Raw genomic sequence first — 52,937 nt, 5'->3', positions numbered from 1 at the left:
CCGCGATAGGGGAGTTGAAAGCGCAGCAGTATAAATTCAGAGCAGACAATCGCTGCCCGAAGCGCAAATCTAGTTCGTCTGCAATGTAAGCGCCATGCAAGACAATGCCCCATTCATGTAACTGAAACCTGTCGCAACCACCAAATATGAGATAGCGCAAAAGTGGCGCTCGGATGGTTCGCTTTAAACTTGGGCCGCTCGGTAGGGTGCCATCACCTAGAATAGTTACTTTGCCGATTCTGCAGTTATCTATTAGCAACCTCTCGGTCTCACTGAGCGCGTCATCGCCTCGCAGCTTCTCGATATCGGCATAGGTTCGGATCAGCATGGTAACCCCAGCGGTTCAAGGTGATCGGGACACTAGCTGCGGGTTTCGCCGCCTGCAACCGTAGGGCGGCGGGGCGACTATGGCTCCCCCTCACCCGGCCTCCGCTTTGCTCGGCCACCCTCTCCCCAAGGGGAGAGGAGCCGTCGCCAGCGCTGCGGCAATTCCCAAACATGAAAAAAGCCGCCGGGTTGCCCCGACGGCTTTTGAAATCTGATCAGTCAGATGGATCAGACGAACTGGCTGAGGCCCGGAACGGAGGCGACAACCTCGTCCACCACGTCGGCGCCGGCGTATTCGCGGGCGACTGCGATGGTTTCCTTGGCGAGGGTGGAGATCTCGCCCATGCCGAGGCCCTGGGACATCAGCTGCTGGCCGAGACCCATGATGCCGCCGCCACCGATGGCGCTCATCAGGCCGCCGAGCAGGCCGCCGCCGCCGGAACCTTCGCCATTATGGGCAGCCACGAGGGCGGCCGCACCGGGGATCGATTCGATCATCTTGGCGACCGGGCCGTCGGCTGCTTCGCGCTGCAGGAAACCGAGCATCATGCCGAGTGCCTTTTCGGCTACATCAGGGGCGATGCCGACCTTGTCGGCGATACGGGTAACGAGTTCGCTCATCTGTTCAAATTCCTCCTGGTCGTGATTTTTTGACGTTAACGTCAACGTAATGGAAGTCGTCGCGGAACTCAAGTGGAGCGCCTCGCCCTCCCCCGAATTTCGCGCCCAAATCCGGCGATCAAAATTGAGACTTGAGCGACATCCGCTCAGGCCTTCCGGAGAACCGGGGAATCCGGCCGAACGTCACGCAACGGCATGTGCGACCGTTGTCGATGTTCCATACTATCCGTATAAGAGCAAGCTGAAGTGTTGATGACACCGCTTCGTTGGGGAACGCTCACGGAGCCTCTGGGAGACGCATGCGCATGCTGCAAGAAGGTTCGCTCTATCTCGGCACCAGCCGCAATCCGGACGACAGCCTGAACAAGGGCGAGTATCTGGCGCTGAAATACGGCAACCGCCACGGCCTTGTGACCGGGGCCACCGGCACCGGCAAGACGGTGACGCTGCAGGTTCTCGCCGAAAGCTTTTCGGAGGCCGGCGTGCCGGTGTTCGCCGCCGACATCAAGGGCGACTTGTCCGGCATTGCGGCCATGGGCGAGCCGAAGGACTGGATTACCCAGCGGGTGAGCCAGATCGGCTTTACCGATTATGCGCCCTCCGAATTTCCCGTGATCTTCTGGGATCTTTACGGCGAGAAAGGCCACCGGGTGCGCACCACGGTCGCCGAGATGGGGCCGCTTCTCTTGTCGCGGCTGATGAACGCCTCGGAAGCGCAGGAAGGCGCGCTCAACATCGCCTTCAAGATTGCCGATGAGGGCGGTTTGCCGCTGATGGATCTCAAGGATCTGCAGGCGCTGCTCACCTATATGGCCGAGCATGCGACAGAGCTTTCGAGCCAGTTCGGCCTCATCTCCAAGGCCTCGATTGCCACGCTGCAGCGCGGGCTTCTGGTGCTGGAACAGCAGGGCGCGGAGAATTTCTTCGGCGAGCCGGCCCTGAAAGTCACCGACATCATGCGCACCACGCATGACGGGCGCGGCGCGATCTCGATCCTGGCCGCCGACAAGCTGATGATGAACCCACGCCTCTACGCGACCTTCCTGCTGTGGCTTTTGTCCGAACTCTTCGAGGAACTGCCGGAGGTCGGCGATCTCGACAAGCCGAAGCTGGTCTTCTTCTTCGACGAGGCGCATCTGCTGTTCAACGACGCACCGAAAGTGCTGACCGAGCGGGTGGAACAGGTGGTGCGCCTGATCCGCTCCAAGGGCGTCGGCGTCTATTTCGTCACGCAGAACCCGCTCGACGTGCCGGAAACCGTGCTCGCCCAGCTGGGCAACCGGGTGCAGCACGCGCTGCGCGCCTATACGCCGCGCGAGCAGAAGGCGGTGAAGACGGCGGCCGATACTTTCCGGCCCAACCCGGCCTTCGACTGCGCCGATGCCATTACGCAGCTCGGGATCGGCGAAGCGCTGATTTCGACGCTCGAGGCCAAGGGCATTCCCTCCATGGTCGAACGCACCCTGATCCGGCCACCATCGGCCAAGGTCGGGCCGATCACCGATGCCGAGCGGCAGACGGTGATGAACCTCTCGCCGGTCGCCGGGCAATACGACATCGATCTCGATTCGGAATCGGCCTACGAGATCCTGTCGGCGCGTGCCAAGAAGGCGGCCGAAGCGGAAGCGGCCCGGCAGGCGGAAGCGGAAAAGCCGGCCGAGGACGACAGCGCCGCCGGCCGCTGGACGCTGCCGGGCTTTGGCGACGAGCCGAAGGAGGCCTCGACCGGCGGCACGACGAAGCGCAGCAGCGGCTATCAGCGCGAGACGGTGATCGAAGCGGCGATGAAGAGTGCCGCCCGTTCTGTTGCGACCTCCGTCGGTCGTGCGCTGGTGCGGGGCATTCTGGGCAGCCTCAGACGCTAGAGGCGACTGGCTCAGCGAATCGCGCATGCGGTGGCGGCAGAACCGTCGGCATCGCACATCAAAACCGCGACTTTCACCAGAGAGAGCAACCGGCGGACACATTGCCTCGCCAGATCACCGGCAGGGCAGGCTCTATCAGCAAAAACTTATGGGTAAAACCTCATCCAATCACGCAGATTTTGTTCATCTCTGGACAAGGGCTCTCGTGTTAGGTTGCCGCTGCGTGATAGAAGTTTTGCACGCATGTTGCGTCGCGTTGCGTCAGAAGGTGAAGCTTGAACAGTGACCTCGACAGTCTCGTACTGGTCAACAATGCGCGGCGCGCGTTGGACCGCGGCCGTTTCGAGCTGATCTATCAGCCGATCTACTCGGTCAACCAGCGGGAGGTCGCAACCGTCGAGACCTTGCTGCGCTGGCGCATGCGGCCCGGCCATCTGACAGCTGCGCAGGATTTTTCCGCTATCTTCGGCGATCGCCGCATGGCGCTGTCGATCCGCGATTTCGTGCTGGCCACGACGCTGCGGCAAGTGGCGCGCTGGCATGCAGACGGCCATGTGGTGCCGCGCATCAGCGTCAACACCACCGCTTACGATCTTTGTTCGACAGATTTTGCCTTCAACCTCGCCGCCATGGTGGCCGATTTTGGTCTGAAGCCGCAGATGCTGGAGATCGAGGTTGCCGAAAACGCCCTGCACGGGCCGGAACGGGGCCAGGTGGCCTTGGCGCTGGAAGGGCTGCACTATGCCGGCTTTTCGCTGGCACTGGACAATTTCGGCGCCGACCACGCCGCCTTGAAGGCACTCTGCCATCACCCCTTCAGCCGGTTGAAGATCGACCGGCAGCTGATCCGCAACGCACTGCGGAGCAAGATCGACCGGGCCATCGTGCGCAGCGTGATTTCGCTCGGCCACGATCTCGGCCTCACCGTGACCGCCTCGGGCGTGGAAAGCGAAGCGCATATGGAAGCCGCCGTTCGGCTCGGCTTCGACAGCGTCCAGGGCTTCTTCGTCTGTCGGCCGAAAGAGGCAGATCTGGTGCCCCGGGTCTGCCATGTGCTGAATCTGCAGGGACAGGCCGGCTAAACGCCTCCCCGTCCCCTCCCCATTTGGCGACGCGGGGCCGGCCATGTTATGGCGCATGCATGACAGTCCTTATCTATATGGCCGCAGCTCTTGCCGAGATTTCCGGATGCTTTGCCTTCTGGGCATGGCTAAAGCTGGATCGCTCCGTCGTCTGGGCCCTGCCCGGTCTTGCCGCGCTCGGGCTGTTCGCCTGGCTTTTGACATTGGTGCCGGCGGATGCGGCGGGTCGCGCCTTTGCGGCCTATGGCGGCGTCTACATTGCCGCATCACTGATCTGGCTGTGGCTCGTCGAAGGGCAAAGGCCCGACCGCTTCGACCTTGCCGGCGCTCTCGTCTGCCTTGCGGGTGCGGCGATCATTCTTCTGCCGCAGCGCGGCTGAGCGACCGGCGATAGCCCGCCCCTCAAAAGGCAGGATGCCGGCTTGCGGAATTTCCGTATACACATAAACTATGATCATCGTCTGGGATGAGCCGAAGCGGCTGGCCAATATCGATAAACACGGGCTTGATTTTGCCGCGCTGTCGCTGGAATTCTTTGAGCGCGCCCTCATTCGCCCCGCCAAAGGCCATCGATTGCAGGCGATCGGACAGCTTGCTGACGGCACTATTGTCGTCATTTTCGTGAGGCTCGGCCTTGAGGGTCTTTCGGTGATATCCATGCGACCGGCCAATCCTGCCGAAAGGAGGGAATTGCGATGAAGAAGACCAAGCCAGTATCCGATGGTTTCCGTGAAGGGCGAGGCTATACGCGTGCCGATTGGGACGAGGTGTCCGACAACCCTGAACTCACCGAAGAGGAGATCGCGGACTTGCGCCCCTTCCGTGAGGTGTTTCCCGATCTTGCCACCGCCATCGACCGCAAGCTGGCCGGGCGGCCGAAATCTGAGACCCCGAAACAGGCGATCAGCATAAGGCTCGATGCCGAGGTCATTGCCCGGTTCAAGGCGAGTGGCGAAGGCTGGCAATCGCGGATGAACGAGGCGCTGCGCAAGGCGGTGGGCTTGTGAGGGCCGTTGCGCGTCCGGCATCCACCCCCTCTTTCGACAAGGGGGATCTATGCAGGACGAGCTTGTGATTGCCCGCGAGCCGCCGCGCCAGACGGGCGTCATCCGGCTGCTTGAGCGGTCAAATGCTTATGCGGCCTCGCTCTATCCAAGCGAAAGCAACCACATGGTTTCGCTCGACGAGTTGGAAGAGGCTGATGCCTCCTTCTTCGTCGCGCGCTCTGGCGAGGCAATCCTTGGCTGTGCTGCCCTTGTCGGGCATGCCGACGGCAGCGGCGAGATTAAGCGGATGTTCGTGGATGAGGCCGCTCGTGGGATTAAGCTGGGCGGACAATTGCTCCAGACACTCGAAGACGAAGCGGTGCGGCGAGGCCTCTTGATCCTCCGGCTGGAAACCGGGATCCGCCAGCCGGAGGCCATCGGCCTCTATCGCAAGGCGGGCTATGCCGAGATCCCGGCTTTCGGCAACTACAAACCCGACCCGCTCAGCCTCTTCATGGAAAAGCAGTTGCGGGGCTGATCCACCCGCAAGACATCACCAACTGCTCCACCCCTCCACCAGCATCAGGGCTGCCACCGCCATCAGCAGCCAACCGGCGGCGCGGCCGATCCAGATTGTGATCTGAGGCTTGGAGACCAGGGCATCCCTGCCCTTGGCGGCGGCAAAGGCCAGTCCGCCATAGATCAGGGCTTGCAGCAGCAAAGTGAGTGCGCCCATCAACAGCGCCTGGCGCCAGAAGGGGCCGTATTCGGGGCGCATGAATTGCGGGTAGACGGCGAGGATGAAAGCCCAAGCTTTCGGGTTGAGGAGGCAGGTGATGAGGCCTTGGGTGAAGATGCGGGTCGTGCGGTGCAGCTTGGAGGCCTCGATGCCGTCGATGACGATGGCGCTTTTGGCCAGCGTATAGCCGATCCAGAGCATGTAGCCAGCACCGATGACCAGCATGGGGGCGGCAAGCTGCGGAACGAGGGTCGACAAGGCCGTGACGGCGACGGTGCCGAAGAGCGTGTGGAAGGCGCCGCCGAGCATGATGCCGGAGGTGGCGGCCATGCCGGCGCGGCGGCCGCCGGTCAGCCCATTGGCGACCACGAAGATCATGTCCATGCCGGGCACAACGATGATGCCAGCGAGCAGAAGCGTAAAAAGCCAGAGGTTTTCGGCATAGCTCATGTCAGTATGTTCTCCTCAGATGCTGAAATCTGCAGCGGGCAATCAGCTGTTTTCAATGAGTTGCGGATGCTTTACACAAGGGCTCCTGACAGAGTTGTGTCAGGAGCGATGGGGATCATCCATGCGCAAGGCGTCCCGGCTGTTCGAGATCATCCAAATTTTGCGGCTGGCTGCCCACCCGATAACGGCGCTTGAGATCTCGAAAAAGTTGGAAGTGAGCGAGCGGTCGATCTACCGCGATATCGCCGCCCTTCAGGGCATGCGCGTGCCGATCGAGGGCGAGCGCGGCATCGGCTATATTCTGCGCCCCGGCTTTCACCTGCCGCCGCTGATGTTTACGCCGGAGGAGACGGAGGCCATCGTGCTGGGCATGGCGCTGACCAAGCGCACGGCAGACCGCGAGCTGCGCGAGGCATCTGCCCGCGTGCTCGACAAGATCGCAGCCGCCCTGCCCGCCCCGCTCAAGGAGGCGATCGTCTCGCGCGCGCTCTATGCCTGGGGCCGCGTGGCGGAACCGCCAGAGGCCATCGACTTTTCGATGATCCGCCGCGCCATCCGCGACGAGGAGAAGCTCGAGATCGACTATGTGAGCGAGAAGGGCGAGGCGACGACGCGGCAGATCCGGCCGATTGCGGTGATCTATTATGCCGAGACCGCCGTGATCGTCGGCTGGTGCGAATTGCGCGACGGCATCCGCAATTTCCGGGCCGACCGCGTGAGCGCCTGCCGGGCAACGGGCAAACATTTTCGTCGGGAGGGCGACCGGTTACGCAAGCTCTGGGTGGCGGGGTGGGATAGGTCCGGGCAGAGCGCGGGAAGTGCCTGAACGAAGCTTCAGCAGTCTGGCCCGAGATTCCCGTTATCGGGTGGCGGCGCGGTCTGCCTGGCTCAAGCCGTCATAACCCCAATCGGTCGAGGGAAGCTCATGCACCACGACATAGGTTGCGGCATGGAGCTCCGGCCATTCGGCGCGCAGGAGCGTCATGGCGTTTTGCAGAAACACCCTCTTTTCCTCAAGGGAGTTTGTCCCTGCTGTGACGAAAACCTCGAGATGAGCGGCCGCATCCGGCTGCTCGCCGCCGATTGACCAGCGGCTTGATGGCGTGGCCTCGATCAGAACCGAAGTGAGGTCGTGGCGCTTGGTTAGGTCTCGGGCGATGAGCTCGGTCAGGGCCTGGGCGAGATGGTCTTCGCGGTCGGGGCGGTGCGGGCGGTAGGTCAGGCGGGCAAAGGGCATTGTTTTTCTCCATCGGGACGTGACGGAGGCAGGATAATCGCGTTAAACTGAAGCGATATCGCGCTTATACGAGGTCTGACTTGAGGAAAGCTCATGATTGTCGATTTGCCGTCCCCCCTGCTGCGCAGCTTCGTGGCCGTTGCCGATTGCGGATCGCTGGCGGCGGCGGCTGCACGGGTGAACCGCAGCGAATCGGCGCTCAGCCTGCAGATGCAGCGGCTGGAAGACATTATTGGGCAGCCGCTGTTCGACAGGGATGGCAGGGCGCTTAAGCTCAACGGCACGGGGAGTTGGCTGCTTGCACATAGCCGGGCGATCCTGGCGCGGATCGATGCGGCGAGGGCGGAACTGGCGGCGGTCTCACGCCCACCGCTGCGGCTTGGCGTTGTGCAGGATTTTGTCGCGCTAGTCTTGAGGCCGGTGCTGGAAGATCTCCGAAAAGCAGACAGCGCTGCCCAGTTTTCCATCGTCATCGGCAGCACCAGCGAATTGCTGCAGGCGATGAGCGAGGACCGGATCGATACGGCGGTCTGCGTCAGTGAATTGGGAAGCGTCGGCAGCGGGGGCACGATCTTGCCGATGGCCTGGTTCGGGGAAAGACACCTGCTTGACGATGAGGTGGTGCCGCTGGTCAGCATCACGCCGCCCTGCCCGTTTCTTGCCGCGGCCACCCGTGCGCTTGATGCGGCGGGACGGCCATGGCGGCTGTCGCTGGTGACGCCGAGCCTTGATGGGGTAAAGGCTTCCGTTGCAGCCGGTCTTGGCATTGCCTGCCGGACAGAGGTCGGCATGGGGCTGCGCCCCCTCATCGACGGCGGATTGCCGGATCTTGGCGAGATCCGCTATGCGGTGATGGAAAAACGGCCCGGAAAATCCGGGCCGTCTGACGCGGCCCTCAGCATGGCCGCACATCTTTCGTCGCTTGGTCAAAGCTGAAGGCTCAGGCAACCACCGCCATGCGCCGGGCCTCGCGGAAGGATACGAGGCGGCCGCGAGCCTCATCCCAGAGAACCAGCTTCACGCAGGCGAAGCTTTCCTTTAGCGTGATGCGGCTGATGGTCTTCAGCTCCGGGTGATCGCGCAGGACTTCCGGCAGACGGTAGAAGGGGATCTTGCTCGACAGGTGATGCACATGGTGGACGCCGATATGGCCGGTCAGCCAGCGCAGGCCCCAGGGCAGATCGTAGTGGGAGGCGCCGTGGAGCGCTGCATGCTGGAACTGCCATTCCGGCGGCGCCGACCAATGCGTATCCTCAAACTGGTGCTGGACATAGAAGAGCCAGATACCGGCGGCACCGGCGAGGAGCACGATGGGCAGATGGACGGCGAGGAAGCCGCCAAGGCCGACGGCCCAGATCATCACGGCGGCAAAAACCAGCATGCCGAGATTGGTCGCCATGGTCGAGACCCAGGGGAGAGCGCCGTCCTTCATCATGCCGATCGGCAGGCGCTGCTTCAGCAGGAACACCCAGGCAGGGCCAATAACAAAGAGCACGACCGGATTGCGATAGAGGCGATAGCCGATGCGGCCGAGACGCGAAAGGGCCTGATATTCGGCGACCGTCAGCGTGGTGATGTCACCGACGCCGCGCTCTTCGAGATTGCCGGCAGTGGCGTGATGTTCGGCATGCGCCCGGCGCCAGTAATCATACGGGGTGAAGGTGAGAACGCCGAGCACGCGGCCCGTCCAGTCATCCACCGAGCGGCGAGCGAAGAAGGCGCCATGGCCGCAATCATGCTGGATGATGAACAGGCGCAGCAGGAAGGCTGCCGCCGGAATTGTCAGCGCCAGACCCGGCCAGAAGGCGAAGTGCCAGCTTGCCCAGGCGCCGGCCCAAAGCAGGATGAAGGGCACGATCGTGACCGCAAGTTCGAAGCTCGAGCGCTTGAGATCAGGCTTGCGATAGGCGTTGACGATCTTCAGCCAGGCCTTGGCATCCGGCGTTTCGTCTTCAAGCGGTGCATCGGGGCGGTAGTCGAGGGCGGCGCTCATCGGGCAGCTCCACTGGTTTGGGAGGGGATGAGCGGCACCACACATGCGCCGGCGGAATTGGATGCGAGGGCGGCGCAAGACGCAGGGCTTCCAAGGGAGAGGCCCTCAGCAATAGTCATGGTCGGCTGGCTTTCGTGGTGGGAGAAATCGTCCCGGGCCCATGGGGCATCAGGTGCCCTCCCCTAGCAGATCACAAGGCGCTTGTCGCCATGGAACTCCGCAAAGGCACAGGCTGCGACGTTTTCGCCTGCGGTGGCTTACCCCGGCAGGCGCTTGTTCTGACTTGCAAAACGCCCCGGCCTGAACAGGCGCGGGGCGTCTCGATTGTCACTTCGAGCGGAAATTCAGCCGACGAGCGGCCTCTCGCGCCTTACTTGGCGGGCTTGATCGTTGCCAGGATCTTGCCGACTTCCGGCATGTTGGCAGCTTCGGATTCCTTCGAGGCCCAGTAGGTGACGATGGCGACGTGTTCCGGCGACAGCGTGATGAAGCCGACGCCGATCGAGACCGGGCCGTCCTTGTCCGTGCCGCTCCAGTCGAGCGTTTCGAAGGGCATGCCGTTCAGCGTGTCCTTGGTTTCCTTCTGGCTAGCTGGATCCGGCACCACGCCATTTTCTTCGAGGAAAGCGAAGACCTGGGTCATGATGGCATCCATATCGCCTTCGCCGCCGACATCGAAGGAGATGTAGGTGCCGCCATCGGCAGAGGTGCCCTCGACGCCGTAGTCGGTTTCGGACGGCTGCCAGCTGTCAGGGATATCGACCGTTGCGATCGGCGCATCCGGCGGGAAAGAGAAGTTGGCAGCGAAAGATGTAGAGGTGGCAGCGAGCAGGAGAGCGACGCCAGCGAGAAGCGATTTCATCGGAGGTAACCCATAACGTGCGTGAGTGTATCAGACCCGGCGACCCCTTGCCGCCCGGCACCGCGCCTTCTTATCAATTCAGACAGGGTCGTGCTGGACTGTTTTTGGTTCAACGCCCAAGGAAAGGCCCTTAGCCGTCGGATTCTACAATCCAGGACTGTAGACAGAATCATAGGGCATGAGCAAAAAACGGTCGCATACCTCATCCATTCGGATGATTATCGTTCCGCAGGCCCTTATTTTCCGGGGGTAGAGGCCATTGTTTTCGCAAAATCGAAAGCTGCAGCCTTGCCAATCCCTAGCCTCTTCATTATGTTGCGCCCATCGAAGATTGCGAGCGACTTTGCCTAAGCGCCTCTGGCGTACGACAGATTTCCTTCAACGACGATACACGGCCGGTCGAATGTCTCGCCGGCAAGCCCAACGATTGAAAGGAAATCGTTATGAACACAGGCACCGTAAAGTGGTTCAACAGCACCAAGGGTTTTGGCTTCATTCAGCCGGATGAAGGCTCTGCCGACGTTTTCGTTCACATCTCGGCCGTTCAGCGCGCCGGCATGCGTGACCTCGTCGAAGGCCAGAAGATCGCCTACGACATCGTCCAGGACAAGCGTTCGGGCAAGAGCTCGGCCGACAACCTGCGCGCCGCTTGATATCTGTCTCTCGCCCGACGACGGCACATGTGCTTTCGCGACGGGCTGAGTGATTTGGGAAGGTCGGGCCTTGCCCGGCCTTTTTCATTTGTCCCGACTCGTTCGGGAGTTTCGCCGGGTGCGGCGCGGTTTCTTCGCATCCACCCTCTCCGCAACAGCACATCATGGGTCCGGCCCGTTCAAGGCTGACACCCGAAAGGAGACGACTTGCAAGTACTCGTCCGCGACAACAATGTCGACCAGGCCCTCCGGGTCCTCAAGAAGAAGATGCAGCGCGAAGGCCTGTTTCGCGAAATGAAGGCCCGCAGCGCCTTTGAAAAGCCTTCCGAAAAGCGCGTACGCGAAAAGGCTGAAGCCGTTCGCCGTCATCGCAAGCTGGCGCGCAAGAAGATGCAGCGCGAAGGCCTGCTGCCGGCACCGAAGCGCGCCGTGCGCCCCGCGCGCTGAACCGCCCGCTCAGAGAGTTTTCGTCCGCGTTTCGGCGCGGACGTCTCCTGCGGGGAAACCCGCATTGACAAGCCCCGTCCGGGAAAGCGCATATCATGACCGACACAGACGACATGACTGCCGAACCCGCATCCGAGACGCCGGCACCGGTGAAGACACCCAAGGTTTCGCCGCAGGAACGCGCTGCCGCGACCGATGCCATTGCCCGCGAAACCATCGAATCCGAAGCTAAGGCCCGCATTCGCAAGACCGAAGCCCTGAAGGCGCTCCGGCTGGAACGCGAATTGCTGGAAGCGCAGGACGCCCCTGCCCCGAAGAAGAAGCGCGCGACCAAGGCGAAGACCGCCTGAGGCGATAGAATGCGCCTGTCCCTGGCCCTATCGGGCGCTCGGCCCCCATTCCCCCCCATCATGACCGATAACGCAGCGTGATTGATCGTTGAGACGAAGAGCGAACCGCCGGCTTGCGCTTGATGCAACATCAACGCAGTGCAGGACGGATGCCGACTCTCAACTCCGCGGGCAGCGCCTTTCTGCGTGACTGAACGCCGCGTCCCGGCTTAGCGGGATTGAGCCGTCAGATTGAAGTAGGCACCCTGCGGGTCCTGGCAGGCGGCGATCCAGGCGCCGCCGGGGACCGGGTGGGGCTCCATCAGGACCTGGCCGCCCAGCGCCTTCACCTTGTCGGCGGCGGCATCGATTGCCGGGACGACGAAGTAATAGGCCCAATGGGTCATGGGTATGGGCATGTCCGGCTGTCTGGTCATCATGCCGCCAATGGCTTGATTGCCGCATTTGAAGGTCTGGTAGATGCCCATGGCGTCCATATCGACCGCCATGTCCTTTTCCCAGCCAAAGCGCGCTGCGTAGAAATCCCAGACGGCCGCCCAGTCACCGGCCATCAGCTCGTTCCAGCCAACCGTGCCGGGGCTGCCGGGATCGGGCCATGTGGCCGATTGCCTGTCTTCCTTGTCCGGGGCCATGATGCAGACAATCGCGCCCTGGGGATCGGCCACCACGGCGAAACGGGCGACGCCTGGGATATCGGCGGGGGGACGGCAGATCACGCCACCTTCCGCCTCAAAATCCCACGCCATCGCATCGACATCATCAACCTCGATATAGCCTGTCCAGTGGGGCCGGACACCCCATCCTTTCATCTCGTCGGTCAGCCCCATGATGCCGGCCACGCCAAAGGGAAACCCCGGCACAGCCATGGTGGTGTAAGTGTAATGGCCCATGTTGATCGGGCTCGGCTCCCAGCCGAGCAGCGTGGCGTAAAATGCCTTGGCCGCAGATGTGTCCGGCGTGATGAGTTCATGCCAGATGAAAGCGCCGCGCATGCAAAACTCTCCGTTTAAAATCAACCAACAGGCATTGATATCAAGCGTCAGTGCCGGCCACCGACCGGAAGGGTGGCAAATACCCTCCCGGTCCATGCATGGTTCGGAAAGGCGTCAGCGGGCCGGAGCTGTCAGATTGAAGTAAGCGCCCTGCGGGTCCTGGCAGGCGGCAATCCAGGAGCCGCCGGGGACCTGATGCGGGTCCATCAGAACCTGACCGCCGAGTTTTTTCACCTGCTCCGCCGCGGCATCAATGGCGGGCACGATGAAATAGAAGCCCCAATAGGGCATGGGGATTTGGGGAGGTTTGGTCATCATGCCACCAAGGCCGCGATCGCCGAGCTTGAAGGTCTGGTAGATGCCCATGGCATCCATATCGACGGCCATATCCTTTTCCCAGCCGAAACGGGCGGCGTAAAAATCCCAGGCTTCCTGCCAATTGCCCGACATCAGCTCGTTCCAGCCGACTGTGCCCGGGCTGCCCGGGGTGGGCCAGGTGCCGGTTCCGCCATCCGGCATTTTCGGCGCCATGATGGAGAGCACCGCGCCATGCGGATCCGCGACCACGGCAAAGCGGCCAATGCCGGGAATGTCTTCCGGCGCGCGATGGATGGCGCCACCATTCTCGGCAAACTCGGCGGCGGTCTTGTCGACATCATCGACCTGGACATAGCCCGTCCAGCCTGGAGGAATGCCCTGGTCCGCCATCTCCCTGGAGAGTTCCATCATGCCGGTCACACCAGAGGGAAAGCCGGGCACGGCAAAGGTTGTGTAGGTGAAGCCCGGACCGTCCATATCCGTCGGCTCCCAGCCCAGAAGCGCGCCGTAAAAGCTTTTGGCGGCAGCGGGGTCAGGCGTCATCAATTCATGCCAGAGAAATGTGCCATGCATGGAAAAGTCTCTCCCTTTTGAAATCAGCTGATGCGTTTTGAAACGCTGGTCATGAAGGTGTGAAAGCTGCCGTCGGATTTTTTCACGCTGCCGGAGAAGCGCCGCGTGTCATCATCGATGAAGTGGATGACATCCCGATAAAGCTCGGTGCGGGAGGGGTCTTCCATGCTCGGACCTTCGGCTTCCAGCACCAGTGTCTGGCCGTCCTCCTCCAGCCAGCCCTTGTAGACCCAGAGTTTATCCATCATCGAGCCGATCCAGCTGCCGACATACTGGCCGAGACGCGGATCGTAGCCGAGGGTGATGATCATCGTCTCGCGCGTATCGCCCATCATGCCCTCACTTTCAGCAACAACCCAAAGGCCGCCGATGGAGCGCACCTTCTCGGTCCAGCGCTTGAGAGGGTCCTCGGGATCATAGGCTTCATCGCCGGCAGTGCTCAGAAAGAGCCAGTCGCCGACCAGCCGGTCGAGAAAGCGGTGATGCTCCGTGGGCTTTGGCGTTTCCATCGACTGTCCTCCCTCAATGGCAGCAGTTTGCCTGCTTCACCGGCTTCACGGCATACTCATCCTTGCGCTTCACGAAGCTCAGCGTGCTGGTTTCGTTGCGGCCAAGCGGTGCGTGATCGAAAATCATCAGCGCGCCGAGCGCCTCCTCGCCGCCGCGGGCATATTGCGAATAGGTGTGAAAGATGTCGCCATTCTCGTCAAGGTAGAAGGCGGACAGGCCCGGCAGCTCGTCATGCGCCTGTTCGCGCGGGGTTTTCCGAAAGTTATAGATGACCGATCCGGAGGCCAGCTGCTCTGGTGTGAAGGAGACGTGGAAGTCGAAGTTGAAATCGCTGCCGAAGGACGAGACCCAGGGGAAATGCCAGTTCATCCGGCGCTTGTAGGCCTCGATCTTCTCAAGGGGCGCACGCGAGACGGTGACGAGGGTGACATCGTGATTGTTGAGGTGCGGCAGCATGCCGTCGATGTGATCGGCGAAGAAGGAGCAGCCGGGGCAGCCCGCATCCCAGTCCGGCCCGAACATGAAATGGTTGATCATCAGCTGGCTGCGGCCATCGAAGAGATCGGCCAGTGTCTTTTCGCCGGACGCGGCGTGGAAGCGATAATCCTTGTCGACCTTGACCCAGGGCAGCGCCAGACGGGCGGCGTTGACCCGGTCCCGCTGGCGGGTGAGCTGCTTCTCCTCCAGCAGCAAAGCCTTGCGCGCCTCCAGCCATTCCTCACGCGAGACCGCGCGGGACGCCGGAGCGGATAGAGGTTGCGACTTAGCGGAATATTCCATTTTCCTGATCCTCCTCTTGACATATACGTTGATATCAACATATTAGATCCATGTCAATTCAGCCTGTGATTCCCTATTCCACCACCATCCACATCAAGGACACCTGCCTGTGCCTGCATGCCCAGCGCGCGGCCCGGGCGCTTGCCCGGCGCTTCGACATGGCGCTGAAACCGGCTGGGCTGACCAATCAGCAGTTTTCCCTGATGATGGCGCTGAACCGGCCGGAGCCGCCGCCAATGGGGCCTGTTGCCAGGCTTCTGGCCATGGACCGCACGACATTGACAGCGGCCCTGAAGCCGCTTGCCGCGCGCGGCTGGGTGACCATCGAACAGGATCCGAAGGACAAGCGGGGCAAGCTGCTGCGGTTGACCGAAAGCGGGCAAGACGCGCTGTCGCATGCGGTGCCGATCTGGCGACAGGTTCACGGCGACATCGAGGCCGGCATGGCCAGCGATCCGCTTGCGCTGCGACGCGGCTTGCTCGAGGTGAGCGTGTGACGAAGGGGCCTATGCCCGTTCGGAAGAGCCGCTTACGCCGGCCCATCGCGTAAATCTCTGCTCCTGCACATCCCTGCCCCACTGGTCGCCGGCATACTGCTCAGCCAGGACAAAACCATGCGCTTCGTAAAGATGGCGGGCGGCGTGCAGGCCTTCGAAGGTCCAGAGATCGGTTCGTTCAAAGGGTCTGGCATCGACGAAGGCGAGCGCTTGCGCCATCAATCGACGCCCGAAACCCAAGCCGCGCAGGCTGGCGTCGAGAATGAACCAGCGCAGATGCGCCACACCCGGCGCCAGATCCTGGCCATCAATGGCGAGGGAGCCCAGGATGCGACCACCCCGCATCACGGTCCAGACTTCATTCTCCGCATGGTCGAGGCGGCTGCAAAAGTCGGCAAGCCCGCTGGCAACCACGGCCTCGAAAGATCGGCCGAAGCCGGCTGTGTCGGCATAGTAAGCAATGTGCATCCCGGTGATGCCGGCGATCAGACCCGGATGGTAACCCGTGACAATCTCGATCGGGGCCGCCCTTTGATCTGCCTCGGGCATCAGGGCGTTTGCGTAAAGCGCGAGGCCATCGAGCACCGTGCGGTGTTGCTGCGGCTGTAGACGATCAAGCGCTGCAGCCACCTGGCGGCGGGCGAAATCATGGATCGCCGCTACGCGGGCGCTGCCCTGCTGCGTGAGGCCAAGCCGCTTGATGCGCGCATCATCCGCATCCGACCAGGCATGCACATCGCCCGAGAGCTCGAGCTTGTGCAGGAGGCGGCTGACGCTCGACTTGTCGAGGCGCAAGGTCTCGCTGAGCGTGGCAGCCGTGATCCCGGGCTCAGCCTCGATGTCGATCAGGGCATGCACCGATGATGGCGGCAGCTCCGTGCCGGCAAAGGAGCCGCCCATGAAGCCGAGGGCACGGACGAGTTTTCGCGACTGGGCGCGGATGTCGTCAATCGGGATCGGATGATTTGACATGGCGCACCATTTTCGTTGCATCACGCAACCATATCGCCGTTCTGCTGAGCTGCCAAGCCCAGCTATGACGGAGGCGCCGCGGAAACAATTTTGTCTTGCTATGGAGAGACCCGCTCAGGTTACGGCCCCCTCCTTCCTTGCCTCTCCTCCCACCCCCCGTGGAGCCTTACCGCCAGGTAGCTCTCTCTACAGGGCATAACGACGCGCGGTTGAATCGGCTGAAGTCACGTGATAAAACCGAGAATGAGGTACGTACCTCATAGATATCGACAGAGGGAGGATGTGTCGGATGTCGAACAGGTATCAGGTGGATCCGGATCATGTGATCGGCGATGAGGCGCAGCTTCGGGCGCTGTTTGAGCCGACCCATGCGCTCGCCTTGCGCAAGTGCCAGTCGCAGCTTGGGGTGCATGCGCAGGCCTTTATCCGCCGCGCGCCCTTCCTCTGCATCGGGACGCAGAATCCCGAGGGCAAGGCCGATGTCAGCCCTCGCGGCGACCCGGCCGGCTTTGTGCAAATCCTAGATCCGCAGACTATCGCCATTCCCGACCGGCCGGGCAACAACAGACTCGATACGCTCTCCAATATCATCGCCAATCCGGCCGTCGGCCTGCTCTTCATCATTCCCGGTTTTGACGACACGCTGCGGCTAAACGGTCGGGCGCAGTTGAGCACGGATCCGGTACTTTTGCAGCGTATGGCGGTGGATGGTAAGGTCCCGAAGCTTGCGATCGTGGTTGCGGTCGACGAGGTGTTCCTGCACTGCGCCAAGGCGTTTCGCCGCTCGCATCTCTGGGATCCAGACTACCTTCAGGTGCGCCGGGAGATGCCGTCGCTGATGAAGTTCATTCTCGATGAAACCAGCGGCGCGCCGAACGACGCAAACGAAATGCGCAAGCTCGATGATGACCTAGAGCAGGCCTATCAACGGACGATGTATTAAGGCCGAAATGGGCCCCTCAGAGGCTCCCGGTCTGCGGACAGGCCCACGGCTTCGACCAGCGCATGGCTACATGCCGCGCGCAATGCGCTGGAAGCCGCAAGCCTGCCACGATCAATCTTCACGGTCTCCGAGGGCCAGGCAGTCATTGCCGAATGCTGGCTTTCCGGCAAGTGGATGCGCGGGCCGTAAGCTGGCGCAAGGCCGGCCCGCTTCACGCGCGTCGCCGCCTTTTAGCCGCCGAAGCCGAGCGGGAGCGCCGCCAGCGGTGCAAGCATCATGAATGCAGCCATTGCAAGCGCAATCCTGTCGCGCCCCTCAAACAGCGGTCCGCGAAAGGCGGCGGCTGGATAGAGGGGGGTCGGTACACTGGTCTCCTGCTGCGTGATCACGGGGGTGTTGGCAAGGGGTGTCTCAAGCGTTTGCATCTGGGGCTCCTGTTTCAGTGGACAGAAACAAAACCGTGTAACGGCCGTCGCGTTCCCCCGAAACTGGCAGATGGTGGAGACCAAGCGCGACTGCCGCCCTGAATTGCGCCGCACGCGCAGAGACAACTTTATCGAATTGATCAGCAGAATATTCAACTATGAGCCGCATCCTTGCGTTATGAGCAAGTTTGCACTCACCGTTGCCGCCTTATCCGGCATCACGTTCATGGCGACCGGGGGATACAAGCTGATCCCCGGCAAGACGCTCAATTCTGCCTGCATGATCAAAGGCAATATCTCGATCCATTCGAAAGAGCGGATCTACCACGTCCCCGGCCAGGAGAACTACGCAGACACGCAGATCTCGCCCCAGTATGGCGAGCGTTGGTTCTGCTCAGAGGCCGAAGCGCGCGCGGCCGGATGGCGCAAGGCGGGGCGCTGATGGCGGGGCGCCTTCTCCAACCCTTGCGCGACCGCATCCGGTTTTCATGCGGCGTCTCCTGACCGGATTGGCCAGAGCGCTCAATTCGAATGATCGTAGAGCGCCTGCCAGACGATTTTCCAAAGGGTCAGCAGCAGGCTGTTACGGCCGAAGTGCTGAATGTTCACGTTGACGACATGGGGCACTGCCTCGGTCGCCCAGTCGAGGATGAAAGCGCCCATCGGGGCGGCCCCCACAACCGCGAGATCCGTGACGAAGACACCCGGTCCGATCTGCAAAACCCAGTTGCCTGAGGCTGTGCCTATGAAGGTGTTGATGATGAGCTTCAGATTGATCAGCCCGGGATGACCACCGACGTTGGAGTTGAGGAGCCGCACCAGCAGTTCGAGATTGTTGAAGACGGCTTCCGGCAGCGGATAGTTGAGGTTTACCGCGAGGTTGTAGCGACCGGCGGTCGGTGCGCCGAGAGGCAGGCCGAGCATCGAGAGCATGACCGTGCAATGGGCGCAATGCGGCAGATTGGTTGCGTAATTGCCGCCGCCAATCGGCAGGGCATTGAGCGCGACAGCCTGGCCATTGGCATTGACCGTCCAGATTGGCGGCGGGGAAATGCTGGCGTCGAGGGCGACCATTTCCGAATGCATGTTCACGGCGGTCGCATACTGGGTCGCCGGGTTCGGCGCCCATGTCACTGTCGTCACTGCCTGCTGGGCACCGCCCGCATTGTAAGGGCCGAAGGGCTGAGCCGCATCAATCGCCGTCTGAATGGCATCGATGGACGCACCGGCTGCGAGAATATGCGGATTGAGATCATGGCCGTTGACCACGGCCTTCCAACGTAAGCGCGTCATTCTACGTCTCCCTTGAGGAATTAACACTCATTCCGAGCAAGGCCATGGTGAAGTCAATCCTTAGTTGTGTCAACACGCAAAATGCAACCCTGCGATCACCGGCTCCTCCGGAGGGAGTGCGCAGAACGCAAAAAGGCCGGCGCAAGGCCGGCCTTCAGGCGGTGGATCGGATGGCTGGGATTATCGAACCGAAACCGGTACCTCGGTGGAGGTGCGCAGCGCATGGCTGTAGGGGCAGACGATATGGGCGGCAGCGACCAGCTTTTCAGCCAGTTCACGCTCCATGCCGGGGATTTCGACGGAGATCTTCACATCGATGCCGAAGCCGGTGCCATCTTCACGCGGGCCGATGCCGACATCAGTGAAGACCTTGGCGTCTTCCGGAATCTTCACCTTTTCCTTGCCGGCCACGAACTTCAGGGCGCCGAGGAAGCAAGCGGAATAACCGACCGCAAAGAGCTGTTCCGGATTGGTGCCCGTTGCGCCATCGCCGCCGAGTTCCTTCGGGGTGGTCAGCGTCACGTCGAGCACGCCGTTGTCAGTGGCGCCGTGACCGGAGCGGCCACCGGTGGCATGAGCATGGGCGGTATAGAGGATAGCCATTGCGATTTCTCCTTGTTCGGTTCGTGATGGTCACTATATAGCGCAAAATTGAATTGTGCGCAATTGTTTTTTGCGCATTGCAAATTGGCTCTGTTTTGACCACAGTCGAAACAATTCGGCCCTTTGAGAGGTTCCCTAGAGATGATGGATGATCTCGACCTGGAAAAAGAGCTCACGCTCGACCGACAACTCTGTTTCGCGCTCTACGGAGCCGCGCATGCCTTCACGCGTGCCTACAAGCCGCTGCTGGCGCCACTTGGCCTCACCTATCCACAATATGTGGCGATGATGGCGCTGTGGGAGCAGGACAATATTCCGGTGAAGGTGCTGGGCGAAAAAGTCGGGCTTGATTCCGGCACGCTCTCGCCCCTGCTGAAGCGGCTGGAGCAGATCGGCTATGTGACGCGTTCGCGCGACGCTGCAGACGAACGGCAGGTGTTTATCGCGCTGACCGAAGCGGGACGATCTCTGAAGGCGGAGGCGCTGAAGGTCTTTGCTGCAATCGGCGAGTCGACCGGCTGCGATCTGGCCGAGTTGCAAGTGCTGCGCGACAGCCTGAAGCGGCTGAAGCAGCAGCTGGAATTCCTGCCCGAGCCGTGATGCACTTGGAGTGTCGGATGGCTGGGCTCTGTGCAGAGACGAACGATCAATCGCCGGAGCTGGCCATTTCATACCTCGCTTTGACGAGCGGGCCATAATCGGCCAGCACACGCGCAATCTCGCTGTCATCGACCAGTCTGAGCTCGTATTGCTCGTCAACGAGCCGATCAAACTCGGCATGCCACTCGGCGATCTTTCCTGCGTCCGGAGCGTCTTTCTTCTGCTCCTCGTGGATGCGGTGCGTGCAATGCGCCATCAGGAGACCGATGATATCCTGTGCGATCTCAAACCGGATCAGCCGCTCCTGGTAGGTCAGTTCTGTGCCCATATGCATTCCTTTCACGGGTTCATCCTCAGGGGTGGCGCAGCGTTGTCTTGCAGCGCCAGCCTGCCGCTTTCGTCTGTGCAGAGGTAAGCGCCAATTCAAGCGGGAAGTTGGCGATGCCTTGCATCTTTGCCATGGCCTCGCTCCCGCCATGATTGCAACGGACCAGACAGGGGCATATCTGGAGGACATCATGCTTTTAGCGAAACGCTCCCTTGCCGCCCTCTCGGCTGTCTTGCTCATCGCGCTTGGCGCGCCGGCTGCAGCATCCGCGGCGGATATTGCCCAGACGGCCGAACAGATCGAGGCGCGGCTGAACCTGCGGATCGGCCTGGCGGTGATCGACACCGGTGGCGGGCCCGGTACGTTTCGCAAGGCCGACGAGCGCTTTGCCATGGCCAGCACTTTCAAAGCTTTGGCCTGTGCTGCAGCTCTTGATGGAGGCGATGCGGTGCTCGACCGGCAATCTGCGGTCGCCCAGGAAGACCTGCAGGCTTATTCGCCTGTGACGGACAAGCTGGTGGGCGCGCGGCGCACGACCCGGGACTTTTGCGCCATGATGCTCCGGACCAGCGACAACACTGCGGCCAACAAGGTGCTGGAGGCGATTGGCGGCCCGACGGCGCTCACCGCCTTCCTGCGGGCGAATGGCGACGAGGTGACACGGCTCGACCGTTTCGAACCCGATCTCAACCAGGCGACACCCGGAGACCCGCGCGATACGACGACGCCACGCGCCATGGCCGAGACGATGGAGAAGCTTGTGCTTGGCGATGCGCTGGCCGTACCGGCCGCACGGCAGCTGGAAGCATGGATGGCCGCCAATAGCGTGGCGGGCGGCATGTTGCGCGCCAGCCTGCCGAAGGATTGGGCCATTGCCGACCGGGGCGGCGCGGGCGGCCACGGCACGCGCGGGATCGTGGCTGTGATCCGGCCACCCGCCCGCGCACCGCTGGTGGTGGCGATCTATCTTGACGGGACACAGCATCCGCTGAAGGTTCGGGATGCGGCCATGGCGGAACTGGGGGCTGCGATCGTGGCGGCTTATTCCCGATGAGGCGCGGTGATCGTTCGACTTTGCGGATATCTCGAACGCGGAGGGCCCGCCTTGGCGTGCTGCTGACAGCCGCAACCGCCCTGCCCTTGTCCCTACCGGCGATGGAGACCAAGGCGCAGGAGGCCGGCACCACGATCGGGGAGCGCTCCGAATGGCAGGTTGAAAAATGCGCGGTGTTTGCCGCAGCGCTTGACCGGATCCTCAAACGCATGGGTGAAGAGGGTGTGACACCGGCCTTCATCGCCAACAACCGCGCTTACATCGATAGCGGCTGTCTGTCGGATGTGGACGCCTGCCCGGAAACGGCCAAGGACATCGAGATCGCCAATGGGCTGACCATTGCGACGATGAATGCCGGGGCTGCCTCGAGTTTCAGCCCGTTCCGCTGCCGGCCGAAGGGCTGAGCGTCCGTCAGGGTTTTCCCTGACCAAGGCCAAGGCCGATGGCAACCGTCAGCAGGAGCGTTGCAATGAGGGCAATGATCAGGGCCGCCACGACGAGGAGTGATGCGCGCACGGGGCCGATGGCAAGATCGCGCATGAACCAGCGGATCTGGGCCTGGCCATACCAGAGCGTGGCCAGCACCATGGCCGCGATGCCCATGCCATCCCAGCGGTCCGTTTTCAGCATCAGCATGTCTAAGCCAAGCGTTGCGACCATGACGAAGGGCGCTGCGACATAACACTGGCTGAAGAAGGGCGGACGCAGGCTGTTGCGGGTCAGCCGCTGGCCTTTCTTGCCAAGGAGCGTGACCGCCATGACCAGCGGGAAGACGCTGAAGATGACGCCCCGGGCGATCAGGAGGTTGGCGGTGGAGGACAGTTCTCCGCCGAGTGCCTCGGGCTTCACCGCAAGGGGCATCAAGCCCGCAACAGACTGGGCGATCATTAGCGTAATCAGGAGGAAGAGCGGCGGGCTCAGCGTGTCTTCATACTGATCTTCCGGGTTGTCGCCGAGTTCGATATCGGCATAGCGCATCATCTGCAGCGGCCGCGAGAGCGTGCGCCAGAAGGTGACGGGATAGAAGACGAGCCAGGACACCAGCTCGTAAAGCAACTCCTCCAGCGACTTCAGGAGTTTCATGAAGTCCATGCCGCAACCTCTTCCGCATCCAGCTTTCAGGAACCGGCATAGCCGAAATCTGCCGGATGCGGGAGGGGCGTTTGCAGCGGATCTCGTCTTATCAGCCGAGCGCCCGGGCAAGCGCCATATAGGCCGGGATACCGACGAGGAGATTGAAGGGGAAAGTGACGGCCAGCGCCATGGTCAGCGGCAGGCCGAGATTGACCTGCGGCAGCGCGAGGCGGACAGCGGCGGGGGCGGCGATATAGCTGGCGCTGCCGGCGAGGATGCCGAGCGCTGCGGCAGAGCCCGGCTGGAGCCCGAGTGCCGTGCCGACGAGCACGCCGACCGTGCCATTGAGAAGCGCCATGCCGATGGCCGAAGCGACGAGTGCCGGTGTGAGGCTCCGCGACTTCAACAGCTGGCGGGTGGCGAGCAGGCCCATGTCGAGCAGGAAGAGGCAGAGCATGCCACGGAAACCGCCTTCGAACAGCGGCGCAACCTGGCTGAAGCCCTGCTTTCCGACCAGGAAGCCAATGAGCAGGCTGCCGGACAGAAGGACGATGGAGCCATTGGTGAAGGCTTCGGTGAGCGGCGCCTTGGCACCGGCATGGGCCACCCCCTGCCCCTGCGACTGGCCCTGAGCCTGGATTTTTACCTCTGCTGCGTGGTGCGTGGCGCCGGCGAGCGACCCGGATCTGGCAAGCCAGAGGCCGACCAGGATCGCCGGGGCCTCCATCAGCGCCATGACCGCCACCATATAGCCATCCGCCGGCAGGCCCGCCACCTTCAGGACCTCGATGCCGGTGACGAAGGTGACGACCGAGACCGAGCCGTAATGGGCGGCAATCGCCCCGGCATTCAGCCGGTCCAGTCGACCGACGGCGCGCGCGATCCAGAAGGCCGGCAGCGGCAAGAGCAGGCTGAGCGCCAGGCCCGCAAGCCCGGCCGAGAGGAGGTCGGTGTTGTAACCCGACTCAGAGAGCTGGACACCGCCCTTCAGGCCGATGGCCGCCATCAGATAGAGCGCCACCGCCTTGCTGATGGCTTCGGGGATGACGAGATCGCTGCGGATCAGGGCCGCCAGCGCGCCAAGCACGAAGAAGAGGATCATGGGAGAGAAGAGTGTGTCCATCGGATGTCCCCGCCGGATGGGTTGCGCCTTTTGCTGCAGTGCGGTCTAGCGTCCGATGGTCGTTCTGAAAAATTCATTGTCTGGAACAAAACGTTCTGTAAAATGGAAGAATGGCTGCACTCAACTACAATCATCTGCGCTATTTCTGGGAGGTCGCCCGCGAGGGCAACCTGACGCGGGCGGCGACCCGGTTGGCGGTGTCGCAATCGGCACTGTCCACCCAGATCAAGACGTTGGAAGAGAGGCTCGGCCATCCGCTGTTCGAGCGGCTTGGCCGGCAGCTGGTCCTGACCGAGGCGGGGCGGCTGACGCTTGATCATGCCAATGCGATCTTTGCCGTGGGTGAGGATCTGGTGGCGACGCTGAAGGCTGGGACGGGCCAGCGGCGTCTCTTGAAGGTCGGGGCGCTGGCAACGCTATCGCGCAACTTCCAGATCGAGTTTCTCCGGCCGTGTCTTGGGCGGCCGGATCTTGAAATCGTTCTCTCTTCCGGCAGCCTTGAGGAGCTTGAGGGCCGGTTGCGGCGGCTCGATCTCGACGTGGTGCTGTGCAATCAGCCGCCGCGCGGGGCAGAGGCGATTGGCATTGTGGCGCATCGGCTGGCGGAGCAAACGATCAGCCTGATGGCCGCACCGCAACTGGGCTGTCAGGCATCTTCGCCGCGGGAAGCGCTGATTGCCCATCCGGTGATCCTGCCGACCGGCGAGACCAGCATCCGCGCCGAATTCGACGCGCTTTGCCGACGGATCGGGGTGACGCCGAGCATTGTTGCGGAAGTGGATGACATGGCCATGCTGAGGCTGATGGCGCGTGAGGCGATTGGCCTTGCGCCACTGCCGGCGATCGTGGTGCGCGACGAATTGCAGGCGGGCACGCTTTCGGAAATCGTGCCGCTGGACGGGATCAGCGAGACCTTCTTTGCGCTCACCGTCGAGCGGCAATTCCCCAACCGCGTCGTCGACGAGCTGATTGCAGCGGCAGGCCAGCGACGGGTCTGAGCGGCGGCTTTTGACGGCAATTCTGGCGTCATCCCGCATGATGCGGGAACGCGAAAGGAGGAACCGATGGGGCGCGAGCGGGTTGTGCCTTGGCCCCACACGCAGAAGCAGCCCATCTCTCGGTGGCACCTGCGCTGCACTTAAGAGGAGACCTCCATGCAACTTCCCCAGAACACGATCGTCGCTGTTGCCGATGGCGAAAAGCTGAGCCTGTTCCAGAACGAGGGCAATGTGCTCAGCATCAAGCTGAAGGCGCTGCCGGCGGAAGAGATCGACAGCTCGAAGATCGCCTCGGGCGCGCGCCATGTGAGCAGCGCGGCCAATCCCGACGATGCCCAGCAGGAAGAAGACGGCTTTAGCAGCGGCGTGACCGACATGCTGAACCGGCAGGTGCTGGAGGGCAAGATCAAGGATCTCGTCATCGTGGCGGCCCCGCGCACCCTCGGTGAAATGCGCAAGGGCTATCACAAGGCGCTGTCGGCCGTGCTGATCGGCGAGCTGGACAAGGACCTGACCGGCCATAGCCTGCAGGACATCGAAAAAGCGCTCGAAGCGGCCTGATGCGCAGCGCAGATGGATGAAATGACGAAGGCCCCGTCAGCGATGACGGGGCCTTCTCTCTGTATCGGGTCAAACGGCCAAGCGGCCCGGCAAAGTCGCCTTTACTGTTTGACGATAATCCGCGCCTTGGTCGGCACGCGTTCGTAGAGGTCGATGATGTCCTGGTTCATCAGGCGCACGCAGCCGGAGGAAACGGCCTTGCCGATCGAATTCCATTCCGGGTTGCCATGCAGGCGATAGAGCGTGTCTTCACCATTGCGGAAGATGTAGAGCGCGCGCGCGCCGAGCGGGTTATCGATGCCGCCGGGCTTGCCGCCATTGCGCGACGAGTAGATTTCGAGCTCCGGCTGGCGGGCGATCATTTCGTCCGGCGGGGTCCACTTCGGCCACTTCTGACGCCACTGGATGACGCCGGCGCCGCCCCAGGCAAAGCCGTCACGGCCAATGCCGACGCCATAGCGCATGGCGGTGCCGCCGGGTTCGACGAGGTAGAGGAAGCGGTTCGGCGTGTCGACGACAACGGTGCCGGGCGCTTCGCCTGTGGGATCAACGACCTGCTGGCGATAGAAGCGCGGCGGAATCTTCCAGTAGGGCACGGCCGGGATGACGATGCCGCCATCATAGACCTCGCCATACATGGCATCGAGTTCGGGGGTGCGGCCACCTTCAGACGGGGCCATTGGGGTTACCGGACCTTCAAGGCGCACGCCGGGAGGCAGCGGACGCTGGGACGTGGTGCAGCTCGCCAGAAGGCTGGCGGCACCGAGCCCCGTCAATGACAGAAGGGAGCGGCGGGTCAAGACATTCGAAGAGGACATGGAATTTCAGGTTTCCTGTAAGCATAGCAGCGGAACCTAAGACGCGTGGGAGGCGCGCTCTGTTCCGCGAATGATGCGATGCAAACAGGAAAGGTCTCGTTAATGCAACCGCACGCGCCCTTCACGTTTTAGAGAGAGGCCTGCGTCGCATTCGAGTGTCGCTATATGACAACAATGGGTGTCATTTCGGGCACACGTTCAAAGAGATCGATGACATCCTGATTGAACATGCGCACGCAGCCGGACGACGTCGCCTTGCCGACGGACTGCCAGTCGGGCGTGCCGTGGACGCGGTAGAGCGTGTCCTTGCCATTCTGGTAGATATAGAGCGCGCGGGCGCCGAGCGGGTTGTTGAGACCGGCGACCAGGCCGCCGCGATCGGCAGCCACCGGGCGCAGCGACGGATTGCGCTCGACCATCTCGTCGGACGGTGTCCAGTGCGGCCACTTGGCCTTGCGATGGATGACACCCCGGCCCGACCAGGCAAAACCGTCGCGGCCGAGGCCAACGCCATAGCGGATCGCCTTGCCGCCCTTCTGCACGAGGTAGAGATAGTTGGCCTTGGTATCGACCACGATGGTGCCGGGCGCTTCCTCCGTCTGGTAGTCGACATCCTGGCGGAGAATATCGGAGCGGACGCGGTCAAGCGGAATGGCGGAGAGCGTGTGGCCCTCGTCGACGATCGAGCCGTAAATGACCTTATGCAGCGGATTGCTGACCGGAAGACCATAGGTCTGGTGGAACTGGGTCTGGTAGAGGCTGCGCTTGACGGGCGCGGCCTGATCCGGTGCAGGCGGCGTGCGGGCCGGATCGTACCAGACGGGGGCCACCTCATCCTGGAAGACCTCGATGTTCATCCGGCTCGTATCCTGGATCAGGATGCAGCCCGAAAGCGAGGCGAGAAGCCCCACGCCAAGACCAAGCCGGGCGAGCCGGGCGAGCCGGATGGCGAGGGAACGCGGCGTCTTCGTTTCTGAAGAGCTCAACTGATAAGGCATACTGCACCGATTCACGCTGACATCGTTTGAGACACCGTGTCAGGCGCGGCTGGCGCGAAGCTTATGCTCACGGCGTCCGAAGCGCCTGCATGGCCGAAACGCAATCGGGTGCAAGCTGCGACTGGTGCGCCTTCAGGCATTGCAGGATGCGGCCTTCGCCGCGCTCGACATTGGCGCAGTGGCGCTTCATGTCCGGCCGGCAGGCGCGGGCGGCCGTGATGAGTTTGGCACGGGTTTCCGGCGTCAGCGCCGGGCGCTCTTGAGCGGCGAAGACAAGCCCGGAGGCAAGTCCCGCCGACAGGGCGATGAGGATGAAGAGAAGTGTGGGGCGTGCGGATTTGAACGTCATGGATCGGTTCCATCAGGGATGCGGGACCCCGCCTTTGACGACGGGCTCCCTGAGCAAAAAGGGATCAGCGATGCGCTTCGCCGTGAACGGTGACGGAGCCGCCATTCGAACCCTGATAGGTCTTGGTGCGTGAGCAGTTCTGACGGCCGGCATCGCAGGTGATGCTGCCAGTGGCCGAGAGGCTGTTGCCACGTGGGCCGGTGCGGGTGGCGCTGCGGGTGCAGGTGCCGGATGCGCAGGCGCCCGAGGCGCTGAAGCTCGACGTGCCACGCGGCGAGGTTACCGTGCGGTTGCGGCTCCAGGCGGCGGCTTCGGAGACCATGGCGAAGCTCGCAAGGGCTGCAAGCACAAAGGCAGTCTTTCTCATCTCAATATCCTCGTGATCAAAGCGGGCGGATCGGATTGGGGCGGAGCCGATCCGGACGACCATCGCGTCGTCGAGGCCAAGAATGGGCGGCGGGCTTTTCCCGCTTATGAACGGTTTGTAGCATTTTGTATCAAGCGCCTGAGCCTGCTTGATTTTGTGCCCTCCGATGCGCATCCTGAGCGCCATGACACACCAGATGCCGTCCATTCTTCTCGTCGATGATGATGCCGATATCCGCGATCTCGTTTCAGTGCTGCTGGCCCGCGAAGGCTATGCCGTGACCGGGGCCGAGAACGGCGTTGCCATGGACCGGGCGCTGACCCGCGGGCTGCCGGATCTCGTCATTCTCGACCTGATGATGCCGGGCGAGGACGGACTGTCGATCTGCCGCAGACTGAGAGCCTCCTCGACCGTGCCGATCCTGATGCTGACGGCGAAGAGCGACGAGATGGACCGGGTGGTGGGGCTGGAACTCGGGGCCGATGATTATCTGAGCAAGCCGTTCGGCCCGCGTGAACTGCTGGCGCGGGTGCGGGCGTTGCTGCGGCGGGCCGGCATGGCGGAAGCCGCCCGCACGCCGCCCGCCCGGCGCTTCGTCTTCGACCGGTTCGTCATCGACCTCGATGCCCGCATGGTCAGCCATGACGACCAGCCGGCCGGGCTGACCAGCGCCGAATTCGACCTGCTCGCCTGTTTCGTCGAGCGCCCGCGCCGGGTGCTCTCGCGTGACCAGATCCTCGACTACACCCATGGCCGCAGCGCCGATCCGCTCGACCGGACCGTCGATATCCTGGTGTCGCGCCTGCGCCGCAAGCTTGAGACATTAAGCCCCGGCAGCAACCTGATCAGCACGGTGCGCAATGGCGGCTATCTGCTGACATGCAGCGTCCGGCAGGCGCCGTGATGGGCCGGCTTGGGCTTTCCGCACGGATCGCTGCCATCGGCATTTGCGCGCTGCTGGTGCTGTGGCTGACCATTCTTTCGGCGCTTTATCGCAATCGGGCCGAGACAGAAACCGCGCCGGATCCCGCCCGCCTAGCAGCACTCGTGACCCTGCTTCAGGGCGTGCCGGATGCGGCGCGGGGGACGGTGCTGGCTGCCGCCGGCTCGCCGACCTTATCGCTCTCTCTGGTCGATGCGGCGACCTTGCCGCCCCTGGCGACGGATGAGAACCTCCGCCTGCGGCCGGAATTTACGGCCTATCGTGCCACGCTTGGCGATCGGCTCCTGAGCATCCGGACCGACGCCTCGGCGCTTCGCCGCAAGGCGCTCTCACGGCGCGTCGGGTCTGTTGCCGTGCCGCTGGAATTCCAGATCCGGATCGACGAGGCGACCGTGCTTGTGGCGCTCAGCCGCCCGCCTTATGCCGCCAATCTCTTCGGCATGCCAGTCGGGCTCGGGGCCGGTTTTCTCGGCACGCTGATTGCGCTTCTGATCCTGATCCTCGTGCAGATCGAGATCCGCCCGCTGACGCGGCTCGCCCAGGCGGCCGACCGGATGGATCTCTCCGGCCCGCCGATCCCGCTTCCTTCGGTCAAGGGTCGGACACCCGATGTGCGGGCGCTGATCGAGGCTTTTGGACGGATGCAGGACCGGTTGCAGGTGCTGATGGCGAGCCGGTTGACGCTGATTTCCGGCGTGCAGCACGATGTGCGCAGCTTTGCGACGCGGCTGAGGCTCAGGGTCGAGGCGATCCCGGAGGCGCGCGACCGCGAGCGGGCGATCAAGGATATCGAGGACATGATCCGGCTGCTGGACGATGCGCTTTTGAGCGCCCGCGCCGGCCATGGCAGCCTGGATCGGGAGCTGCTCGACCTTGGAGACTGGCTGAAGACCGATGTCGCCGAGCTCCAGCGCGCCGGCCTGGCGGTGACGCTTGCCGATCCGGGTGCGGCCGAAGTTCCGGTGCTGGCGGATCGGCTGGCGCTGGCCCGCATCCTCGCCAATCTGGTCGAAAACGCGGTGAAATATGGCGACCGCGCCGAGGTGCGCCTGATGCGCCGGGGCGAGACGGCGGTGATTGCCGTCCGCGACAACGGTCCGGGCATTGCAGCCGATCAACGACTTCTGCTGCTGGAGCCCTTCATGCGCGGCGAACCCTCCCGCGCCCGCCAGACCGGCGGCGCGGGGCTTGGGCTTTCCATCGTCAAGGCCCTGGTCGAGGCGCATGACGGCGAGGTAGAAATCGCCGCCGCCGAGGGTGGCGGCGCCGAGATCCTTGTTACTCTGCCAGTGTTTCAGCCTTGAGGGACGGACGCTCCTCGGCCCGTGGCAGGCGGATATTGGGCAGGAAGAGCGCTGCGATGAGGCCGATCAACATGAGGCCCGATGCTGTCATGAACAGCGGCACGAAAGCATCCGAATAGGCATTTGCGACAAGGGCCTGCGACGCCTCTGGCAACGAGGCGAGGATCTGCGGGGTCAGTTCGCGGAAATCCACGCCGTCCGGCAGGGCAATCGAGACATGGGCGAGGCCTGAGGAAACAATGGCGCCGTAGATGGAGATCGCAATCGCCGCACCGCCCATGCGGGTCAGCGTCACCGTGCCGGTGGCGGCGCCGACATCGCGCCTCAAGGCCGCGTTCTGCACGCCGATGACCGGCACCTGCTGGCCGATGCCGATGCCGAAGCCTTGCAGCAGCATGACCAGCGCGATGACGACGAGCGGGGTTCCGGCATGCAGGAACGAGAAGATGCCAAGGCTTATGACGCCAAGCGCCGTCGAGGCGATGGAGAAGGGTTTGTAATAGCCCGTTCTTGCGATCACCCGGCCGGCCGCGATGGAACCGGTGGCAATGCCGCCGGTCGTGGCGATGAAGAGCAGGCCGGCCATGGAGGGCGACAGGCCCGTCGTGGTTTGCAGGAAGAGCGCGATGTAATTGACCGAGCCGATGCCGATCGCGCCCGAGACGATGGAGATGATCAGAAGCAGGCTGATCGTCGGCTTGGCAAAGAGCGAGAGCGGCACGACGGGTTCGGCGGCGCGGCGCTCGACCAGCACCCAGCCGACAGCGCAGAGGGTACCGAAGGCGACGACCCCAAGGCTTTTCCAGGCGATGAGCGAACCGAAGATCTGGCTGCTATCGGCCCAGAAGACGATGGAGGCGACGGCACCGGCCAGAAGCAGCGCGCCGGCATAATCGATCTCAGGGCGGCGGTCCGGCTTGCGATAGGGCAGAAGCAGGCCAAGACCGAGCAGAACCGCAAGGCCGATCGGCAGGTTGACGAGGAAGATCGAGCGCCAGCCGAAGAGATCCGACAAAGTGCCGCCGAGCACCGGGCCGAGCGCGCCGGAGGCCATCAGCACCAGGCTCGAATAGCTCTGGTAGCGGGCGCGTTCGCGCGGGGCGAAGAGATCGGCATTGATCGAGAAGATCGAGACCATGATGCCGCCGCCGCCGAGGGCTTGCAGGACGCGGGCTGCAATCAGGGTTTCCATGGAAACAGCCAGACCGCAGATGAGGGAGCCCACGGTGAAGATCGCAATCGCCGCCATGATCACGTATTTGCGGCCAAAGAGATCGCCGAGCTTGCCATAGAGCGGCATGACGGCGCTGGTGGTCAGGAGATAGGCCGAACCGACCCAGCCGAACAGTTCAAGCTTGCCGAACTCCCCGACAATGGTCGGCAGCGCCGTCGAGACGATCTGGTTGTCCAGCGTTGCCATGAACATGGACGACATCAGCAAGAGATAGACGAAGAGGCGCAGCCTCGGATCGCTGACCAGAGGGGCCGGCTCTCCTAGCGCTGCGGCAACGGCTCCGGGATGCGGTTCAAAACGGGGTTCGGGGCCGGCTGGTGCGGCGCTGTGCGGCTTGGTCATGGATCGGGGGCTCCTGTACCCCGTCAAAATGTGCCTCTCGCATTTATATGTCAATAGCACATATTTGCTGAACGCATGCATTCTGCTTGCTCCGCGCGCCTGTTTTGCTAAGATGCGCCCATGCAGACCATGTCCAAGCACCCAACGCCGCAGGCGTCCTCGCACGCCGAAGGCGAGACACCGGAACCCATGTCACCGCCAGCAGGCGGCAGCATCGCCCTTGCCGCAGTGGGCCAGGCGATGACGCGCATGCGGCTTTTGATCGGCCGGCGCTTCATCGGCCGCATGGCGCTGAAGCGCATGGGCACGGGGCTTGAACTCTCCGACATCGATGCTATCGGCGTCATCAAGCGGATTGGCAGCCAGGAGGAAGCAACCGTCGGGTTGATTGCCGAGCAGATGCGGATCGACCCTTCGCGCGGCAGCCGGATCGTGGCTGATCTGGTCCGGCAGGGGCTTCTGGAACGGGCAGCCTCTCAACAGGATGGGCGACGCAGCCTGTTGCGGGTCACCGCTGCGGGGCGTGACGTGGTGGAGCAGATCGAGGCGATCAAGCGGGAAACGATCACCGAAGCGACCGCCGGATGGAGCGACGAGGAGATCGAGACGTTCGCGCGGCTATACATGCGCTTCACCGAAGGGCTGGAAGCCAAATTCGTCCGCTTTGAAGAGGACGAGACCCGCTAAAGCGGGGTGCCTGTGGCCCTGGCCAATCCCTGTTTGGTTGACTGGCGAGGCTGGGAATAAGACCCGGCCGGCACTCCCTCCCCCGAGAAAATGCCGGCCGGTCGTCACGGGACATCTTCTGCTCCCTCCTCCTCCGCCGAGACCGAGAGAATGGATTTGTCCCATGCCGAAACTTGGCGTCAGACCGCTTTCGGTCCGTTGAGTTCGTTGTAGATCTTGCGCCCGAGCAAGGCAGCAATCGGAATGGCGATCACGAGGCCAGCGCCAAAGGCACTGCCGATCTGCCAGCCCTCGCGCAGATCAAGCGTCAGAACCGTGATCACCGCCGCACCGGCCACGGCGCTGGCGACAAGAATGTAGAGGACGGCTGTCAGGCGCAGCATGATCGTGGCTCCAAACTTTCCTTTAGTTGGTGATCACATTAGCCAAGGAGACGGCGCGTTCCTTGATCTGGCGCAAACCGGCCTCAGTCGAAGCGAAATTCAGATGCACCAGGAGCAGACATAAACGGGCAGCCACTGGAAAGGTGCGACGCCGCGCCTATGTGACCGCTAACCAACATTCGTTTTTTCGGATATTCGTAACCGATAATTCATACGAGTGGTGGTTCACTGGGTTACGCAACAACGCAGAACACCCCCATGCTGCTGACGCTGCAGAACAAAATCCTGGAAATGATCGCCAAGGGCCAGCCCCTGGCAGAGGTCGTCGATTTTCTCTGCCGTTCCGTCGAGGACATGGCCGACGACATTGTCTGCTCGGTTCTGCTGCTTGATGACGAGAACCGCCTTCGCCATCTGTCGGGTCCGTCCCTGCCGCTCGAATATGCTCAGGCGATTGACGGAATCCAGATCGGCCCCGGGGTGGGCTCCTGCGGCACAGCCGCCTACAATGGCGCGCCCGTGATTGTCACGGATATTGCAACACATGCATTTTGGGTGCCGTACAAGGGTCTCGTCCTGCCTCTCGGGCTCAAGGCCTGCTGGTCGACGCCGATCATCGGCTCCGGTAAGGTGCTCGGCACCTTCGGCTTCTACTATCGCAACACGCGCGGCCCCTCGGCCGTTGAGCACAATCTGGTTGCCGCCAGCGTGCATCTCTGCGCCATCGCCATCGAGCGCGACCAGCGTCTGGCGGAACGGCGCAAGCTTGCCGAGACGGATGGCCTGACCGGATTGCCCAACCGCAGCCGGTTCAACGAGACGATCACCGAGATTGCCCGGCGCGAGCAGAACTGGGCGCTGGTGCTGCTCGACCTCGACAATCTGAAAATGGTCAACGATACCTTCGGTCACGCGGCAGGCGACGACCTCATCCGTACCGCCGGGCTGCGCATCGCAGAACGCTGCGATCCCGGCATGGCGTTCCGCCTCGGCGGCGACGAATTCGCCATCATCGTGCCCTGTCTTGCCGAAACCGATCTGGACCGGCTGGCCGAAGATCTCATCGCTGCGATCAAAAGCCCGGCCGATTGCTCGGGACACCTGATCTATCCCAAGGCCACGCTTGGCGGCGCGCGCGCCGATCGGGAGCTCAGCCCGGACCAGGTGCGCCAGAATGCGGATTACGCCCTTTACCACGCCAAGGAGAGCGCGCGCGGGCAGTTCGTTGAATATGTCCCAGGCCTTGGAAGCGCCATCTTCGAGCGTTTCCGCGCTGTGCGCGAGGTCGACCAGGCGCTACGCGACGACCGGATCGATGCGCATTACCAGCCAGTGATCGAACTCTCCACCGGCCGCATTCTGGGCTTTGAATCGCTCTGTCGCATGACGGCTCCGGACGGTCGCCTGATCGAGGCCGCACAATTCTATGAGGCGATGAAAGATGCGCATGTCGGGATTGAAATCACCAACCGGATGCTCGAGCGGATCACGCGCGATGGTGGACAATGGGCGCGCGAGGGGCTCGCATTTTCCCGGATCGGCTTCAATCTGACTGCCGCGGACTTCCATCGCGGGAGGCTGACGGAACGGATCGCCTCCGCGTGCAAAGACAATGGCATGGCGCCGTCCATGATCGTCGCCGAGGTGACCGAATCCGTCTACCTGACGCAAAAGGACGGGGTTGTCGCGGATGAAATCCGCCGCCTGCGCAATCTCGGCATCAAGGTGGCGCTCGACGACTTCGGCACCGGTTTCGCATCGCTGACGCATCTGTTGACGGTGCCGGTCGATATTCTCAAGATTGATCGCCGCTTTGTCCAACGTCTGTTCGATGCCGGCGGCGGCAGCGTCATCACGCAAGGTCTGCTCGACATTGCCGAAGGCCTCGGCATGTGGGTCATCGCCGAGGGCATCGAAGAAGAACAGCAGGCCGAACATCTGCTTGGGCTCGATTGCAAGGGAGGCCAGGGTTACTTCTTCTCCCGACCACTGCACCGCGACAGGGCACTCCAGCTTCTGCGCGAAGGCGGCGGCTATCATCCCGGCTGGAAGGATTTCGTCGAAAGCCGTTTCGGGCGTCGCTGCTACGGCTGAGGCCTGGCCGGGAATGCTCCCGGCCAGGCACAGTCAGCGGCTGCTTGCGGCCTTGACGACGCGGATCAGTTCCCGCGCATCCGGCGGCGGCTTGCGCTCGACCCGTCGGTAGACCCGGCAATCCACGGTGCGGGTGACCAAGCCCATATTTACCAGCTCCCGGCGCAGGAGAACGTGATCGCCGAAGCCGTTATGGCGGGCGAGTATCTCGTTCACCGCCTTTTCCGGCATGTCTCTACCAGCAGGCAGGAAAGACCACATGACCCAGATTGCCAATTGCTGCTGGTTGAGTTTGCCCGGCCAGCGGACCAGCACGTCTGTACCGGCAAAGCAGCGGGCGGTGAGTTCCACCCGGCGGAAATCGATCACCGGCGCCGGCTCGGCCACCTGCGGATGCGACAACCGGTCTTCGGCAGCCCGGCTCGCCTTGAAGTGCTGGTAGTTGCGGTAGCCGACGGCCTTTGTCAGCATGTTCAAAAGCTCGACATGGCCGGGCAGTTCGGGCCGGGCCTCAAGCTCGCGTTTCAGGGTGCGGGCCAGCGCCGACAGATCGGGCGCTTGAAAGGCGTGGAGTGTTCTCGACATCATCATTTTCTCCTGATGTGCCCTGGTGCGCATGGCAGCCAGCAAGGCCGGTGGTCACCGACTTCCGACGGGGCACGGGAAAACGAGCTTCGTCGACAAGAAAATGGCAGGTTTAGCTCCCCTTCTGGGGCGGTGACGCCTGGGTGGACTGCAGACCCTGGACCTTCTGCATAGGACCCGGCGCATCCTTCTGTCAACCGCGCGACCATCAAGGAATTTCATGACCGCTTCACGCAGATACGGCTTTTCGCACAGGCTCGCCGAGGCTAGCCTGCACATCTATCAATTGGGGAGAGAGGAATGCTGAAAATCTACGGCGTCTACAAGTCGCGTGCGACGCGCATTCTCTGGCTGCTCGAGGAGCTGGGCCTGCCCTTCGAACTCGTGCCGGTTCTTCAGGCCTACAAGCTTGACGACCCCAAGGCGCCGGGTGTGCGGCTCAACACCCATTCGCCGGAATTCCTCGCGATCAACCCGATGGGCAGCATCCCGACCATCGAGGACGACGGCTTCGTGCTCAACGAGTCGCTGGCGCAGACGCTTTACGTGGCAAAGAAGTATGGCGGGCCGCTTGGGCCGCAGGATCTCACCGAAGACGCTCAGATGCTGCAATGGACGCTGTTTGCCGCGACCTCGATCGAGAGCGATGCGCTGCGGATTTCCGTCTCCAATTCCAGCGGCCGGCTTTCCACCGATGCCGGACAGGCAGAGGCAAAAGCCGCAGCCCGGTTGCTTGCCCGCCCCTTCGGCGTGCTGGAGAAGCATTTCTCAAGCCATGCCTATGCCGTGGGCGACCGTTTCACCGTGGCGGACATCAATCTCGCCGAGATCGTGCGCTATGCACAGCCCTGGCAGCCACTGCTCGACCAGCATCCGAAAACGGCAGAATGGCTCGCCCGCATGCAAGGCCGGCCCGCGTTCAAGGCGATGTGGGCCAAGCGGCTGGCGGAGGTGGAGTGAGGGGAATGGTGTTGACCGGCAACGCAACACCACTCAAGATTGCATCTTGAGGTAGCTCCATCAGAAGAACAATAACACCCCTACCTTGCAAGGTATATCTTTTGAGGTAGAGTGTGATTGCTCCGGCAAAAGTCGTGCAGGCTTTTTTCTATGTTTCCGACACGGGCAAAAGACCTGTACGGGAATGGTTGCCGTCGCTGGCCATCGCAGACCGCAAGGCAATTGGCGAGGATATCGCCACATTGGAGTATGCCTGGCCGGTCGGCATGCCAAAATGCGCAGCGATCACGAGAGTAAAAGGACTGTTCGAGGTGCGGTCCTCGCTTGCTACGGGCAGGATTGCACGGGTCTTCTTCTGCCTCTCCGAAGGCCGGATGGTTCTGCTGCATGGGTTTGAAAAGAAGACACAGAAAACACCGGACAAGGAATTGAAGCTTGCCATTGCAAGGATGAAGGATGTCCAACGCCATGCACGATGACGGAAACCCGCATATTGGGGAAAGCTTCGACAGCTTTCTCCACGCAGAAGGACTTTACGATGCGGTGACCGCCGTCGCGATCAAGCGTGTGCTCGTGCTGCAGATTGAGCAGGAAATGCGTGTCCAGGGCATTTCCAAGTCCGAAATGGCGCGTCGCATGAAAACAAGTGCGACGCAGTTGGGACGCCTGCTGGACCCTTCAAATGACAGGATTCAACTCGATACTCTGGTAAAGGCTGCCTCGGCTGTTGGGCGATCGCTTTCCGTCGCACTGGTTTGAGTATCACCCCCGCCGGAAGGGCCGGACCAGGACCCAGTAGCCGGTCTTGCGATAGATCAGCCAGGTGCCGAGGACGAGGCGCAGGAGCTGGACGAGGGCCATGGCGAGGGCGGCGCCGAGGATGCCGAGGACGGGGACCAGCAGGATGACGAAGACGACGGCAGCGGTGATCGAGCCAGCCGCCATCACGAAGTTGAGCCGGTAGCGGCCCTGCACCATCAGCAATTCGGCGGCCTGGCCGGTGGCGCCGCGCAGGATATAGGCAAGGCCCAGCAGCAGCAGGCAGGGATAGGCCGAGAGGAAGGCCGGGCCGAACAGCGACAGCAGCGGATAGCCGACGATCACCGTCAACAGCACCGAAGGGATGGTCAGCCAGAAGGTGGCATTGGTGGCGCCGGTGATGCGCGCCTGCAGCTCGGCGCGATCCGCGGTCGCATGGGACAGCGAGAAGCCGCGAGCGGCGACGACCATGAAGCCATATTGCACGAAGGCGGCCAGCGACAGGGCGCGCTGGGCAGCGAAATAAAGCGAGGCCTGTTCCGGCGGCACAAGGAAGCCGAGCAGCAGCACATCGATCCAGACGAAGAGTTCGTCCGCTGCCATGGCCGGCATGAGGAGCAGCGAGGAGACGATCCAGAAGCGGCGGTGTCGGGTCAAAGCCGCCGGGGACAGGGCAGCCAGAAGCGGCGATGGTGGCGGAGCGTCGGCGTGATCGGCAAAACCGGTCTCGTCTGCCGGGCCTTCTGACTGGTCTGCGGTTCGGCCGCTGGCGAGCCGGCGGCGCAGGATGCCGGCCTGCAGGCTGAGCACGACAAGCGAGCAGAGAACGACCAGCGTCAGGACTTCGGTCGCATCAAGCGTGATGCCTATGGCGCGGGCGATGAGGAAGCCGGTGATAACGATGATCGGGCGCAGAATGAAGCCCGGCACGGTGGCCAGCATATACCAGCCAAAGCTGCGGGAGACACCGGTGAGATAGGTTTCAAGCGACAGGATGGGGAAACCGAGACTGAGCACGGTGAGCGGCAGGAGGAAGGCCGGATCGATCAAGGACCGGCCGAAGACAAGCACGGCAAGCGCCAGGGCCGACAGCAGGACCGACCCGAGAATGACCACCCGAAAGCCGGTGGCGAGGAAAGCGGAGACATGGCCCGGCCGGCCGCGTCGGCCATAACGCGGCACGAAACGCATGCTGCTCGAATAAAAGCCGAAGACGCCGATCTGGCCAGCGACGCTGACCCAGGTCCAGAGGATGACATAGATGCCGTAGTCTTGCAGCGCCATCAGACGGGCAAGCGTCACCTGCAGAACAAGACCGACCACGGCCGCCACCAGGCGCACCGACGTTGTGACCAGCGCGCCGCGCAGATCCGGATTGCGCACAGCGCCTCGGAGCCGGTCGGTCAGCGTTGCAATCATGCCGATGGTCTTTCCTGCGGTCGCAGGTCCTGACGTTGCTGGGCGAACGGCATCAACGTCATCGACATGTTCATCGCGTCTCGATCCGCTCATTCGTCCCGGAATGAGGCAATCATAGACCCTGAGTCGTTAAGCGACCCTTGAAGCTCCGCCAGACGCAATCAGGCAAACAGCACGTCCGTGACCCGCACCGTGCCGACCGAAAGGCCGTTCCAGTTTGTCATGCCGTAATTGGCAAGCGCCATCAGGGCCTGGCGCTCTTCGCTGTCGGCTTCGAAATGGCGGGCGAGAAGGGCGGCTATCATGGCTTCGGCGGCGCGGGTGGAGCCATCCTCGCATTTGACGGCAAAGGACAGGCCCTTTTCCGGCAGCAGCGCACAGAACACGCCTTCCGCACCGGTCTTGGCGAAGATCTTGCCCGGCGCCACCTGCATGAGTTTCGTGCAGAAGCGCTTCGTGCCGGCGACGTAAAAGGGTTCGGCCATGCAGGCATCGATCAGCCGGCGGGCGGCAGCGGCGCGGATCGGCTCAAGCCCCCTGCCCGTTGCCAGCTTGCCAAAACCGCGGGCAAGGCCTGACAGTGGCACGGCATAGGTCGGGATGGAACAGCCATCGGTGCCGCAGCTATCCCGCGACAGCACGGCACCGGTCAGATCCGCCATGATGGCGCGGATCGCTTCCTGCAGCGGATGGTCATAGCCGGCATAGCCGCGCGGGTCTTCGCCCGTGTGGGCGCAGGCGCAGATGAAGCCGGAATGTTTGCCGGAGCAATTGTTGTGCAGCGCTGTCGGCTGCTCGAAAGTGCGGACCTGGGCGATCAGAACCGGCTGCTGAAACGACCAATGCGCGCCGCATTCCAGAATGCGCTGGTCATGGCCGGCCGCCTTCAGCATGCCCGCCGCCGTCTCGACATGCTCCGGCTCGCCGGAATGCGACGAGCACGCCAACGCCAGTTCCCGGTTGCCGAAACCATAGGCATCGGCAGCACCGCTCTCGACCAAAGGCAGGGCCTGCATGGCCTTGCAGGCCGAGCGCGGAAAGATCGCGGCATCGACATCACCGGCGGCATAGAGGATCTGCCCCTCGGCATCGACGACAACCGCCATACCGCGATGGCGGCTCTCAACGAGTTTACCGCGGGTAACCTCAACGGTGATCGGATTGTCCATGACCTGCCCCAGAAATGTAAGATTTCGACCCTACCTAACCTGAGTTGCTCACCTTTCGCGAGACCCCACCTTGAAAATTATCTGGCGCCTGCTGGCCGTGATCCTGGCTGTGTTCATTCTGCCGACGCTGGTTTCGGCCGGGCTCTGGGTGGCGCGGGATCATCCCAAAGGATGGCGCGACGCCGACTGGAGCTCGACCGGCCTGCTACCAGAAGCGAGCACCGCGCCGGAACCTGCGATCTATGTCTTCTCCGCCATGACCGGCGGCCTGAAAGGCGCGGTGGCCAGCCATGCCTGGATCGTCACCAAGACACGGAACGGCGAATACAAGCGTTATGACAAGGTGGGCTGGGGCAATCCGATCCGGCTCAACAACTATCCGGCGGATGGGCGGTGGTATTCCAACATGCCGCGCCAGGTGCTGAAAATCGAAGGGGCGGAGGCCGAGCGGCTGATCCCGAAGGTCGAAGCGGCAATCAAGAGCTACCCTTACGCCCGGCCCGGCGGCTACCGGATCTATCCGGGACCGAACTCCAACACGTTCGTGGCGCATGTGCTGCGCCAAGTGCCGGAGCTTGGCACGGTTCTGCCTTCGGATGCCGTCGGACGCGACTATCTGCCGGAGGGTGGTTTTTATGCGCTGGACGCGGATGGCCGCGATCTGCATTTGAGCCTTGGCGGCTATGCCGGCCTCTCGATCGGTGCCCGCAGCGGCTTCGAGGTCAATTTCCTCGGCCTTGTTGCCGGGTTCGACTTTTCAAAGCCGGCGCTCAAGGTGCCGGGCTTTGGCCCGATCGGGTTTTAAGTGAGACGGCTTTCCCGGAATCAAAAGAGCCACCCGCGAGGGTGGCTCCCATGAGTTTGGTCCTTGATGGGGACCCGGACACCTTGCGGCGTCCGAAGGAAGGTTGGGTCAGGCCGAGGGCCGCCCCGTCAAAACCACACCCTTTCCAAAGTCACCTACGCAGACCGAAATCTCATTAGACATTGGATCACCTTCCTTTCGTTACGTTGCCGATGATCAAAAGGTAGGGCGAGCATGAGGATTCGACAAGGCACATTGTGTAACGTTTTGTCCGGATAATTGTGTTGCGTTGCAGCGAGTTTCGTTCAGAATTCGCGCGCTGGTGATTTGGAACGCTGAGCACCGAAAGTCGCCCGGAGCCACCGCGCCTGTTGATGGGCCACCGGAGAAACTAGGCCAGCCTCAGCATGCTCGCGGGTTCGCAGCGGTGCGCAAGATCAACCTCACACTGCCGTCCAGCTGGCTGCCTTGCGCTGCATCAGAGACCATCACCGCCAGATGCTCACCACCGATCTTGCTGAACCAAGGCGAAGACTATGCCCTTGCTTTGCGCATGGAGCGGCTGGACGGGAGAGCGGATGCCACCCTCTCTGGGTCGATAACCGCTGAGGCGGGTGATGTCGCCTTCCGGGGAGCTGGAAGCGGACAACGCCGATCAGGATGCCGGTGGCAAACTCCGCAGCGCATTCGAGGTAGGCCGAGCCAAGTGCAATCGCGCTCGCTCTTGCTCCCTTCACAGAGAAGCCTCAATCACCAATCATAGCGCCGAAACAACCTTGGACGCACGAACAGTCGCGATCCGCCATGGCCGGTGAAAAGGGTTCCGATGGCGCGCGGCTCCCAATTGACGCGATCCAAAGTCAATTTGCACGCGGAGAGTCGCACACAACCGAGGCCACAGGATATCCTAGATAAATATAGATTTCCGCTCAACACACTAATGAAACATTCATTCAATCCATGAAATACAAATCAACAATATCCATAACAAACGCGTGTGGTTTATTTCTGCAATTAACATTCCTATGCGGTTGGATTAATCACATCTATGTTTGCTACTCTGACAATCTTCCAGGATTTTTTGTTGTCGGCGCGATATTCTATCCAATTGGAATCGCCCACGGGATTGGGGTTTGGCTTTTAGAACTATGGGATCTCTTGTCTGCCATAGACATCTGACCGTGATTGAAAAATCTGCAGAGGCAAAATTAAAAGTTTAGCCTGCATCATCGGCACGCTTTGACCGCCGCTTTGATCTCAGCGCTCGGTCATCTGCCGTAGTTGACCGCGCTGCTTTCCGTCACTCAGCCTCAGCCACATTTGTTGTCTCCGTGACCCTCACCGCCGGTTCGTGGCTCTACATCTGGCGCATACCCGCCCCGCCGCCGCCTCAGGACACCGACACCGGCTTTGACCGCAGCATCTTCGCCGTTGCCGGGTCGGCGCGGCGGCAGAGGCGTGGGGGCAAGCCCTTCATGATCAGTTCGGCATCGGCAACGGCCATGGAGCCAAGCGCATAGAAGGCGTCGCGCGTGCCGCCCGTGCGGTGCGCCGAGAGGAGAATGCCGGTGGCATTGCGGACAGGATCGTCTGCGGCGACGGGTTCTTCCGGAAACACATCGGTTGCGACCTTGATATGGCCGGACTGGGCGGCCTCGATCATGGCCGGGAAATCGACGACGGCAGCGCGGCTCATCAGCAGGAAGGCCGCACCTTGTCGCATCATGGCGAATTCGGGTTTGCCGATGAAGCCCTGGTTCTGGCTGGTGACGCTGGCAAAGACGAAGACCACCTGGCTTTCGCGCAAGACCTCTTCCAGCGTGGCGGGCTGGCAATCCTGCCGCTCGACGATCTCTCTGGGAAGCCAGGGGTCGAAGACGCGGACCGTGTTCCTGAACGGGCGAATGAGCTCGCGAAACTCCTGGCCGAGATCGCCGAAGCCGATGAGGCCGACGGGCGCGCCGGCAAAGCGGAAGGTGTCGGCATTGCCCTCCAGGCCATAGCGCTCGACACCCTGGCGAAAATCGCGGTCTGCCGCTGTAATGCCACGCGCCAGATCGAGCGCCATGGCGAGTGCGGCTTCCGCCACCGGCGAGGCAAAGGCCGATGCCGGCGTGATCACCCAGATGCCGCGCTCAACGCAGGCCTGATAGTCGATATTGGGCAGGAAATTCGATTCGACATTGATGATCGCCTTCAACTTCGGCGCCCGATCCAGGCGCTCTTTCGGCATATCGGTCTGGCCGAAGATCAGCACCGTCTCTGGAAGATGGCGCTCGACCTCTTCGTCCGGCATCTGGCGATCTTCCGAGACGATCACGTCGCCCAGCGCCTCAAGCCGCGCCCTGACCGAGGGCTCCATGATCAGCTCCAGGGTCCTCGGCAGCGGATCGACCAGAATGATATTGCGGCTCATCGTTTTCTCCCTTGAGGCATGTCTGGGCTGTGTGTCACGGCGTAGCCTTCGCCACAGGCGCAAAGCCGATCCTCAAACGAGGACCGGCTCCAGTTGCTTTAAGCTTCGGTATGATTTTGCGCCTGTCCGGAGGCAAACCGCGCATGCGGCTTTGCTGGACATAGGCGCTCAGGCGACCGCCTCCTCGCGGACGTCGTCAAGCAACAGGTGGGCGATGATATATTTGATCTTGTAGGTGACGCCGCTGTCGGCCTTGGCCTCTTCCGTGCCGCCATCGGCCGGATGCCAGGCGTGGTAGTGCGGATTGTTGACAACGAGGGTGACCGCCTTGCCGGCATATTTGCCATCCAGCCGGTAGCGCTTTTCCGCCAGCGGCCAGATGCGCTGGTAATCCTCCTCCGTCAGGCGGATTCGCAGGGCGGCCCGCTTGGTCTTGGCTGCGGATCCGGCGCCTTCGCGCTCGGATTCTGGAATATCCAGCAGGACCTCCTCGGCATTATCGAAGATCGTTTTCAGTTCTTCCGGCCATGCACGCCTCATGGATATTCCTCCCTTGTTCGGTTCCTCAACCGTTTATGAAGGTAGCGTGACCTTGGCCGCGACGCAAATGGCAGTTCCACCGTTTGTGCCAGCCGGGCCGGCTTTGCCGGGGAACCCATTTCCCGCAATTCGAGTTGACCCGGCACCGTTGCGAGGTGAAACTTGCGCCGAGGATTGGAAGGAGGACCCGATGGAAGAGGCAAACCGCTGGCGAAACATGCGAACGGCCCCGCGAGATGGCAGCCGCATTCTTGTGACCATCCGCGCCTCCGAACAGGGTCCGGGCGCTGTCGATCTCGTCTATTGGTCGAATGGCGACCGCTTCGGCCGCGAAGCCTGGCGCTCGTCGGATTCCGTGCCGGGCCTGATTGTCGAATATGCCGAGCCGGAGCTCAAATGCTGGATGCCCCTACCCAGCGTCAATGTGGACGCAATGGTCCGCCCGCCCGCCTGGGAGGGCGAGGATGAGCAGGAGCTGGATGGCTCCGGGATTTGAAGGGCGAAGAGGCTAAACTCGGTTCCTTGCCCGGGAACACAAACATTTCAGCACCCATCGCTTTTCCTGGAGAATGCCATGTTCACGCATATTATGATCGGGAGCAACGACCTCGATCGCGCCAGACGCTTCTACGACGCCACCTTCCTTGCGCTGGGCGGCATGCCCGGCCAGATGGATGCGCGGGGCAGGCTCATCTATCTGCACAATGGTGGCCGGCTGATGATTACGAAACCGATCGACGGGCATCCGGCTACGGCGGCCAATGGCGGGACGATCGGTATTCTCGCTGCGAGCCCAGCAGAGGTTCGGGCCTGGCATTCCGAAGGCACCCGGCATGGCGGCACGGCGATCGAAACGCCGCCCTCGGAGCGGCCGGACGGTTCCCTCGTCGCCTATCTGCGCGACCCCGATGGCAACAAGCTGACCGTGCGATCACTGCCAACACCGGGTCAATGACCATCGGCGTCGCTTAGCGGTCCACGATCTTTTAGTTCGTCTGCTTTGCCATCGGCACCGCTTCCGTCACCAGCTTGAATTCGGCCATTTCCTGCGGCGTCAGATAGTAGAGCCGGTCCGGCGGCGTTTCGAGGGCGTGGATCCAGAGGCCATTGGCAATGCCCATGGTGTCCAGATGCCGGGCAATGCGCGCCGTCGTGCTCTGGGCGTTGGACATGGCGCGCTCCGGCGAGGGACGCTCCTCTCCGGCATTGAAAACCTGGTGGACGCCGACAATGGCGTCTTTTTCCGCCGCGCGCGCAACGCCGCCGGCCATGACCAGCGGGCAAGAGGACGCGCAGAGCGCCTTTGTCGCCACTTCAGTGTTCAGGCCTTTCTCGCGAATGAGCGTCGACATGGCGAGCGCGTCGGTGACCGATCCGCCGGGGGAATTGAGGGAGACGGCTTTTACATATTCGCCCCGCGCCTCAATCTCCTTGGCGAAACGATCGGCGGCCCCCAGATCGATGGAGCCTTCCGCCTTCAGCACTCCGCCGGGCAGAAGCTCGAAGTGCATGGGCTGGCGCAGCACTTCCGGGGTACTTTCAGGCTCCACCGGTGGCGCATTGGGAACGCCGTCCGTCAAGGCGGGCGGAAGCACGGGCGCATCCGTCGTCATCGGGTCATGGCCGGGCAGGTCTTCTGATGCCAGGCTCAATTCCCTGAGGTCGACAAAAAGGAATGCGCCGGCTGCCGCCAGCAGGCCGTAGAAGGCACCCCGCATCAGGAGGCCGTCATCGGCGCTCAGAAATGCGTCTTTCAGACGCGAGGCGAGCGCTGACGGGCTCATGCGGGCGGCCCCTTTCGCGGTGTCTTGGCCGCCATATCGAGGCTGGTGATGTTGGAATCGGCGCGGTCCCGCTCCTCGTCGTTTTCGAGGGCTTGCACGGCCTTTTCCACGTCGATCCCCTGGCGCCCCAAGGCACGCTGCACCTCGAGCGCCTGCAGAAGCTCGGCTGCCGTGATCCGCTCGGCAAACGGCAAGCGCTCGTCCTGCCGGCGGATCGCGCCATGCACGATGGCCAGAATGAAGACGAGGACTGCGGGGAGAAGGTCAATGGATATAGCGCCTGCCCAGGCCGGAATGAAATCGGCGGCATAGCGCAGAACGGCTTCGGCTGACGACAGCGGCACGAAGCGGCGCTCGGCCACCGGCTCGCGTGCCAGAATATCATCCGCCGCCTGCGACAGCACTTGCGACTGGGCGGTGACCGAGGCGCGAATGGTCTGCATGACCTGATCCTGGCGATCCACGAGTTCGGCTGCCTGGCCATCCGCGACAGGCGCGATGAAGCCCAAGGACAGGTCTTCCGCCGCCCGCTTGACGGACGGGGCAATCGAGGTCTGCTCCAGCGAGGTGATGACACCGGAGAGCGCCACGACTTCCGCCGAAAAATCATCGCTGCGCGGCGCAATCGCGCCCGGTGCCGAGACCAGCTTGCGCATGGTTTCCAGATGGGTGCGTCCCTGATCGAACAGCGTGGTGACCCGCTCGCGGGACGCCGTGATGCCGGTCTCCAGCTCGTTCAGCTGCGAGGACATCTGCGACAGAAGCTGGACCACGCTGCCGGAGCCTGTGGTGCCGGTGAGCGCGCCATTCTGCCGTTCGTCTGCCGCAAGGCGGGCGAAGCGTTCCGAGGTGCGCTGGATATCCGGCAAAAGGCTTTGCGCGGCCAGCGCGTTCTGATGCGCCTTGTCGAGGTCTGCGGTATAGTCCTCGACGGTTTCGGCCAGATGCTGCTCAAGCGCTGCTGAGCCTGCGAGCGCTGCCGCATTCAGCCAGCTCGACATGGCAATGATCATGGCGCAGCCAAGCGCCATCACGCCGAGCATGGCGCCACGGGCGGCCGTGCCTGTGACATGCGGATAGAAGCGCGCCATGTAGGACCAGAAGGCATAGATCGCGACCGACACCGAGGCGGCGTAGATGATGGCGGCAAAGAAGACGGCCGTGGCCGAGCCATCCAGGATGCTGCGCACACCGAGATAGGTATAAACGCCGGATGCGAGCGCGAGGACCGCAAGCGCAAAGCGTGTCATGGTTTCGACGGCGATCACGCCATCCTGCAAGCGATGCGATGCCCCAAGTGCCATGAAGACCTCCAGCGGGAATGAAGCGTTAAAAAGCGGTCAAGAAGGGGGCGGAATGAAGGCTATAGATTCGCTTCTTTTCCATGCAGACCGGGCCGCCGTGCCCCCTCTTAGTCCACGGCCCCTCACCCCAGCGTCAGCACGATCTTGCCGATATGCGCCGAGCTTTCCATCAGCCGGTGCGCCTCGACGACCTCTTCGAAGGGCAGCACCGTGTGGATGACAGGCGCCACCTCGCCGGCTTCCAGCCGTGGCCAGACTTCGGCCTGCAGATCGTCGCGGATGGCGCGTTTCTCTTCGGCCGTGCGCGGGCGCATGGTGGAGCCGGTGACGGCGAGGCGCTTGACCATGATCGGGGCGAGATTGGCCTTTTCGACGGTGGAGCCGCCGAGGAAGGCGATGATCGAGAGACAACCGTCCTTGGCGAGAACCTGCAGGTTGCGGTCGAAATAGGCAGCCCCGATCATATCGAGCACGACATCGACGCCCGTTCCGCCCGTTTCTGCCTTGATGATTTCGACGAAGTCTTCCGTCTTGTAGTTGATTGCCCTTGTCGCACCCAGCTCAACGCAGGCGGCACATTTTTCCGCCGATCCTGCCGTGGTGTAGACGGTGGCGCCGAAGGTTTTTGCCAGCTGGATGGCCGTCGTGCCAATGCCGGAGGAGCCGCCGTGAATGAGCACGCTTTCGCCTTCCGTCAGACCCGCCATCTGGAAGAGATTGGCCCAGACGGTGAAGAAGGTTTCCGGCAGGGCCGCGGCCTTTACCGCATCATAACCCTTGGGCCATGACAGCGCCTGGGTGGCGGGGACGGCGCAGTACTCGGCATAACCCCCGCCATTGGCGAGGGCTGCGACCTTGTCGCCCACCTTGAAGCCGGACACGCCTTCCCCCAGCGCCACCACTTCGCCGGCGATTTCCAGCCCGAGAATGGGGCTTGCCTCCTTCGGCGGCGGATAGGTTCCCTGGCGCTGGGCGACATCCGGCCGATTGACGCCCGCCGCCTCGACCTTCACCAGAAGCTCGCCTGCCCGCACATGCGGCACCGGGCCATCGACAATGCGCATGACTTCGGGGCCGCCCGGAGCCGTGAATTCAACATGGCGCATGGTGGTGGGAAGGGACATGGGCGGGGCTCCAGATTGTGAGTGGAGTGACATAGCTAGGGTGCCGGGCGGCTGATTGGAAGGAGACGCTTGGTCTGACGTGACAAATGGTATCGGGTGCGGCGAGCGCGGCGGCGTGTTGAGAGCATGCCGCCAGCGCCTGCCGTCAGGGCTTCAATTCGTGCCCCGAACGGCGATCAGCTCCGGATAGGGATAGTAGCGCAGACGCTGGTCGCGGCAGCGGTAGTCGTTCGCCGTCGAGCCGAGGATCTGGCCGTTGCGGACCGAGAATCCGATAACGTCGGGCTGTCGCTGCCGCTGGGCGTGCCAGGCACGGACACAAAACGCATAGGTCTTGGTTTCCGGCTGCAGAAGCACCACGCTGGAAATTTCCGGCCGGACGAAATCGCCAATCTTTCCGCCATTGTTGTTTATGATGCGAACAAGCTGGTTGCGCACGGAAGCCGAAGGCGGAACCTGGGAGTCGGCGACGGACTGGGCCACGTCTGTCTGGCAGCCGGCGAGCAAGAACAGGCCGCCGAGCGAGGCAATCAATTTCTTCATGTGAGGATCCTGTTTCGAAATACCGCTCCATCTTGCGCATCTGCTGGGGGCATTCAAGACCCCACTCAACCCGCCGCATCTCTTCAAATGCGGATGCCGCACAGCACAAGCATGTCACTTCCCAGGGTGTTTGCGCCCTCTTTAGTCCGGGCCCCGTCGCTTCTGTGCAGGCACGTCGCTTGAAGGATTTCGACGTCACACATCAGCGGATTGGCAGTACAAGATCATATTGCATGAAGGTTGCGACCGGCGTCGGCTGGTAGTTTCCGAAGGCGTCACGGTTGCGGAAGCCCAACTTTTCATAAAGCTGCCGGGCTTCGATATTGCGGATGCCCACCTCAAGCACGACTGCGCGGATATCCCGCCTGCGGCAGGCCTCAAGCATTGCGCAAACCAGGGCGCGGCCAATGCCTTGCCCCTGATGGTCGGGATCCACGATCAGACGCTTGAGTTCGACCACCCCGTCGCCGAGGTCAAAGCTGGCGACACAGCCGATGGCTTTATCCTTCAGGCGCGCAACGAAGACCTCGATGCCTGCGCTGTCCAGAACCTTGCCCGTGATCGGTTTGCGATATTCGCCCGGATACAGGCGCGCTGCCACCGCATCGGAGAGCTGTAGCAAACGATCGACGTCGGACTGGTCTGCCGGCTCAATATGGATGGAAACCGGGCCCAAGGCGAACTCCTGGCAAGTGCTGTTGTGCTGGACGAAAGGCTAACACGGGATAACCGACGGGCAAGCCTCACATCCCCAGCGCCGCAATCTCCAACCCGCCCTCGCCTTCCTTGGCGCGTTTCTTCAATTCGGCGATCTCGGTGCTGATCGCGTCGACATCGTCGATGAAGCGCCCCTTGGGGAGTTCGAGCACGCCGATCGAGCAGCGCATCAGGGGGAAATCGCGCTCACGACCAAGGCGATCTTCGCCGCGGATGCGGCCGGCCTGGCGGTCGGCGACGGAATAGAGGCCGATCACGTCGTCATGGAAATCCGAAAGCAAACGGTCGAGGATTTCGGTCAAGTCCTCGCGCGTCCAGTCGGTGACGCCGATGAAGAAATCGTCGCCGCCGACATGGCCGAGGAAATCGCCGTCGGAGAAGAAATAGCGGCGCATCAAGGCGGCAAAGAGCGAGATGGCGTGGTCGCCCTGGTGGAAGCCGTAATGGTCGTTGAACGGCTTGAAGTGATCGAAATCGCAGTAGCAGAAGAAGCGCGTCGTATCTCCGTCGAGCGCGCTGTCGCGCATGAAATCTCGGATGGCGCGGTTGCCGGGAAGGCCGGTGAGCGGGTTCTGGTCCTGGGCGGTCTTCAGCTGCTTCTCGTTGATGATGCGGATCAGCGAGGCTGCCGAGACGATACCGGCATAGCGCATGTTTTCCGTCAGGATGACGCAGTCGGAGCCTTCCATATTGGCAAAGATCGTCATCAGCCGCTCAGCATCAGCATCGAGCCCGACGATCGGGGCGCGGTCGACGAAATGCGAGATCGAGCGCTCGTAGAGCTTGTTCTTCAACAGGTCGCGGCCGAAGGGCTGGTAGATATATTCCTTCAGATGGCGCTCGTTGATGATGCCGCGTGGCTCGCCATTGGCATTGAGCACGGGGAAGAAGCTCTGGCCGGGATTGCGGCGGAAGAGATCGAAGACGTGCTCGATGCTCTCATGCTCGAAAACGGTTGGCAGGGTTTCAATCTGCTTGCGGATGAGGATCTCATCCAGCGACTGCCCGGCGCGGCGGGCCTTGCCGACATCCTGCAGATGCGGGAAGGCGCTTTTGAGTTCGGACATCAACGTGGTCGGGCGGGCGATGAACCAGCCCTGGACGAGGTCAACCCCAAATTCGCGGCAGGCCAGGAATTCCGTCTCCGTCTCGATGCCTTCGGCAATGACGCGCACGCCGAGCACATGGCAGAAATTGACGATGTTCTTGACCAGATGGCGCTTGCGCGGGTTGTGATCGAGGCCAGCGATGAAGTGGCGATCGATCTTCACATAATCGACCGGGTAGTCGCAGAGCAGCTTCATCTCGCCATGGCCGACGCCGAAATCATCGATGGCAAGCTTGAAGCCGGAGCGGCGCAGACGCTCGACCAGACCGGCGAATTCCGGCACCTGGGTGTTGTCGAAGCGCTCGGAGAGCTCAAAGCAAATCGAGGACGGCGGCACCTGTGCCTTGCGCAGCTGATCGAGCAGCGTGTCGATCAGTGCATCGCCCTCGCGGATCAGCCGGACATCGAGATTGAGGAAGAGCGTGGCACCGGCGCGATCCGGCAGGGCGGCGAACTTGGCGACGGCGCGCGTTGCCACCATCTGCTCGAGCGCCAGAAGATGGCCTGTTTCGGCCGCGTGATCGATCAGGTCGAGCGGGCTCTGATAGCCGATCCTGTCATGGCCGCGCAGCAGGCTCTCATAGCCAAAGACCGCGCCCGTTCCGACCTCGACAATGGGCTGAAAGCCGTTTTCGACCACGAGTTTTGCCAGCGTCACGAGCTGATCTCCGGCGAAGCGCCGAACCGTTGGCGGGGCTTCCATCAGCTGCGGGACCATTAGAAACTCCTGGATTAACCTTATGATTTTACGAGCGAAATCTGCGTCACAACCATCAACAAATCCTTTCTCGAAAATGACAGTTCGATGAAGTTTGCCTGCCAATTGTCAAGGATTTTAGGCAGTGCAGATTTTTATTGATTGATCAGTCAATCAAAACTATGATCGGAACCTTCAAGGGGACCGCGATGCCGAAAATCGGAATGGAACCGATCCGCCGCAAGGCGCTTGTCGATGCCGCGTTGAAGGCCATTGGCCATCACGGTTCTCTCAGCGTGACCATGTCGGAGATTGCCCGCGAGGCTGGCGTTTCGGCAGCGCTCGCGCATCACTATTTCGGCTCCAAGGACCAGTTGCTGATCGAGACGATCCGCTCGCTGCTTCGCCAGTTGCGCGCCGATGCGGTCCAGGCGCTGGCAAAGGCCGAAACGCCACGGGCGCGCGTTTCGGCTGTCATCCGCGTGTCGTTCCAGGCCGACCAGTTTGCACCCGAAGTGGTCGCGGCCTGGCTTGCCTTTTATTCCGAAGCCCAACGTTCCGAAGCGGTGCGGCGGCTGCTTGCGCTCTATGCAAGGCGGCTACATTCCAACCTGATGTCCGGCCTGACCCCACTCTGCAGCCCCTTCGACGCGGGCCGAATTGCCGATGGCGCGGCCGCGATGATCGATGGGCTCTATATCCGGCAATCTCTGAAATCCGCACCCCTGTCGATCGAGGCTTCTGTGGCCCTGGTCGAGGATTATGTGACGGGGCAGTTGCAAGCCGTGACCGCCGAAACAATTGCCCCTCACCCTACCCTCTCCCCGCAGGCGGGGAGAGGGAGAGGCGGCCGCTAGCGCCGGAGTATCCTTCTCCCCGCCTGCGGGGAGAAGGTGCCCGAAGGGCGGATGAGGGCCCTTAATAGCAAGATGCAAATTCGAACACCCGTCTGGAGACAGGACATGAAAGCCCAACCGCAAGCCTCGCATTTCATTGATGGCGAGTATGTCGAAGATACCGACGGCACTGTCATCGAGAGCATCTACCCCGCGACCGGCGAAGTGATCGCCCGGCTGCATGCGGCAACACCTGCTATCATCGAAAAGGCGATTGCCTCTGCCAAACGGGCGCAGAAGGAATGGGCTTCGTGGAGCCCGGCTGCGCGCGGCCGCGTCTTGAAGAAGGCGGCCGAGATCTTGCGTGAGCGCAATCGCGAACTTTCCGAGCTCGAGACGCTCGACACAGGCAAGCCGATCCAGGAAACGATCGTGGCGGACCCGACCTCCGGTGCCGACAGCTTCGAATTCTTCGGCGGCATCATCGCGACCGCCATGAACGGCAGCCAGATCCCGCTGGGCGGTGACTGGGCCTATACCAAGCGTGTGCCGCTCGGTGTCGTCGTCGGCATCGGCGCCTGGAACTATCCGCAGCAGATCGCCTGCTGGAAGGGCGCGCCGGCGCTTGCTGCCGGCAATGCCATGGTGTTCAAGCCGTCGGAAGTGACGCCGCTTGGGGCACTCAAGATCGCAGAGATCCTGATCGAGGCGGGCGCACCGAAGGGCGTTTACAATGTCATCCAAGGGGATCGCGAAACCGGGCCGCTGCTCGTCAGTCACCCCGATGTCGCCAAGGTGTCGCTGACCGGCTCCGTGCCGACGGGCCGCAAGGTGGCGGGGGCGGCTGCCGCGCAGCTCAAGCACGTCACCATGGAGCTCGGCGGCAAGTCGCCGATCGTGATCTTCGACGATGCCGATATCGACAGCGCGATCTCCGGCGCCATGCTCGGCAATTTCTATTCGACCGGCCAGGTCTGCTCGAACGGCACCCGCGTCTTCGTCCATAAGGCCATCAAGGAGACCTTCCTGTCACGGCTGAAGGCCCGCACGGAAGCCATCCTGATCGGCGATCCGCAGGACGAGGCAACCCAGATGGGGCCGATGGTCTCGCTCGCACAACGCGAGAAGGTTCTCTCTTACATCGACAAGGGCAAGGCAGAGGGCGCGACGCTCGTCACCGGTGGTGGCATTCCCAATAGCGTCACCGGCGAAGGCTTCTACATCCAGCCGACCGTGTTTGCCGATGTCACCGACGACATGACCATCGCGCGGGAAGAGATTTTCGGGCCTGTGATGTGCGTGCTCGATTTCGACGACGAGGCAGAGGTGATCGCGCGCGCCAATGCCACCGAATTCGGCCTCTCGGCCGGCGTGTTCACGGCGGATTTTTCGCGCG

General features: G+C 62.4%; 65 protein-coding genes (2 of these 65 running past the window's edge). 31 read left to right on the top strand and 34 right to left on the bottom strand.

What is annotated here, in order from left to right; all coding sequences use genetic code 11:
• Both IP76_RS23050 and IP76_RS03450 read right to left on the bottom strand, forming a co-directional pair.
• Positions 1-328: the 5' portion of a hypothetical protein gene (locus IP76_RS23050; protein WP_156318457.1), read on the bottom strand. 1,448 nt of this gene lie to the left of the window's left edge; only the first 328 of its 1,776 coding nucleotides appear in the window; its start codon is at positions 326-328; the stop codon falls past the left edge of the window.
• 227 nt (positions 329-555) lie between these two features.
• A complete protein-coding gene (locus tag IP76_RS03450; RefSeq protein WP_054156766.1) occupies positions 556-948 on the bottom strand; it encodes a hypothetical protein in 393 nt (130 codons plus the stop codon).
• A 305-nt stretch (positions 949-1,253) separates the two neighbouring features.
• Here IP76_RS03450 and IP76_RS03445 point away from each other — a divergent pair, with 305 nt between their 5' ends.
• The 6 genes from IP76_RS03445 to IP76_RS03420 all read left to right on the top strand — a co-directional run bounded on the left by IP76_RS03445 (position 1,254) and on the right by IP76_RS03420 (position 5,419).
• On the top strand, positions 1,254-2,813 hold the full coding sequence (locus tag IP76_RS03445; RefSeq protein WP_054156824.1) for a helicase HerA-like C-terminal domain-containing protein: 1,560 nt from the start codon (positions 1,254-1,256) through the stop codon (positions 2,811-2,813).
• A gap of 275 nt (positions 2,814-3,088) precedes the next feature.
• On the top strand, positions 3,089-3,895 hold the full coding sequence (locus IP76_RS03440; RefSeq protein WP_054156765.1) for an EAL domain-containing protein: 807 nt from the start codon (positions 3,089-3,091) through the stop codon (positions 3,893-3,895).
• A 59-nt stretch (positions 3,896-3,954) separates the two neighbouring features.
• Complete coding sequence (locus IP76_RS03435; RefSeq protein ID WP_054156764.1) at positions 3,955-4,275, top strand: YnfA family protein; 321 nt, start codon at positions 3,955-3,957, stop codon at positions 4,273-4,275.
• A gap of 70 nt (positions 4,276-4,345) precedes the next feature.
• Positions 4,346-4,594: a BrnT family toxin gene (locus IP76_RS03430; protein WP_054156763.1), complete on the top strand. Its 249-nt coding sequence runs from the start codon at positions 4,346-4,348 to the stop codon at positions 4,592-4,594.
• Complete coding sequence (locus tag IP76_RS03425; protein ID WP_054156762.1) at positions 4,591-4,902, top strand: BrnA antitoxin family protein; 312 nt, start codon at positions 4,591-4,593, stop codon at positions 4,900-4,902. The genes IP76_RS03430 and IP76_RS03425 overlap by 4 nt, the downstream gene beginning before the upstream one ends.
• A 49-nt stretch (positions 4,903-4,951) precedes the next feature.
• Positions 4,952-5,419 (top strand): GNAT family N-acetyltransferase, encoded by a 468-nt coding sequence (locus tag IP76_RS03420; RefSeq protein ID WP_054156761.1) that lies wholly within the window; start codon positions 4,952-4,954, stop codon positions 5,417-5,419.
• A 15-nt stretch (positions 5,420-5,434) separates the two neighbouring features.
• On the opposite strand, the gene IP76_RS03415 is transcribed toward IP76_RS03420, so the two are convergent.
• On the bottom strand, positions 5,435-6,070 hold the full coding sequence (locus IP76_RS03415) for a LysE family translocator (protein ID WP_054156760.1): 636 nt from the start codon (positions 6,068-6,070) through the stop codon (positions 5,435-5,437).
• A gap of 121 nt (positions 6,071-6,191) precedes the next feature.
• Between IP76_RS03415 and IP76_RS03410 the strand changes: the two genes are divergently transcribed.
• Positions 6,192-6,896 carry a YafY family protein gene (locus IP76_RS03410; RefSeq protein WP_054156759.1) on the top strand — a complete coding sequence of 235 codons (705 nt, stop codon included), beginning with the start codon at positions 6,192-6,194 and terminating at the stop codon, positions 6,894-6,896.
• Positions 6,897-6,929: 33 nt separating this feature from the next.
• Here the strand turns inward: IP76_RS03410 and IP76_RS03405 are convergent, their stop codons facing one another.
• Positions 6,930-7,307 (bottom strand): hypothetical protein, encoded by a 378-nt coding sequence (locus tag IP76_RS03405; RefSeq protein ID WP_054156758.1) that lies wholly within the window; start codon positions 7,305-7,307, stop codon positions 6,930-6,932.
• A 93-nt stretch (positions 7,308-7,400) separates the two neighbouring features.
• Between IP76_RS03405 and IP76_RS03400 the strand changes: the two genes are divergently transcribed.
• Positions 7,401-8,243 carry a LysR family transcriptional regulator gene (locus IP76_RS03400; RefSeq protein ID WP_054156757.1) on the top strand — a complete coding sequence of 281 codons (843 nt, stop codon included), beginning with the start codon at positions 7,401-7,403 and terminating at the stop codon, positions 8,241-8,243.
• 4 nt (positions 8,244-8,247) lie between these two features.
• Here the strand turns inward: IP76_RS03400 and IP76_RS03395 are convergent, their stop codons facing one another.
• Positions 8,248-9,300: a fatty acid desaturase gene (locus IP76_RS03395; protein ID WP_054156756.1), complete on the bottom strand. Its 1,053-nt coding sequence runs from the start codon at positions 9,298-9,300 to the stop codon at positions 8,248-8,250.
• Between the two features lie 370 nt (positions 9,301-9,670).
• A complete protein-coding gene (locus IP76_RS03390; RefSeq protein WP_054156755.1) occupies positions 9,671-10,162 on the bottom strand; it encodes a hypothetical protein in 492 nt (163 codons plus the stop codon).
• Between the two features lie 443 nt (positions 10,163-10,605).
• Here IP76_RS03390 and IP76_RS03385 point away from each other — a divergent pair, with 443 nt between their 5' ends.
• The 3 genes from IP76_RS03385 (at position 10,606) to IP76_RS03375 (ending at position 11,612) form a co-directional block, all read left to right on the top strand.
• A complete protein-coding gene (locus tag IP76_RS03385; protein WP_054156754.1) occupies positions 10,606-10,815 on the top strand; it encodes a cold-shock protein in 210 nt (69 codons plus the stop codon).
• A gap of 207 nt (positions 10,816-11,022) precedes the next feature.
• On the top strand, positions 11,023-11,262 hold the full coding sequence (rpsU, locus tag IP76_RS03380; protein WP_054156753.1) for a 30S ribosomal protein S21: 240 nt from the start codon (positions 11,023-11,025) through the stop codon (positions 11,260-11,262).
• 95 nt (positions 11,263-11,357) lie between these two features.
• Positions 11,358-11,612: a hypothetical protein gene (locus IP76_RS03375; protein WP_306765458.1), complete on the top strand. Its 255-nt coding sequence runs from the start codon at positions 11,358-11,360 to the stop codon at positions 11,610-11,612.
• A gap of 209 nt (positions 11,613-11,821) precedes the next feature.
• Here IP76_RS03375 and IP76_RS03370 read toward each other — a convergent pair whose 3' ends face one another.
• The 4 genes from IP76_RS03370 to IP76_RS03355 all read right to left on the bottom strand — a co-directional run bounded on the left by IP76_RS03370 (position 11,822) and on the right by IP76_RS03355 (position 14,785).
• Positions 11,822-12,604, bottom strand: a complete 783-nt coding sequence (locus IP76_RS03370; RefSeq protein ID WP_054156752.1) for a VOC family protein — start codon at positions 12,602-12,604, stop codon at positions 11,822-11,824.
• Positions 12,605-12,718: 114 nt separating this feature from the next.
• Positions 12,719-13,495: a VOC family protein gene (locus tag IP76_RS03365; protein WP_054156751.1), complete on the bottom strand. Its 777-nt coding sequence runs from the start codon at positions 13,493-13,495 to the stop codon at positions 12,719-12,721.
• 23 nt (positions 13,496-13,518) lie between these two features.
• Positions 13,519-14,004 carry a DUF1579 domain-containing protein gene (locus IP76_RS03360; protein WP_054156750.1) on the bottom strand — a complete coding sequence of 162 codons (486 nt, stop codon included), beginning with the start codon at positions 14,002-14,004 and terminating at the stop codon, positions 13,519-13,521.
• A 13-nt stretch (positions 14,005-14,017) separates the two neighbouring features.
• On the bottom strand, positions 14,018-14,785 hold the full coding sequence (locus IP76_RS03355) for a thioredoxin family protein (RefSeq protein WP_054156749.1): 768 nt from the start codon (positions 14,783-14,785) through the stop codon (positions 14,018-14,020).
• A gap of 50 nt (positions 14,786-14,835) precedes the next feature.
• Between IP76_RS03355 and IP76_RS03350 the strand changes: the two genes are divergently transcribed.
• The gene (locus IP76_RS03350; protein WP_054156748.1) at positions 14,836-15,282 is read left to right on the top strand and encodes a MarR family winged helix-turn-helix transcriptional regulator; all 447 of its coding nucleotides are present in this window, start codon (positions 14,836-14,838) and stop codon (positions 15,280-15,282) included.
• Between the two features lie 9 nt (positions 15,283-15,291).
• Here IP76_RS03350 and IP76_RS03345 read toward each other — a convergent pair whose 3' ends face one another.
• Positions 15,292-16,254 (bottom strand): helix-turn-helix domain-containing GNAT family N-acetyltransferase, encoded by a 963-nt coding sequence (locus IP76_RS03345; RefSeq protein WP_054156747.1) that lies wholly within the window; start codon positions 16,252-16,254, stop codon positions 15,292-15,294.
• A gap of 289 nt (positions 16,255-16,543) precedes the next feature.
• Here IP76_RS03345 and IP76_RS03340 point away from each other — a divergent pair, with 289 nt between their 5' ends.
• A complete protein-coding gene (locus IP76_RS03340) occupies positions 16,544-17,197 on the top strand; it encodes a pyridoxamine 5'-phosphate oxidase family protein (protein ID WP_054156746.1) in 654 nt (217 codons plus the stop codon).
• A gap of 230 nt (positions 17,198-17,427) precedes the next feature.
• Here the strand turns inward: IP76_RS03340 and IP76_RS03335 are convergent, their stop codons facing one another.
• On the bottom strand, positions 17,428-17,622 hold the full coding sequence (locus tag IP76_RS03335) for a hypothetical protein (RefSeq protein WP_054156745.1): 195 nt from the start codon (positions 17,620-17,622) through the stop codon (positions 17,428-17,430).
• A gap of 226 nt (positions 17,623-17,848) precedes the next feature.
• Between IP76_RS03335 and IP76_RS03330 the strand changes: the two genes are divergently transcribed.
• Entirely contained in the window at positions 17,849-18,064 is a 216-nt protein-coding gene (locus IP76_RS03330; protein WP_082352391.1) for a hypothetical protein, read from the top strand.
• A gap of 80 nt (positions 18,065-18,144) precedes the next feature.
• On the opposite strand, the gene IP76_RS03325 is transcribed toward IP76_RS03330, so the two are convergent.
• Together IP76_RS03325 and IP76_RS03320 are read right to left on the bottom strand one after the other, a co-directional pair.
• A complete protein-coding gene (locus IP76_RS03325) occupies positions 18,145-18,915 on the bottom strand; it encodes a hypothetical protein (RefSeq protein WP_054156744.1) in 771 nt (256 codons plus the stop codon).
• Between the two features lie 180 nt (positions 18,916-19,095).
• The gene (locus IP76_RS03320) at positions 19,096-19,518 is read right to left on the bottom strand and encodes an organic hydroperoxide resistance protein (protein WP_054156743.1); all 423 of its coding nucleotides are present in this window, start codon (positions 19,516-19,518) and stop codon (positions 19,096-19,098) included.
• Positions 19,519-19,662: 144 nt separating this feature from the next.
• Between IP76_RS03320 and IP76_RS03315 the strand changes: the two genes are divergently transcribed.
• On the top strand, positions 19,663-20,118 hold the full coding sequence (locus IP76_RS03315; RefSeq protein WP_054156821.1) for a MarR family winged helix-turn-helix transcriptional regulator: 456 nt from the start codon (positions 19,663-19,665) through the stop codon (positions 20,116-20,118).
• 46 nt (positions 20,119-20,164) lie between these two features.
• Here IP76_RS03315 and IP76_RS03310 read toward each other — a convergent pair whose 3' ends face one another.
• Positions 20,165-20,461: a hypothetical protein gene (locus tag IP76_RS03310; RefSeq protein WP_156318456.1), complete on the bottom strand. Its 297-nt coding sequence runs from the start codon at positions 20,459-20,461 to the stop codon at positions 20,165-20,167.
• Positions 20,462-20,636: 175 nt separating this feature from the next.
• Between IP76_RS03310 and bla the strand changes: the two genes are divergently transcribed.
• Positions 20,637-21,500: a class A beta-lactamase gene (bla, locus tag IP76_RS03305; RefSeq protein WP_054156820.1), complete on the top strand. Its 864-nt coding sequence runs from the start codon at positions 20,637-20,639 to the stop codon at positions 21,498-21,500.
• 56 nt (positions 21,501-21,556) lie between these two features.
• Positions 21,557-21,904 carry a hypothetical protein gene (locus tag IP76_RS03300; protein WP_054156741.1) on the top strand — a complete coding sequence of 116 codons (348 nt, stop codon included), beginning with the start codon at positions 21,557-21,559 and terminating at the stop codon, positions 21,902-21,904.
• A gap of 7 nt (positions 21,905-21,911) precedes the next feature.
• Here the strand turns inward: IP76_RS03300 and IP76_RS03295 are convergent, their stop codons facing one another.
• Positions 21,912-22,592, bottom strand: a complete 681-nt coding sequence (locus IP76_RS03295; RefSeq protein WP_054156740.1) for a hypothetical protein — start codon at positions 22,590-22,592, stop codon at positions 21,912-21,914.
• A 91-nt stretch (positions 22,593-22,683) separates the two neighbouring features.
• Positions 22,684-23,697 (bottom strand): sodium-dependent bicarbonate transport family permease, encoded by a 1,014-nt coding sequence (locus IP76_RS03290; protein ID WP_054156739.1) that lies wholly within the window; start codon positions 23,695-23,697, stop codon positions 22,684-22,686.
• 110 nt (positions 23,698-23,807) lie between these two features.
• On the opposite strand from IP76_RS03290, the gene IP76_RS03285 reads away from it, so the two are divergent.
• Both IP76_RS03285 and IP76_RS03280 read left to right on the top strand, forming a co-directional pair.
• Complete coding sequence (locus tag IP76_RS03285) at positions 23,808-24,695, top strand: LysR family transcriptional regulator (protein WP_054156738.1); 888 nt, start codon at positions 23,808-23,810, stop codon at positions 24,693-24,695.
• Between the two features lie 156 nt (positions 24,696-24,851).
• A complete protein-coding gene (locus IP76_RS03280; protein WP_054156737.1) occupies positions 24,852-25,256 on the top strand; it encodes a host attachment protein in 405 nt (134 codons plus the stop codon).
• Between the two features lie 101 nt (positions 25,257-25,357).
• Here the strand turns inward: IP76_RS03280 and IP76_RS03275 are convergent, their stop codons facing one another.
• The 4 genes from IP76_RS03275 to IP76_RS03260 form a co-directional block, all read right to left on the bottom strand.
• A complete protein-coding gene (locus IP76_RS03275) occupies positions 25,358-26,074 on the bottom strand; it encodes a L,D-transpeptidase (protein WP_054156736.1) in 717 nt (238 codons plus the stop codon).
• 161 nt (positions 26,075-26,235) lie between these two features.
• The gene (locus IP76_RS03270; RefSeq protein ID WP_245281375.1) at positions 26,236-26,931 is read right to left on the bottom strand and encodes a L,D-transpeptidase; all 696 of its coding nucleotides are present in this window, start codon (positions 26,929-26,931) and stop codon (positions 26,236-26,238) included.
• 208 nt (positions 26,932-27,139) lie between these two features.
• Positions 27,140-27,421: a cysteine rich repeat-containing protein gene (locus tag IP76_RS03265; RefSeq protein ID WP_054156734.1), complete on the bottom strand. Its 282-nt coding sequence runs from the start codon at positions 27,419-27,421 to the stop codon at positions 27,140-27,142.
• A gap of 64 nt (positions 27,422-27,485) precedes the next feature.
• The gene (locus IP76_RS03260) at positions 27,486-27,788 is read right to left on the bottom strand and encodes a hypothetical protein (protein ID WP_082352390.1); all 303 of its coding nucleotides are present in this window, start codon (positions 27,786-27,788) and stop codon (positions 27,486-27,488) included.
• A gap of 196 nt (positions 27,789-27,984) precedes the next feature.
• Between IP76_RS03260 and IP76_RS03255 the strand changes: the two genes are divergently transcribed.
• The gene (locus IP76_RS03255; protein ID WP_245281371.1) at positions 27,985-28,692 is read left to right on the top strand and encodes a response regulator; all 708 of its coding nucleotides are present in this window, start codon (positions 27,985-27,987) and stop codon (positions 28,690-28,692) included.
• Positions 28,668-30,035, top strand: a complete 1,368-nt coding sequence (locus IP76_RS03250) for a cell wall metabolism sensor histidine kinase WalK (protein WP_054156732.1) — start codon at positions 28,668-28,670, stop codon at positions 30,033-30,035. The genes IP76_RS03255 and IP76_RS03250 overlap by 25 nt, the downstream gene beginning before the upstream one ends.
• Here the strand turns inward: IP76_RS03250 and IP76_RS03245 are convergent.
• The gene (locus tag IP76_RS03245) at positions 30,010-31,611 is read right to left on the bottom strand and encodes an MDR family MFS transporter (RefSeq protein ID WP_082352385.1); all 1,602 of its coding nucleotides are present in this window, start codon (positions 31,609-31,611) and stop codon (positions 30,010-30,012) included. The two genes, IP76_RS03250 and IP76_RS03245, sit on opposite strands and share 26 nt — an antisense overlap.
• 120 nt (positions 31,612-31,731) lie before the next feature.
• Between IP76_RS03245 and IP76_RS03240 the strand changes: the two genes are divergently transcribed.
• Complete coding sequence (locus tag IP76_RS03240) at positions 31,732-32,298, top strand: MarR family winged helix-turn-helix transcriptional regulator (protein WP_156318455.1); 567 nt, start codon at positions 31,732-31,734, stop codon at positions 32,296-32,298.
• 179 nt (positions 32,299-32,477) lie between these two features.
• Here the strand turns inward: IP76_RS03240 and IP76_RS03235 are convergent, their stop codons facing one another.
• A complete protein-coding gene (locus IP76_RS03235; protein ID WP_054156731.1) occupies positions 32,478-32,681 on the bottom strand; it encodes a hypothetical protein in 204 nt (67 codons plus the stop codon).
• Positions 32,682-32,939: 258 nt separating this feature from the next.
• Between IP76_RS03235 and IP76_RS03230 the strand changes: the two genes are divergently transcribed.
• Entirely contained in the window at positions 32,940-34,775 is a 1,836-nt protein-coding gene (locus IP76_RS03230) for a bifunctional diguanylate cyclase/phosphodiesterase (RefSeq protein WP_054156730.1), read from the top strand.
• Positions 34,776-34,808: 33 nt separating this feature from the next.
• On the opposite strand, the gene IP76_RS03225 is transcribed toward IP76_RS03230, so the two are convergent.
• Complete coding sequence (locus IP76_RS03225; protein ID WP_054156817.1) at positions 34,809-35,360, bottom strand: DUF2087 domain-containing protein; 552 nt, start codon at positions 35,358-35,360, stop codon at positions 34,809-34,811.
• Positions 35,361-35,660: 300 nt separating this feature from the next.
• Between IP76_RS03225 and IP76_RS03220 the strand changes: the two genes are divergently transcribed.
• From IP76_RS03220 to IP76_RS03210, 3 genes are all read left to right on the top strand, one after another.
• A complete protein-coding gene (locus IP76_RS03220) occupies positions 35,661-36,320 on the top strand; it encodes a glutathione S-transferase family protein (protein WP_054156729.1) in 660 nt (219 codons plus the stop codon).
• A gap of 113 nt (positions 36,321-36,433) precedes the next feature.
• Complete coding sequence (locus IP76_RS03215; RefSeq protein ID WP_054156728.1) at positions 36,434-36,799, top strand: type II toxin-antitoxin system RelE/ParE family toxin; 366 nt, start codon at positions 36,434-36,436, stop codon at positions 36,797-36,799.
• Positions 36,789-37,079, top strand: a complete 291-nt coding sequence (locus IP76_RS03210; RefSeq protein ID WP_054156727.1) for an XRE family transcriptional regulator — start codon at positions 36,789-36,791, stop codon at positions 37,077-37,079. The genes IP76_RS03215 and IP76_RS03210 overlap by 11 nt, the downstream gene beginning before the upstream one ends.
• A gap of 3 nt (positions 37,080-37,082) precedes the next feature.
• Here the strand turns inward: IP76_RS03210 and IP76_RS03205 are convergent, their stop codons facing one another.
• Both IP76_RS03205 and IP76_RS03200 read right to left on the bottom strand, forming a co-directional pair.
• Complete coding sequence (locus IP76_RS03205) at positions 37,083-38,591, bottom strand: lipopolysaccharide biosynthesis protein (protein WP_054156726.1); 1,509 nt, start codon at positions 38,589-38,591, stop codon at positions 37,083-37,085.
• 68 nt (positions 38,592-38,659) lie between these two features.
• Positions 38,660-39,667, bottom strand: a complete 1,008-nt coding sequence (locus IP76_RS03200) for an asparaginase (RefSeq protein WP_054156725.1) — start codon at positions 39,665-39,667, stop codon at positions 38,660-38,662.
• Positions 39,668-39,737: 70 nt separating this feature from the next.
• On the opposite strand from IP76_RS03200, the gene IP76_RS03195 reads away from it, so the two are divergent.
• A complete protein-coding gene (locus IP76_RS03195; RefSeq protein ID WP_054156724.1) occupies positions 39,738-40,472 on the top strand; it encodes a DUF3750 domain-containing protein in 735 nt (244 codons plus the stop codon).
• Positions 40,473-41,862: 1,390 nt separating this feature from the next.
• On the opposite strand, the gene IP76_RS03190 is transcribed toward IP76_RS03195, so the two are convergent.
• Positions 41,863-42,888, bottom strand: a complete 1,026-nt coding sequence (locus tag IP76_RS03190; RefSeq protein ID WP_054156723.1) for a hydroxyacid dehydrogenase — start codon at positions 42,886-42,888, stop codon at positions 41,863-41,865.
• Positions 42,889-43,056: 168 nt separating this feature from the next.
• A complete protein-coding gene (locus tag IP76_RS03185; RefSeq protein ID WP_054156722.1) occupies positions 43,057-43,428 on the bottom strand; it encodes a hypothetical protein in 372 nt (123 codons plus the stop codon).
• A gap of 190 nt (positions 43,429-43,618) precedes the next feature.
• Between IP76_RS03185 and IP76_RS03180 the strand changes: the two genes are divergently transcribed.
• Positions 43,619-43,924, top strand: coding sequence for a hypothetical protein (locus tag IP76_RS03180; protein WP_054156721.1), 306 nt, complete (start codon positions 43,619-43,621; stop codon positions 43,922-43,924).
• Positions 43,925-44,002: 78 nt separating this feature from the next.
• A complete protein-coding gene (locus tag IP76_RS03175; protein ID WP_054156720.1) occupies positions 44,003-44,383 on the top strand; it encodes a VOC family protein in 381 nt (126 codons plus the stop codon).
• Between the two features lie 31 nt (positions 44,384-44,414).
• On the opposite strand, the gene IP76_RS03170 is transcribed toward IP76_RS03175, so the two are convergent.
• From IP76_RS03170 to IP76_RS03145, 6 genes are all read right to left on the bottom strand, one after another.
• Complete coding sequence (locus tag IP76_RS03170) at positions 44,415-45,212, bottom strand: hypothetical protein (RefSeq protein ID WP_054156719.1); 798 nt, start codon at positions 45,210-45,212, stop codon at positions 44,415-44,417.
• The gene (locus IP76_RS03165) at positions 45,209-46,516 is read right to left on the bottom strand and encodes a hypothetical protein (protein ID WP_054156718.1); all 1,308 of its coding nucleotides are present in this window, start codon (positions 46,514-46,516) and stop codon (positions 45,209-45,211) included. Before IP76_RS03165 ends, IP76_RS03170 begins: the two co-directional genes overlap by 4 nt.
• Before the next feature lie 122 nt (positions 46,517-46,638).
• Entirely contained in the window at positions 46,639-47,640 is a 1,002-nt protein-coding gene (locus IP76_RS03160) for an NAD(P)H-quinone oxidoreductase (protein WP_054156717.1), read from the bottom strand.
• Positions 47,641-47,793: 153 nt separating this feature from the next.
• Positions 47,794-48,183 carry a hypothetical protein gene (locus tag IP76_RS03155; RefSeq protein WP_054156716.1) on the bottom strand — a complete coding sequence of 130 codons (390 nt, stop codon included), beginning with the start codon at positions 48,181-48,183 and terminating at the stop codon, positions 47,794-47,796.
• Between the two features lie 202 nt (positions 48,184-48,385).
• Entirely contained in the window at positions 48,386-48,859 is a 474-nt protein-coding gene (locus tag IP76_RS03150; protein WP_054156715.1) for a GNAT family N-acetyltransferase, read from the bottom strand.
• A 67-nt stretch (positions 48,860-48,926) separates the two neighbouring features.
• Complete coding sequence (locus IP76_RS03145) at positions 48,927-50,726, bottom strand: bifunctional diguanylate cyclase/phosphodiesterase (RefSeq protein WP_054156714.1); 1,800 nt, start codon at positions 50,724-50,726, stop codon at positions 48,927-48,929.
• 188 nt (positions 50,727-50,914) lie between these two features.
• Here IP76_RS03145 and betI point away from each other — a divergent pair, with 188 nt between their 5' ends.
• Both betI and betB read left to right on the top strand, forming a co-directional pair.
• Positions 50,915-51,562 (top strand): transcriptional regulator BetI, encoded by a 648-nt coding sequence (gene betI, locus IP76_RS03140; protein WP_054156816.1) that lies wholly within the window; start codon positions 50,915-50,917, stop codon positions 51,560-51,562.
• 105 nt (positions 51,563-51,667) lie between these two features.
• On the top strand, positions 51,668-52,937 hold the 5' portion of the coding sequence (gene betB, locus IP76_RS03135) for a betaine-aldehyde dehydrogenase (RefSeq protein WP_054156713.1). Its footprint extends 194 nt past the window's final position; the window shows 1,270 of its 1,464 coding nt (coding positions 1-1,270); its start codon is at positions 51,668-51,670; its stop codon lies beyond the right edge, outside the window.

This window comes from Rhizobium sp. AAP43 (assembly GCF_001296045.1).
Lineage (GTDB): Bacteria > Pseudomonadota > Alphaproteobacteria > Rhizobiales > Rhizobiaceae > Allorhizobium.
This window is presented reverse-complemented; position numbering and strand designations above follow the sequence as displayed.

What these genes read in the sequence shown, in the direction of transcription:
- IP76_RS03230 (WP_054156730.1), top strand. Translation starts at nt 32,940, where the DNA reads ATGCTGCTGACGCTGCAGAACAAAATCCTGGAAATGATCGCCAAGGGC.
- IP76_RS03220 (WP_054156729.1), top strand. Translation starts at nt 35,661, where the DNA reads ATGCTGAAAATCTACGGCGTCTACAAGTCGCGTGCGACGCGCATTCTC.
- IP76_RS03450 (WP_054156766.1), bottom strand. Translation starts at nt 948, where the DNA reads ATGAGCGAACTCGTTACCCGTATCGCCGACAAGGTCGGCATCGCCCCT.
- IP76_RS03210 (WP_054156727.1), top strand. Translation starts at nt 36,789, where the DNA reads ATGCACGATGACGGAAACCCGCATATTGGGGAAAGCTTCGACAGCTTT.
- IP76_RS03260 (WP_082352390.1), bottom strand. Translation starts at nt 27,788, where the DNA reads ATGAGAAAGACTGCCTTTGTGCTTGCAGCCCTTGCGAGCTTCGCCATG.
- betI (WP_054156816.1), top strand. Translation starts at nt 50,915, where the DNA reads ATGCCGAAAATCGGAATGGAACCGATCCGCCGCAAGGCGCTTGTCGAT.
- IP76_RS03225 (WP_054156817.1), bottom strand. Translation starts at nt 35,360, where the DNA reads ATGTCGAGAACACTCCACGCCTTTCAAGCGCCCGATCTGTCGGCGCTG.
- IP76_RS03355 (WP_054156749.1), bottom strand. Translation starts at nt 14,785, where the DNA reads ATGGAATATTCCGCTAAGTCGCAACCTCTATCCGCTCCGGCGTCCCGC.
- IP76_RS03245 (WP_082352385.1), bottom strand. Translation starts at nt 31,611, where the DNA reads ATGACCAAGCCGCACAGCGCCGCACCAGCCGGCCCCGAACCCCGTTTT.
- IP76_RS03265 (WP_054156734.1), bottom strand. Translation starts at nt 27,421, where the DNA reads ATGACGTTCAAATCCGCACGCCCCACACTTCTCTTCATCCTCATCGCC.
- IP76_RS03330 (WP_082352391.1), top strand. Translation starts at nt 17,849, where the DNA reads ATGGCGACCGGGGGATACAAGCTGATCCCCGGCAAGACGCTCAATTCT.
- IP76_RS03405 (WP_054156758.1), bottom strand. Translation starts at nt 7,307, where the DNA reads ATGCCCTTTGCCCGCCTGACCTACCGCCCGCACCGCCCCGACCGCGAA.
- IP76_RS03180 (WP_054156721.1), top strand. Translation starts at nt 43,619, where the DNA reads ATGGAAGAGGCAAACCGCTGGCGAAACATGCGAACGGCCCCGCGAGAT.
- IP76_RS03280 (WP_054156737.1), top strand. Translation starts at nt 24,852, where the DNA reads ATGCAACTTCCCCAGAACACGATCGTCGCTGTTGCCGATGGCGAAAAG.
- IP76_RS03250 (WP_054156732.1), top strand. Translation starts at nt 28,668, where the DNA reads ATGCAGCGTCCGGCAGGCGCCGTGATGGGCCGGCTTGGGCTTTCCGCA.
- IP76_RS03190 (WP_054156723.1), bottom strand. Translation starts at nt 42,888, where the DNA reads ATGAGCCGCAATATCATTCTGGTCGATCCGCTGCCGAGGACCCTGGAG.
- IP76_RS03420 (WP_054156761.1), top strand. Translation starts at nt 4,952, where the DNA reads ATGCAGGACGAGCTTGTGATTGCCCGCGAGCCGCCGCGCCAGACGGGC.
- IP76_RS03350 (WP_054156748.1), top strand. Translation starts at nt 14,836, where the DNA reads ATGTCAATTCAGCCTGTGATTCCCTATTCCACCACCATCCACATCAAG.
- IP76_RS03155 (WP_054156716.1), bottom strand. Translation starts at nt 48,183, where the DNA reads ATGAAGAAATTGATTGCCTCGCTCGGCGGCCTGTTCTTGCTCGCCGGC.
- IP76_RS03415 (WP_054156760.1), bottom strand. Translation starts at nt 6,070, where the DNA reads ATGAGCTATGCCGAAAACCTCTGGCTTTTTACGCTTCTGCTCGCTGGC.
- IP76_RS03175 (WP_054156720.1), top strand. Translation starts at nt 44,003, where the DNA reads ATGTTCACGCATATTATGATCGGGAGCAACGACCTCGATCGCGCCAGA.
- IP76_RS03325 (WP_054156744.1), bottom strand. Translation starts at nt 18,915, where the DNA reads ATGACGCGCTTACGTTGGAAGGCCGTGGTCAACGGCCATGATCTCAAT.
- IP76_RS03315 (WP_054156821.1), top strand. Translation starts at nt 19,663, where the DNA reads ATGGATGATCTCGACCTGGAAAAAGAGCTCACGCTCGACCGACAACTC.
- IP76_RS03290 (WP_054156739.1), bottom strand. Translation starts at nt 23,697, where the DNA reads ATGGACACACTCTTCTCTCCCATGATCCTCTTCTTCGTGCTTGGCGCG.
- IP76_RS03335 (WP_054156745.1), bottom strand. Translation starts at nt 17,622, where the DNA reads ATGCAAACGCTTGAGACACCCCTTGCCAACACCCCCGTGATCACGCAG.
- IP76_RS03270 (WP_245281375.1), bottom strand. Translation starts at nt 26,931, where the DNA reads ATGAACATCGAGGTCTTCCAGGATGAGGTGGCCCCCGTCTGGTACGAT.
- IP76_RS03435 (WP_054156764.1), top strand. Translation starts at nt 3,955, where the DNA reads ATGACAGTCCTTATCTATATGGCCGCAGCTCTTGCCGAGATTTCCGGA.
- IP76_RS03365 (WP_054156751.1), bottom strand. Translation starts at nt 13,495, where the DNA reads ATGCATGGCACATTTCTCTGGCATGAATTGATGACGCCTGACCCCGCT.
- IP76_RS03395 (WP_054156756.1), bottom strand. Translation starts at nt 9,300, where the DNA reads ATGAGCGCCGCCCTCGACTACCGCCCCGATGCACCGCTTGAAGACGAA.
- IP76_RS03200 (WP_054156725.1), bottom strand. Translation starts at nt 39,667, where the DNA reads ATGGACAATCCGATCACCGTTGAGGTTACCCGCGGTAAACTCGTTGAG.
- IP76_RS03390 (WP_054156755.1), bottom strand. Translation starts at nt 10,162, where the DNA reads ATGAAATCGCTTCTCGCTGGCGTCGCTCTCCTGCTCGCTGCCACCTCT.
- IP76_RS03340 (WP_054156746.1), top strand. Translation starts at nt 16,544, where the DNA reads ATGTCGAACAGGTATCAGGTGGATCCGGATCATGTGATCGGCGATGAG.
- IP76_RS03165 (WP_054156718.1), bottom strand. Translation starts at nt 46,516, where the DNA reads ATGGCACTTGGGGCATCGCATCGCTTGCAGGATGGCGTGATCGCCGTC.
- IP76_RS03145 (WP_054156714.1), bottom strand. Translation starts at nt 50,726, where the DNA reads ATGGTCCCGCAGCTGATGGAAGCCCCGCCAACGGTTCGGCGCTTCGCC.
- IP76_RS03345 (WP_054156747.1), bottom strand. Translation starts at nt 16,254, where the DNA reads ATGTCAAATCATCCGATCCCGATTGACGACATCCGCGCCCAGTCGCGA.
- IP76_RS03170 (WP_054156719.1), bottom strand. Translation starts at nt 45,212, where the DNA reads ATGAGCCCGTCAGCGCTCGCCTCGCGTCTGAAAGACGCATTTCTGAGC.
- IP76_RS03360 (WP_054156750.1), bottom strand. Translation starts at nt 14,004, where the DNA reads ATGGAAACGCCAAAGCCCACGGAGCATCACCGCTTTCTCGACCGGCTG.
- IP76_RS03240 (WP_156318455.1), top strand. Translation starts at nt 31,732, where the DNA reads ATGCAGACCATGTCCAAGCACCCAACGCCGCAGGCGTCCTCGCACGCC.
- IP76_RS03400 (WP_054156757.1), top strand. Translation starts at nt 7,401, where the DNA reads ATGATTGTCGATTTGCCGTCCCCCCTGCTGCGCAGCTTCGTGGCCGTT.
- bla (WP_054156820.1), top strand. Translation starts at nt 20,637, where the DNA reads ATGCTTTTAGCGAAACGCTCCCTTGCCGCCCTCTCGGCTGTCTTGCTC.
- IP76_RS03235 (WP_054156731.1), bottom strand. Translation starts at nt 32,681, where the DNA reads ATGCTGCGCCTGACAGCCGTCCTCTACATTCTTGTCGCCAGCGCCGTG.
- IP76_RS03205 (WP_054156726.1), bottom strand. Translation starts at nt 38,591, where the DNA reads ATGAGCGGATCGAGACGCGATGAACATGTCGATGACGTTGATGCCGTT.
- IP76_RS03385 (WP_054156754.1), top strand. Translation starts at nt 10,606, where the DNA reads ATGAACACAGGCACCGTAAAGTGGTTCAACAGCACCAAGGGTTTTGGC.
- IP76_RS03375 (WP_306765458.1), top strand. Translation starts at nt 11,358, where the DNA reads ATGACCGACACAGACGACATGACTGCCGAACCCGCATCCGAGACGCCG.
- IP76_RS03255 (WP_245281371.1), top strand. Translation starts at nt 27,985, where the DNA reads ATGCCGTCCATTCTTCTCGTCGATGATGATGCCGATATCCGCGATCTC.
- IP76_RS03275 (WP_054156736.1), bottom strand. Translation starts at nt 26,074, where the DNA reads ATGTCCTCTTCGAATGTCTTGACCCGCCGCTCCCTTCTGTCATTGACG.
- IP76_RS03295 (WP_054156740.1), bottom strand. Translation starts at nt 22,592, where the DNA reads ATGGACTTCATGAAACTCCTGAAGTCGCTGGAGGAGTTGCTTTACGAG.
- IP76_RS03430 (WP_054156763.1), top strand. Translation starts at nt 4,346, where the DNA reads ATGATCATCGTCTGGGATGAGCCGAAGCGGCTGGCCAATATCGATAAA.
- IP76_RS03445 (WP_054156824.1), top strand. Translation starts at nt 1,254, where the DNA reads ATGCTGCAAGAAGGTTCGCTCTATCTCGGCACCAGCCGCAATCCGGAC.
- IP76_RS03285 (WP_054156738.1), top strand. Translation starts at nt 23,808, where the DNA reads ATGGCTGCACTCAACTACAATCATCTGCGCTATTTCTGGGAGGTCGCC.
- IP76_RS03185 (WP_054156722.1), bottom strand. Translation starts at nt 43,428, where the DNA reads ATGAGGCGTGCATGGCCGGAAGAACTGAAAACGATCTTCGATAATGCC.
- IP76_RS03160 (WP_054156717.1), bottom strand. Translation starts at nt 47,640, where the DNA reads ATGTCCCTTCCCACCACCATGCGCCATGTTGAATTCACGGCTCCGGGC.
- IP76_RS03370 (WP_054156752.1), bottom strand. Translation starts at nt 12,604, where the DNA reads ATGCGCGGCGCTTTCATCTGGCATGAACTCATCACGCCGGACACATCT.
- IP76_RS03410 (WP_054156759.1), top strand. Translation starts at nt 6,192, where the DNA reads ATGCGCAAGGCGTCCCGGCTGTTCGAGATCATCCAAATTTTGCGGCTG.
- IP76_RS03425 (WP_054156762.1), top strand. Translation starts at nt 4,591, where the DNA reads ATGAAGAAGACCAAGCCAGTATCCGATGGTTTCCGTGAAGGGCGAGGC.
- IP76_RS03320 (WP_054156743.1), bottom strand. Translation starts at nt 19,518, where the DNA reads ATGGCTATCCTCTATACCGCCCATGCTCATGCCACCGGTGGCCGCTCC.